The 55,765-nt window shown below is 64.3% G+C and carries 56 protein-coding genes and 1 tRNA gene (1 of these 57 cut by a window edge); 28 read left to right on the top strand and 29 right to left on the bottom strand.

Features of this window, described 5'->3' with window-relative positions:
• The first annotated feature begins 96 nt into the window (after positions 1 to 96).
• Positions 97 to 588 carry a flavin reductase family protein gene (locus CH275_RS05815; protein WP_068049175.1) on the top strand — a complete coding sequence of 164 codons (492 nt, stop codon included), beginning with the start codon at positions 97 to 99 and terminating at the stop codon, positions 586 to 588.
• A 489-nt stretch (positions 589 to 1,077) separates the two neighbouring features.
• Positions 1,078 to 2,064 (top strand): type IV toxin-antitoxin system AbiEi family antitoxin domain-containing protein, encoded by a 987-nt coding sequence (locus CH275_RS05810; RefSeq protein WP_143546699.1) that lies wholly within the window; start codon positions 1,078 to 1,080, stop codon positions 2,062 to 2,064.
• A gap of 238 nt (positions 2,065 to 2,302) precedes the next feature.
• Here the strand turns inward: CH275_RS05810 and CH275_RS05805 are convergent, their stop codons facing one another.
• The 3 genes from CH275_RS05805 to CH275_RS05795 all read right to left on the bottom strand — a co-directional run bounded on the left by CH275_RS05805 (position 2,303) and on the right by CH275_RS05795 (position 5,950).
• On the bottom strand, positions 2,303 to 4,138 hold the full coding sequence (locus CH275_RS05805) for an acyl-CoA dehydrogenase (protein WP_094676090.1): 1,836 nt from the start codon (positions 4,136 to 4,138) through the stop codon (positions 2,303 to 2,305).
• Between the two features lie 79 nt (positions 4,139 to 4,217).
• Positions 4,218 to 4,841, bottom strand: a complete 624-nt coding sequence (locus CH275_RS05800) for a class I SAM-dependent methyltransferase (RefSeq protein WP_094676088.1) — start codon at positions 4,839 to 4,841, stop codon at positions 4,218 to 4,220.
• Between the two features lie 23 nt (positions 4,842 to 4,864).
• Complete coding sequence (locus tag CH275_RS05795) at positions 4,865 to 5,950, bottom strand: DUF4185 domain-containing protein (RefSeq protein WP_256990872.1); 1,086 nt, start codon at positions 5,948 to 5,950, stop codon at positions 4,865 to 4,867.
• Between the two features lie 163 nt (positions 5,951 to 6,113).
• Here CH275_RS05795 and CH275_RS05790 point away from each other — a divergent pair, with 163 nt between their 5' ends.
• Positions 6,114 to 6,548 carry a MarR family winged helix-turn-helix transcriptional regulator gene (locus CH275_RS05790; protein WP_094676086.1) on the top strand — a complete coding sequence of 145 codons (435 nt, stop codon included), beginning with the start codon at positions 6,114 to 6,116 and terminating at the stop codon, positions 6,546 to 6,548.
• A 3-nt stretch (positions 6,549 to 6,551) separates the two neighbouring features.
• Here the strand turns inward: CH275_RS05790 and CH275_RS29390 are convergent, their stop codons facing one another.
• From CH275_RS29390 to CH275_RS05770, 5 genes are all read right to left on the bottom strand, one after another.
• Positions 6,552 to 6,713, bottom strand: coding sequence for a hypothetical protein (locus CH275_RS29390; RefSeq protein ID WP_179276002.1), 162 nt, complete (start codon positions 6,711 to 6,713; stop codon positions 6,552 to 6,554).
• Positions 6,714 to 6,865: 152 nt separating this feature from the next.
• Positions 6,866 to 7,540 (bottom strand): TIGR04282 family arsenosugar biosynthesis glycosyltransferase, encoded by a 675-nt coding sequence (locus CH275_RS05785; protein ID WP_094676084.1) that lies wholly within the window; start codon positions 7,538 to 7,540, stop codon positions 6,866 to 6,868.
• Positions 7,537 to 8,190: a glycosyltransferase family 2 protein gene (locus CH275_RS05780; RefSeq protein ID WP_094676385.1), complete on the bottom strand. Its 654-nt coding sequence runs from the start codon at positions 8,188 to 8,190 to the stop codon at positions 7,537 to 7,539. The genes CH275_RS05785 and CH275_RS05780 overlap by 4 nt, the downstream gene beginning before the upstream one ends.
• Positions 8,183 to 9,241 carry an NAD-dependent epimerase/dehydratase family protein gene (locus CH275_RS05775; protein WP_094676082.1) on the bottom strand — a complete coding sequence of 353 codons (1,059 nt, stop codon included), beginning with the start codon at positions 9,239 to 9,241 and terminating at the stop codon, positions 8,183 to 8,185. The genes CH275_RS05780 and CH275_RS05775 overlap by 8 nt, the downstream gene beginning before the upstream one ends.
• Entirely contained in the window at positions 9,238 to 10,035 is a 798-nt protein-coding gene (locus CH275_RS05770; protein WP_094676080.1) for an S-methyl-5'-thioadenosine phosphorylase, read from the bottom strand. Before CH275_RS05770 ends, CH275_RS05775 begins: the two co-directional genes overlap by 4 nt.
• A gap of 79 nt (positions 10,036 to 10,114) precedes the next feature.
• On the opposite strand from CH275_RS05770, the gene CH275_RS05765 reads away from it, so the two are divergent.
• On the top strand, positions 10,115 to 11,431 hold the full coding sequence (locus CH275_RS05765) for a hypothetical protein (RefSeq protein WP_094676383.1): 1,317 nt from the start codon (positions 10,115 to 10,117) through the stop codon (positions 11,429 to 11,431).
• On the opposite strand, the gene CH275_RS05760 is transcribed toward CH275_RS05765, so the two are convergent.
• The 3 genes from CH275_RS05760 to CH275_RS05750 form a co-directional block, all read right to left on the bottom strand.
• Positions 11,418 to 12,083: a methyltransferase domain-containing protein gene (locus CH275_RS05760; protein ID WP_094676079.1), complete on the bottom strand. Its 666-nt coding sequence runs from the start codon at positions 12,081 to 12,083 to the stop codon at positions 11,418 to 11,420. The two genes, CH275_RS05765 and CH275_RS05760, sit on opposite strands and share 14 nt — an antisense overlap.
• Complete coding sequence (locus CH275_RS05755) at positions 12,080 to 12,550, bottom strand: hypothetical protein (RefSeq protein WP_094676077.1); 471 nt, start codon at positions 12,548 to 12,550, stop codon at positions 12,080 to 12,082. Before CH275_RS05755 ends, CH275_RS05760 begins: the two co-directional genes overlap by 4 nt.
• 89 nt (positions 12,551 to 12,639) lie before the next feature.
• The gene (locus tag CH275_RS05750) at positions 12,640 to 13,293 is read right to left on the bottom strand and encodes a hypothetical protein (RefSeq protein WP_306436937.1); all 654 of its coding nucleotides are present in this window, start codon (positions 13,291 to 13,293) and stop codon (positions 12,640 to 12,642) included.
• Here CH275_RS05750 and CH275_RS29860 point away from each other — a divergent pair.
• The gene (locus CH275_RS29860; RefSeq protein WP_256990869.1) at positions 13,208 to 13,513 is read left to right on the top strand and encodes a hypothetical protein; all 306 of its coding nucleotides are present in this window, start codon (positions 13,208 to 13,210) and stop codon (positions 13,511 to 13,513) included. The genes CH275_RS05750 and CH275_RS29860 overlap by 86 nt on opposite strands.
• Here the strand turns inward: CH275_RS29860 and CH275_RS05745 are convergent.
• Both CH275_RS05745 and CH275_RS05740 read right to left on the bottom strand, forming a co-directional pair.
• Positions 13,500 to 15,086 (bottom strand): GMC family oxidoreductase, encoded by a 1,587-nt coding sequence (locus CH275_RS05745; protein ID WP_094676073.1) that lies wholly within the window; start codon positions 15,084 to 15,086, stop codon positions 13,500 to 13,502. The two genes, CH275_RS29860 and CH275_RS05745, sit on opposite strands and share 14 nt — an antisense overlap.
• 34 nt (positions 15,087 to 15,120) lie before the next feature.
• The gene (locus CH275_RS05740; RefSeq protein WP_373453683.1) at positions 15,121 to 16,809 is read right to left on the bottom strand and encodes an aldehyde dehydrogenase family protein; all 1,689 of its coding nucleotides are present in this window, start codon (positions 16,807 to 16,809) and stop codon (positions 15,121 to 15,123) included.
• Between the two features lie 225 nt (positions 16,810 to 17,034).
• Between CH275_RS05740 and CH275_RS05735 the strand changes: the two genes are divergently transcribed.
• Entirely contained in the window at positions 17,035 to 18,222 is a 1,188-nt protein-coding gene (locus CH275_RS05735) for a PucR family transcriptional regulator (RefSeq protein ID WP_094676071.1), read from the top strand.
• 3 nt (positions 18,223 to 18,225) lie between these two features.
• Here the strand turns inward: CH275_RS05735 and CH275_RS05730 are convergent, their stop codons facing one another.
• The 6 genes from CH275_RS05730 to CH275_RS05705 all read right to left on the bottom strand — a co-directional run bounded on the left by CH275_RS05730 (position 18,226) and on the right by CH275_RS05705 (position 25,102).
• A complete protein-coding gene (locus CH275_RS05730) occupies positions 18,226 to 19,188 on the bottom strand; it encodes an esterase/lipase family protein (RefSeq protein ID WP_094676069.1) in 963 nt (320 codons plus the stop codon).
• A 156-nt stretch (positions 19,189 to 19,344) separates the two neighbouring features.
• Positions 19,345 to 20,178 carry a glycoside hydrolase family 16 protein gene (locus CH275_RS05725; protein WP_094676067.1) on the bottom strand — a complete coding sequence of 278 codons (834 nt, stop codon included), beginning with the start codon at positions 20,176 to 20,178 and terminating at the stop codon, positions 19,345 to 19,347.
• Positions 20,179 to 20,259: 81 nt separating this feature from the next.
• Positions 20,260 to 20,333 (bottom strand) — tRNA-Gly (locus CH275_RS05720).
• 32 nt (positions 20,334 to 20,365) lie between these two features.
• Positions 20,366 to 22,147: a putative bifunctional diguanylate cyclase/phosphodiesterase gene (locus tag CH275_RS05715; protein WP_094676065.1), complete on the bottom strand. Its 1,782-nt coding sequence runs from the start codon at positions 22,145 to 22,147 to the stop codon at positions 20,366 to 20,368.
• Between the two features lie 115 nt (positions 22,148 to 22,262).
• Positions 22,263 to 24,392 (bottom strand): Rv1355c family protein, encoded by a 2,130-nt coding sequence (locus tag CH275_RS05710; protein ID WP_373453682.1) that lies wholly within the window; start codon positions 24,390 to 24,392, stop codon positions 22,263 to 22,265.
• Positions 24,392 to 25,102, bottom strand: a complete 711-nt coding sequence (locus CH275_RS05705) for a hypothetical protein (protein ID WP_094676061.1) — start codon at positions 25,100 to 25,102, stop codon at positions 24,392 to 24,394. The genes CH275_RS05710 and CH275_RS05705 overlap by 1 nt, the downstream gene beginning before the upstream one ends.
• A 140-nt stretch (positions 25,103 to 25,242) precedes the next feature.
• Here CH275_RS05705 and dcd point away from each other — a divergent pair, with 140 nt between their 5' ends.
• From dcd to CH275_RS05670, 7 genes are all read left to right on the top strand, one after another.
• Positions 25,243 to 25,821 (top strand): dCTP deaminase, encoded by a 579-nt coding sequence (dcd, locus tag CH275_RS05700; protein ID WP_094676059.1) that lies wholly within the window; start codon positions 25,243 to 25,245, stop codon positions 25,819 to 25,821.
• Positions 25,822 to 25,927: 106 nt separating this feature from the next.
• A complete protein-coding gene (locus CH275_RS05695; RefSeq protein ID WP_094676057.1) occupies positions 25,928 to 27,505 on the top strand; it encodes an Hsp70 family protein in 1,578 nt (525 codons plus the stop codon).
• Between the two features lie 54 nt (positions 27,506 to 27,559).
• On the top strand, positions 27,560 to 29,002 hold the full coding sequence (locus CH275_RS05690; RefSeq protein WP_094676055.1) for a CYTH and CHAD domain-containing protein: 1,443 nt from the start codon (positions 27,560 to 27,562) through the stop codon (positions 29,000 to 29,002).
• 81 nt (positions 29,003 to 29,083) lie between these two features.
• Positions 29,084 to 30,151 (top strand): hypothetical protein, encoded by a 1,068-nt coding sequence (locus CH275_RS05685; RefSeq protein ID WP_094676053.1) that lies wholly within the window; start codon positions 29,084 to 29,086, stop codon positions 30,149 to 30,151.
• 150 nt (positions 30,152 to 30,301) lie between these two features.
• Positions 30,302 to 30,589 carry an ANTAR domain-containing protein gene (locus CH275_RS05680; protein ID WP_094676051.1) on the top strand — a complete coding sequence of 96 codons (288 nt, stop codon included), beginning with the start codon at positions 30,302 to 30,304 and terminating at the stop codon, positions 30,587 to 30,589.
• Between the two features lie 140 nt (positions 30,590 to 30,729).
• Positions 30,730 to 31,695 carry an Hsp70 family protein gene (locus tag CH275_RS05675; RefSeq protein ID WP_256990868.1) on the top strand — a complete coding sequence of 322 codons (966 nt, stop codon included), beginning with the start codon at positions 30,730 to 30,732 and terminating at the stop codon, positions 31,693 to 31,695.
• Between the two features lie 50 nt (positions 31,696 to 31,745).
• Positions 31,746 to 32,861: a fused (3R)-hydroxyacyl-ACP dehydratase subunits HadA/HadB gene (locus tag CH275_RS05670; protein ID WP_094676047.1), complete on the top strand. Its 1,116-nt coding sequence runs from the start codon at positions 31,746 to 31,748 to the stop codon at positions 32,859 to 32,861.
• Positions 32,862 to 32,959: 98 nt separating this feature from the next.
• On the opposite strand, the gene CH275_RS05665 is transcribed toward CH275_RS05670, so the two are convergent.
• Positions 32,960 to 33,355, bottom strand: coding sequence for a VOC family protein (locus CH275_RS05665; protein ID WP_094676045.1), 396 nt, complete (start codon positions 33,353 to 33,355; stop codon positions 32,960 to 32,962).
• Positions 33,352 to 33,906 carry a CGNR zinc finger domain-containing protein gene (locus CH275_RS05660; protein WP_094676043.1) on the bottom strand — a complete coding sequence of 185 codons (555 nt, stop codon included), beginning with the start codon at positions 33,904 to 33,906 and terminating at the stop codon, positions 33,352 to 33,354. The genes CH275_RS05665 and CH275_RS05660 overlap by 4 nt, the downstream gene beginning before the upstream one ends.
• 52 nt (positions 33,907 to 33,958) lie before the next feature.
• On the opposite strand from CH275_RS05660, the gene CH275_RS05655 reads away from it, so the two are divergent.
• Positions 33,959 to 34,549 (top strand): LysE family translocator, encoded by a 591-nt coding sequence (locus tag CH275_RS05655; RefSeq protein ID WP_094676041.1) that lies wholly within the window; start codon positions 33,959 to 33,961, stop codon positions 34,547 to 34,549.
• 8 nt (positions 34,550 to 34,557) lie between these two features.
• On the opposite strand, the gene CH275_RS05650 is transcribed toward CH275_RS05655, so the two are convergent.
• The gene (locus tag CH275_RS05650) at positions 34,558 to 35,025 is read right to left on the bottom strand and encodes a winged helix-turn-helix transcriptional regulator (RefSeq protein WP_094676039.1); all 468 of its coding nucleotides are present in this window, start codon (positions 35,023 to 35,025) and stop codon (positions 34,558 to 34,560) included.
• A gap of 93 nt (positions 35,026 to 35,118) precedes the next feature.
• Between CH275_RS05650 and CH275_RS05645 the strand changes: the two genes are divergently transcribed.
• Positions 35,119 to 36,288: a thiolase family protein gene (locus CH275_RS05645; protein ID WP_094676037.1), complete on the top strand. Its 1,170-nt coding sequence runs from the start codon at positions 35,119 to 35,121 to the stop codon at positions 36,286 to 36,288.
• 20 nt (positions 36,289 to 36,308) lie between these two features.
• Here CH275_RS05645 and CH275_RS05640 read toward each other — a convergent pair whose 3' ends face one another.
• Positions 36,309 to 37,022 (bottom strand): GntR family transcriptional regulator, encoded by a 714-nt coding sequence (locus CH275_RS05640; protein ID WP_094676035.1) that lies wholly within the window; start codon positions 37,020 to 37,022, stop codon positions 36,309 to 36,311.
• A 119-nt stretch (positions 37,023 to 37,141) separates the two neighbouring features.
• Between CH275_RS05640 and CH275_RS05635 the strand changes: the two genes are divergently transcribed.
• From CH275_RS05635 to CH275_RS05610, 6 genes are all read left to right on the top strand, one after another.
• Positions 37,142 to 38,188: an alcohol dehydrogenase catalytic domain-containing protein gene (locus CH275_RS05635; protein ID WP_094676033.1), complete on the top strand. Its 1,047-nt coding sequence runs from the start codon at positions 37,142 to 37,144 to the stop codon at positions 38,186 to 38,188.
• The gene (gene manD, locus CH275_RS05630; protein WP_094676031.1) at positions 38,185 to 39,390 is read left to right on the top strand and encodes a D-mannonate dehydratase ManD; all 1,206 of its coding nucleotides are present in this window, start codon (positions 38,185 to 38,187) and stop codon (positions 39,388 to 39,390) included. Before CH275_RS05635 ends, manD begins: the two co-directional genes overlap by 4 nt.
• A gap of 8 nt (positions 39,391 to 39,398) precedes the next feature.
• Positions 39,399 to 40,349, top strand: coding sequence for a carbohydrate kinase family protein (locus CH275_RS05625; protein WP_094676379.1), 951 nt, complete (start codon positions 39,399 to 39,401; stop codon positions 40,347 to 40,349).
• Positions 40,346 to 41,758, top strand: a complete 1,413-nt coding sequence (locus CH275_RS05620; RefSeq protein ID WP_094676029.1) for a mannitol dehydrogenase family protein — start codon at positions 40,346 to 40,348, stop codon at positions 41,756 to 41,758. Before CH275_RS05625 ends, CH275_RS05620 begins: the two co-directional genes overlap by 4 nt.
• Positions 41,755 to 42,414, top strand: coding sequence for a bifunctional 4-hydroxy-2-oxoglutarate aldolase/2-dehydro-3-deoxy-phosphogluconate aldolase (gene eda / locus CH275_RS05615; protein ID WP_094676027.1), 660 nt, complete (start codon positions 41,755 to 41,757; stop codon positions 42,412 to 42,414). The genes CH275_RS05620 and eda overlap by 4 nt, the downstream gene beginning before the upstream one ends.
• Before the next feature lie 159 nt (positions 42,415 to 42,573).
• Entirely contained in the window at positions 42,574 to 43,971 is a 1,398-nt protein-coding gene (locus CH275_RS05610) for an MFS transporter (RefSeq protein WP_094676377.1), read from the top strand.
• A gap of 22 nt (positions 43,972 to 43,993) precedes the next feature.
• Here the strand turns inward: CH275_RS05610 and CH275_RS05605 are convergent, their stop codons facing one another.
• From CH275_RS05605 to CH275_RS05590, 5 genes are all read right to left on the bottom strand, one after another.
• On the bottom strand, positions 43,994 to 44,866 hold the full coding sequence (locus CH275_RS05605) for an alpha/beta fold hydrolase (protein ID WP_094676025.1): 873 nt from the start codon (positions 44,864 to 44,866) through the stop codon (positions 43,994 to 43,996).
• A gap of 19 nt (positions 44,867 to 44,885) precedes the next feature.
• Positions 44,886 to 46,082 carry a lipase family protein gene (locus CH275_RS05600; protein WP_094676023.1) on the bottom strand — a complete coding sequence of 399 codons (1,197 nt, stop codon included), beginning with the start codon at positions 46,080 to 46,082 and terminating at the stop codon, positions 44,886 to 44,888.
• 62 nt (positions 46,083 to 46,144) lie between these two features.
• Complete coding sequence (locus tag CH275_RS29855) at positions 46,145 to 46,270, bottom strand: hypothetical protein (protein WP_256990867.1); 126 nt, start codon at positions 46,268 to 46,270, stop codon at positions 46,145 to 46,147.
• A gap of 101 nt (positions 46,271 to 46,371) precedes the next feature.
• A complete protein-coding gene (locus CH275_RS05595; RefSeq protein ID WP_094676020.1) occupies positions 46,372 to 48,726 on the bottom strand; it encodes a transketolase-like TK C-terminal-containing protein in 2,355 nt (784 codons plus the stop codon).
• Positions 48,727 to 48,999: 273 nt separating this feature from the next.
• Positions 49,000 to 49,608 carry a TetR/AcrR family transcriptional regulator gene (locus CH275_RS05590; RefSeq protein ID WP_179276001.1) on the bottom strand — a complete coding sequence of 203 codons (609 nt, stop codon included), beginning with the start codon at positions 49,606 to 49,608 and terminating at the stop codon, positions 49,000 to 49,002.
• A 118-nt stretch (positions 49,609 to 49,726) separates the two neighbouring features.
• Here CH275_RS05590 and CH275_RS05585 point away from each other — a divergent pair, with 118 nt between their 5' ends.
• The 6 genes from CH275_RS05585 (at position 49,727) to CH275_RS05565 (ending at position 54,797) form a co-directional block, all read left to right on the top strand.
• Positions 49,727 to 50,362 carry a VOC family protein gene (locus tag CH275_RS05585; RefSeq protein WP_094676016.1) on the top strand — a complete coding sequence of 212 codons (636 nt, stop codon included), beginning with the start codon at positions 49,727 to 49,729 and terminating at the stop codon, positions 50,360 to 50,362.
• Positions 50,363 to 50,376: 14 nt separating this feature from the next.
• The gene (locus CH275_RS05580) at positions 50,377 to 51,303 is read left to right on the top strand and encodes a fumarylacetoacetate hydrolase family protein (protein WP_094676014.1); all 927 of its coding nucleotides are present in this window, start codon (positions 50,377 to 50,379) and stop codon (positions 51,301 to 51,303) included.
• Positions 51,300 to 53,135, top strand: coding sequence for an FAD-dependent monooxygenase (locus tag CH275_RS05575; protein WP_094676012.1), 1,836 nt, complete (start codon positions 51,300 to 51,302; stop codon positions 53,133 to 53,135). Before CH275_RS05580 ends, CH275_RS05575 begins: the two co-directional genes overlap by 4 nt.
• Before the next feature lie 9 nt (positions 53,136 to 53,144).
• A complete protein-coding gene (locus tag CH275_RS05570) occupies positions 53,145 to 53,906 on the top strand; it encodes a 1-acyl-sn-glycerol-3-phosphate acyltransferase (RefSeq protein ID WP_094676010.1) in 762 nt (253 codons plus the stop codon).
• 530 nt (positions 53,907 to 54,436) lie between these two features.
• On the top strand, positions 54,437 to 54,580 hold the full coding sequence (locus CH275_RS29385; RefSeq protein ID WP_179276000.1) for a hypothetical protein: 144 nt from the start codon (positions 54,437 to 54,439) through the stop codon (positions 54,578 to 54,580).
• A 4-nt stretch (positions 54,581 to 54,584) separates the two neighbouring features.
• Positions 54,585 to 54,797, top strand: a complete 213-nt coding sequence (locus CH275_RS05565) for a hypothetical protein (protein ID WP_094676008.1) — start codon at positions 54,585 to 54,587, stop codon at positions 54,795 to 54,797.
• 25 nt (positions 54,798 to 54,822) lie between these two features.
• On the opposite strand, the gene CH275_RS05560 is transcribed toward CH275_RS05565, so the two are convergent.
• A complete protein-coding gene (locus CH275_RS05560) occupies positions 54,823 to 55,491 on the bottom strand; it encodes a TetR/AcrR family transcriptional regulator (RefSeq protein WP_094676006.1) in 669 nt (222 codons plus the stop codon).
• A 161-nt stretch (positions 55,492 to 55,652) separates the two neighbouring features.
• Between CH275_RS05560 and CH275_RS05555 the strand changes: the two genes are divergently transcribed.
• Positions 55,653 to 55,765, top strand: partial view of a cytochrome P450 gene (locus CH275_RS05555; protein ID WP_094676375.1) — the 5' portion only. 1,090 nt of this gene lie beyond the right edge of the window; 113 of the gene's 1,203 nt are visible here — the first part of the coding sequence; the start codon lies at positions 55,653 to 55,655; its stop codon lies beyond the right edge, outside the window.

Genomic DNA, 55,765 nt, shown 5'->3' with positions numbered 1-55,765 from the left:
TTGAAGTAGGTGTTGCTCGAAATGAATGTGCCCGTGCGGGGGTTGCACAGCACAGGTGCTTCCACTGCACCACTAGATCGAAAGGGAGCTTCGGCCATGACGCTCACACGTACCGTCCTCGATCAGCAGACGCTGCGCGAGGCGTACGCGCAGTTTCCCAGCGGTGTCGTGGCCATCGCTGCGAAGATCGACGGCGTTCTGGTGGGTCTGGCGGCCAGCAGCTTCGTATCGGTATCCATCGATCCACCACTCGTCGCGGTGTGTATCCAGAACACGTCGACGACTTGGCCGAAACTCGAATTGGCACCGAACATCGGCGTCAGTGTTCTCGGCGAGGCGCACAACGATGCGGTTCGTACATTGGCGGCCAAGACCGGTGACCGGTTCGCCGGTCTCGATCTCACCGTCACCGACGGGGGAGCCGCCTTCATCGTGGGTGCGACCGCGTGGCTCGACACCACCATCGAGCAGCAAATTCCCGCAGGCGACCACGCAATCGTGTTGCTACGCATACATTCCCTGGACGTGCAAAGCGAAGTGAACCCAATCGTGTTCCACGGCAGCAAGTTTCGCAAACTGCAGCAATAGCTGCTGCTGAACTCCGTTCGGTCTGTTCACCCATCGCCAGTCGCCCGCTCGCCCCTTCGGTGTTCGCAAACGCGCGCGCACTTGTTGAACGCGCGCGAAATAGTGGTCCGATCGTGGGCGATTCTGCGCGCTCCTGACAAATGCGGGCGCGTTTGTCGGACCGTGTCTCGTGAGGTCGGTCGCCGACGCTTCGCCGGGTCGGCTCGACTGGTGGTGCGGCGGCGACTTGCGCGGTGTGGGCTCGTTCGCTCGTTCGCTCACCCCAGCTCCGCTTGCTTCGCAAACGCGCGCGCACTTGTTGAACGCGCGCGAAATAGTGGTTCGATCGTGGGCAATTCTGCGCGCACCTGACAAATGCGCACGCGTTTGCGCGACCGACGGCACGGCGAACTGGTACGCCGGTACCTGTATTCATCCACAGGCCCGAAGTTGTGCACAGTCGGCAACTTTCGAGCTCGACTCTGTCGACGCATGGCCGAGACTCGGAGAATGAAGGACGACCGAATGATTCGACGCTCCGAGGCGCTGGCAGACGGGAGCGCCGATCACGATTTGCGTGCGCTCTACGAACGCGGTGGCTGGGAGCGGCTGGTGAACGGAGTTTACGTTCCGTCGTCGAGGCTGGCCGGCCTCACCGAGCAGGAACGGCACAGACTCTTGATCGATGCTGTTTTGCCGGTCTTGTCCGAGGACTACGTCGTCAGTCACCGATCGGCTGCGCTACTGCACGGATTGCCCTTACCCACTGGCGGATTCGAAAGGGTTCACGTCACTCGACACCGACGCGGCGGCGGTCGTACGAACGCGGCGGTGACCGTGCACTGTGCACCGTCGGTGTCGAGCGCGACAGTCGACGGTATCTCGGTGACCTCTCTGGCTCGGACGGTGGTCGACCTCGCTCGAACCGAGACGCTCCCGTCTGCGGTCATTGCAGGTGACGTGGCTCTGAAGCGCTGCGATCGAAGGGAGCTCGATGCCGAGTTGCAGCGGGCTCGGGGGTGGAAAGGTGTGGCGCAGGCGCGACGAGCCGTGAACCTCATGGACGGACGCAGCGAAAACCCTGGCGAATCTCAGAGTCGAATCATACTGCGCGAGAACGGATTCGACGTGGAGCCGCAGGTGGAGATCCTGGATCCGGATGGGCGATTGTTGGCGCGGATCGACTGGCTGGTCAATGGGGTCGTCGTCTGCGAGTTCGATGGTAAAGCCAAGTACACCAAGTACCTGCGGCAGGATGAGAACCCCGGCGACGTGGTGTTCAGGGAGAAGGTTCGGGAGGACGCGGTGCGCGATCTCGGCTATCCCGTGGTGCGTTGGACCTGGGCAGATCTGGCGAATCCTGCAGAGTTGGTGGCGCGCGTGGCCCGAGCCGTCGAGCGGGCTGCTGCCCTGCCGCCACCGCTGGGGAGCGCGCGAAGTACATCGACTGGCCAGCAAACGCGCGCGCATTTGCCGAACGCGCGCGAAATTGCCTGACAATCTGGCAGAATTCGCGCGCACCTGACAAACGCGCGCGCATTTGCGACGGACGTGGGCTCGTGACCCCGCACCTCTGACAAACGCGCGCGCGTTTGCGACGGCCGGGGGCTCGTGACCCCGCACCTCTGACAAACGCGCGCGCATTTGCGGCAGCACAGGCGACCAACCCACACCCGGCTCACAAAGAACAACGGCCGCACCCGAGAACAGGTGCGGCCGTTGCAATGTCAGTGGATCAGAACGCTGCTTCGTCCAGTTCCATGATGTCGTTGTCGATGTTGGTCAGGATTGCTCGCGTCGCGGTGAGCTGCGGGAGAACGTTCTTGGCGAAGAACGAGGCCACTGCGACCTTGCCCTCGTAGAACGCCTTCTCCTTGTCCTCTGCACCGTTGTCGAGTGCGGTGATGGCGATTTCGGACTGACGCAGCAGCAGCCAGCCGATCAGCAGGTCGCCGAAGCCCATCAGGAAGCGCACCGATGCCAGGCCGACCTTGTACAGCTCGGTGGGCTGGTCCTGTGCACCCATGAGGTGCTGGGTCATCGAGGTGACGATGGCCTGCACGTCTTCGAGGGCGGTGGCGAGCAGTGCGCGCTCGGCCTTGAGGCGGCCGTTGCCTGCCTCGCTGTCGATGAACGACTTGATCTGTCCGGCAACGTGAGCCAGTGCTACGCCGCGGTCGCGGGCGATCTTGCGGAAGAAGAAGTCCTGCGCCTGGATGGCGGTGGTTCCTTCGTACAGCGAGTCGATCTTGGCGTCACGGATGTACTGCTCTAGCGGGTAGTCCTGCAAGAAGCCGGAGCCACCGAAGGTCTGCAGGGACTCGGCCAGAACCTGGTAGGCGATTTCCGATCCGACGCCCTTGACGATGGGCAGCAGGAGGTCGTTGACGCGGTACGCGATGTCTGCGTCGGCGTCCGAGACCTGCTTCGCGGTGATCGGATCCTGGTGTGCGGCTGTGTAGAGATACACCGCACGCAAGCCCTCGGAGTACGCCTTCTGCAGCATGAGGCTACGACGGACGTCGGGGTGATGGGTGATGGTGACGCGCGGCGCGGTCTTGTCGGTCATCTGCGTCAGGTCTGCGCCCTGGACGCGCTCCTTCGCGTACCCGAGTGCGTTGAGGTAGCCGGTGGAAAGAGTACCGATTGCCTTGGTGCCGACCATCATTCGAGCGTGCTCGATGACGTCGAACATCTGCGCGATGCCCTTGTGGACCTCGCCGACGAGCCAGCCCTTGGCCGGGACGCCGTGGCCACCGAAGGTGAGCTCACAGGTGGTGGAGGCCTTGAGGCCCATCTTGTGTTCGACGCCGGTCACGAAGGCACCGTTGCGCTCGCCCAGTTCGCCCTTTTCGAAGTCGAAGAGTACGGACGGTACGAAGAACAGGCTCAGGCCCTTGGTGCCAGGTCCGGCACCTTCGGGGCGAGCGAGAACGAGGTGGAAGATGTTCTCGAACAGGTCGTCCGAGACGGCAGAGGTGATGAAGCGCTTGACGCCTTCGATGTGCCACGAGCCGTCGTCCTGCTTGATGGCCTTGGTGCGGCCTGCGCCGACGTCGGATCCGGCGTCGGGCTCGGTGAGCACCATCGTGGCACCCCAGCCGCGGTCGACGATGACCTTGGCCCATTCCTTCTGCTCGTCGGTTCCGTTGTGGTACAGGATGTTCGCGAAGCCGGGTCCTGCGGAGTACATGAACGCTGCGGGCTGCGAGCCGAGGAGCATCTCGTTCATGCCCCACAGGAGGTTGCGGGGAGCTGGAGTGCCGCCGATTTCCTCGTCGAGGCCGACGCGCCACCACTCACCGTCGAAGAGCGCCTTGAACGACTTCTTGAAGGATTCGGGCAGCTTGACGCTGTGGGTCTCGGGATCGAAGACGGGCGGGTTGCGGTCCGCGTCGGCGAAGGACTCGGCCAGCGGGCCCTCGGCCAGGCGCACGACCTCGCGCAGCATGTCGCGGGCGACCTCGCCGTCCATGTCGCCGAAGTTGTCGCCTTCGAGTGTCTCGTCGAGGCCGAACAGCTCGAAGAGGTTGAACTCGAGGTCCCGAAGGTTGCTCTTGTAATGGCCCATTGCTCGTTCGCTCTCCAGTCGGTGGTGCGGTCTCGTAAGTACCGCCCAAGTTAGCTACTCGTCGGTAACTTAAGGGATATTACCCTCGATCCGGTTTGCTGCCAAGGGGAGACCTACTCGCCAGTAGCAGTGCGTCGATCGCTGTGCCGCCGCTCACGTCTCGGTACCGCTTCTCGGCGGTCACGACGGCCAGTCGCGAGTCGATGTCGGACACCAAATCCTCTGGTGTGTAGAGGATTTCGACTTCCTGTGGACCGCCGACGCCGGATTCGATGTTCGCCGCGTGGTGCCCGAGAATCATGAGGATTCCATCAGGTTTCAGCGCGGAAATTGCCGTCGATACGGCCGTGCGCCGCTCGTTCGGGGGCAGGTGAAGGTAGAACATGAGAACCAGGTCATAGTTGGGCTCTGTTGACAACTGCGTCACATCGGCGTGGACCCAGGTCAGGCGCTCGCGAACGGAGGTGGGTGCAGTCGAGGCGACCTGACTCGCCCTCGTCAAGGCCACCGAGGAGAAGTCGACGGCGTCGACGGTCCAGCCTCGGGTGGCCAACCAGATGGCGTTTCGACCCTGACCGGACGCGAGATCCAGTGCGCGACCACGCTTCAGCGTCGTCGCGACTTCTACCAACGTGGCATTCGGAGCCTCGCCGTAGACGAGTTCTCGGCGTCCGTATTTGCGATCCCACTCTGCGGCGTCCATCGGGGGTAGCCTAGTGGGAGCTGCTACAGCGTCGTGTGCAGCAGGAGAACGTTGTAGTTCTGATAGACCGTAGCCAGGAAGTACAGATCTCGTCCCGTCGAGTACGGGTGGATGTACGGCGCGTATATGGAGCTGACCTCGCGGGTGTCGACCAGTACCTCGGGCGGGCTCCACGGACCGACCGGCGACGGTGCCCGACGCAGCACGATCGAGTTGGCGTTGTCGGTCGTCATCATCAGGTACTGGCCGAGGGTTGCGTTGTAGGCGACCGACAGTTCTCCGACGCCGTCGACGATGGGTGCGGCCGCAGCCGGGTCGCCCTTCTTCCAGTCCTGCCCGGTCCAGTACTCGTATTCGCCGAGCTTCGCGATGTCCTGTTCCTTGACGCGAGCGACGTGGCCGAGATTGAAGCGGCCCGGCGGAGTGCCGTATTGGTAGACGTAGCCGCCGTCCTTCAGGTACGCGCTCTGCTGGAAATTGCGGTCGCCGCCGACGCTCGGCCGCTGGGTGTCCGGTAGCGCTGCCCAGTTCTCACCGTTGTCGTTCGAGACGGCCAAGCCGGAGAAGTTGGTCTCCCAGGTGCCCGCCGGGCCCCAGTTCTTCACCGACATCAGGTTCAGGTACTGGCTGTCACCGACGGCCACGCCTGCGGTCGGAATTCGGCTGATCTCGACGAAAGGGATCTTGGGGCTCGGGACGACCTCTTTGGTCTGGCCGAGTGGGTCGAGGACGACGCTGTCGAAGTTCATCCCGTCGGCGAGGTTGCGGTCGGTGCTGCGGACGATGGCATTGCTGCGCCACGACCACAGGCTGCCCTGTAGCAGATTGGGAAAGCCGAGCCCGGCAGTGTCGCCGAACGCCGTCAATACCTCGCCGCGGCCGTTGTCCCACATGATGCCGAGATCGGTGCCGATCATGTTCACGTTCTGAGTGTTGTTGGGGCTCGACATGCCGGTCACCTGCGCGACGGCGAGCGCTCGACCGTGCAGCTGCGGCAGCCCGAACGTGCCGTTGAGCCCGGCGATGGGATTGACCGCATTGGGATTGGCGAGTGCGTTGGGCCCTGTGACCAGCAGCGACGCCGCCACGGTCATGATGGCAACGGTCATTGCTCTGGAACCCACGCGACTCAAGACATTCCCCCGATTTCTATTTCACACGCCGGCAATCCCAGGAACCATATCAGCGGTTTGTTCGAGCGGTAATAGATTGAGTCGACCGCTGTTTCTTCAGGATCGGGCAAATGCACCTCGGTGTCGTAATCTGGACACCGTGAGTGATCTACCCGATTCCCGGCTGGCGAGGGATTTGTCCGTCAGCGCGATGCGGCTGAATCGGAGGCTGCGTCTGCGACATTCCAACGACAGATTGCCCGTCGCTCAGCTGTCGATTCTGACGACGCTGCTGCGTGAGGGGTCGATGACGACGGGTGAGTTGGCCGTACGGGAGCGAATCAAGCCGCCGTCGGTGTCGAGGTCCTCGCACGCGCTGGTGGAGTCGGGTCTGATCTGCCGGGTGCCGCATCCGACGGATGGCAGGCAGGTGGTTCTGCAGTTGACCGATACGGGGACGGCGGCCGCGCGAGAAGAGGTCGCGGCTCGGGAGATCGCGCTTGCCGAGCAGTTGGACGAGTTGACGCCTGAGCAGCGGGAGACATTGGCCGCGGCGGCGCGCATTCTGACGCAGATCGTCGAACAGGTCGACTGAACGTCAGTTCTCGTAGTGGACTTCGTGATCGAGGGCATCGATGTCCCAGTGCAGGGTCGACCCCAACTCCTCCGAATCGGCCCGGCGCGCGACACGACCGAGGACCGCGGCGACAACTGCCGCACACACCATCCAAACGGTGACGCCTATCCACAACCAGGTCATGCCACACTTTCTAGCACTCGAGTCTGTGAAACCGCCGTGAAACGGTGATTCGGCTTTGTTGCGATTCGATATTGATATCCGACGAGTAGCTCCGGCAGCCCGAAGCGGCTTGTTTCACAACAAATGTGGAGCTTTCGACGGAAAAACAAACCTCACGTAACGGACCCGAAGTCAGGTTTCGATCGCATTCTTTCGACGGCGATGCGAAAACGACTGACCGACGCGCACGCGGGCGATACCGCAAGGAGATCGTCCTCGAAGTCGACATCCCGTAATTCCGTGAGCATTGTCAGCGACGCTCCCGCGGCGGTCAGGGCGGCGTGCGTGTCGAGGCCGGTCGACGGTGCAGACATGGGCACGTCGAGCAGGGCGCGCGCCATGGCGGGGTTGCGCAGGCCCAACGCCCACCAGCCACCGTCCTCGGCCGATCCGAGCACGTCGCTGCTGCCGAGTTGCGCGGCCGCCTCGGACAGTAACTGCGCAGTGACCTGGGGAGTGTCCATACCGATCTGCAACACCGCCCCGGCGGTGGCTGCGTCTGCATGTGCGTTCGCCAGTCGTTCACCCAGTCCGTCGCCGCGCTGCGCGATCACCGTGAACGACGCCAACGCCCGGGTCAGTTCCTCGGCGCGGGCCGCGTCGGCGAGGTTGCCGGTGATGGCCACGACGCGGTGATCGACGTCGGCCGCCGCGACGGCATCGAGGGTGTCCAGCAGTGAGGCCGCGGCCAGTTCGGCGGCGGCGTCGTCGCCGATCGTGGCGGCGAGGCGTGTCTTGGCCAGCCCTGGTACGGGGGCCTTGGCGACGACGAGAGCGGTGACGATCACGAGAGCACCTTCCAGAAGTCCCGTACGGCGACGATCGTGCCCTTCATCGAGCCCGAGACCTTGGACGTGCCTGCCGTTCGCGGCCGGTAGTCGACGTCGTGTTCGACGACGGTCCACCCGGCTTCGGCAGCCAACACGAGCAGTTGCAGCGGGTAGCCCGATCGGCGGTCGGCGACGTCGAGGTCGAGCAGTGCCTGCCGGCGCACCGCTCGGATGGCTCCGAGGTCGTGTACCGGCAACTTGTACTTGGTCCGAAGCCGTAGTGACAGAACGGCATTGCCGATCCGGGCGTGCAGTGGCGAGCTTCCCTTGGCCGGTCGGCGTCGACCGACGGCGAGGTCGGCGTGATCGAGTGCCCGCACGAGCCTCGGCAGGTCGCGTGGATCCATCGAACCGTCCCCGTCGAGAACACAGACTATGTCGGTCTCGGCGGCGAGGACCCCTGCGTGCACGGCCGCTCCGTAACCGGGCACGGCCTCGGACACCACGGCGGCCCCGTGGGCGGCGGCCACGGCGGCGGTGGCGTCGGTCGAATTGTTGTCCACCACGATCGTTCGATAACCCGCAGGTACCGACTCGAGCACTGCGGGAAGCGATTCGGCCTCGTTCATACAGGGAATGACGACGGTGACCGACGGCGGCTCAGACACGGGGTGGGCCTGCACCTTCGGCGTCACGCAAGGGTGCGTCGGCGAATGCTGCGAGACCCTCGCGAGGCATGATCTTCGCGCGGAACCCCAGAGTCCTTTCGGCCAGTGCGGAACTCGCGACTATGTGTCGGACGTCGCCGGCCCGGTATCGGCCCGTGATCTCGGGGGTCGGTCCGCCGCGTGCATCGGCCAGGATGGTGGCGACCTCGCCGATGGTGATCGGTTGGCCCGAGCACACGTTGAGTGCGGTGAAGCCGTTCACGTCGGCGGAGATCGAGGCGATGTTCGCCGCTGCTACGTCGTGAACGTGCACGAAATCGCGCGCCTGCTTGCCGTCCTCGTAGACCGTCGGTGCCTGTCCGCGTTCGAGGGACGATCGAAACATCGCTGCCACACCGGAATACGGTGTGTTGCGCGGCATGTGCGGGCCGTAGACGTTGTGGTAGCGCAGTGCTACCACCGATCCGCCGGTCGCAATCGCCCAGGCAGAGGCGTAATTCTCCTGCGCAAGCTTGCTGGCTGCGTAGGTGCTCCTGGGCTCGAGTCTCGAATCCTCCTCGACCAGAAGCCAACCGAGTGGCTCACCGGACTTCGGATCGCGGTTGTCGAACATGCCGGCGTCGAGGTCGGCGCGGGAGCGGGGCCGAGGAACGACGGTCTCCCCCGACGAATTGATGTACCGCCCTTCGCCGTAGACCACCATCGACGAGGCGAGAACCAGTCGTGAACACCCCGCCTCGTACATCGCTGCGAGCAGAACTGCCGTCCCGTAGTCGTTGTGGCTGGCGTAGGCCGGGGCATCCGCGGCGTCGACGCCTGCTCCGACGACGGCCGCCTGATGGCACACGACATCGACTCCGCGCAGTACCTCGACAAGTGCTTCCTTGTCGCGCACATCGAGATCGACGATCCCATCGGCGCGGGCGTCGGGGCCGTGCGCCGATTCCAGCATGGCGTCCACGGCGACGACCTCGAGATCGGAATCGCGTGCGGCGTCGAGGATATGGCCGCCGATGAACCCGGCCGCGCCGGTGAGCAGTACCCGGGTCATGGCAGCTCGATCGGCAGGGTGAGCCCGGTGTGCACGCGACAGGTGGGGCACTCGCCGGTGGGAGCATCCCGAACTGCGGCTCGCACCAGTGCTTTGAGCGGTTCGATGTTCTTCTGGAATTCCGCGAACACGTCCACGGCTCTGACGCCCTCACCGGATTCGATGCCCGCGTCCAGATCGGTCACCAGCGCGATCGGTGCGTAACAGAGTTCGAGCTCGCGGGCCAGAACGGCTTCGGGGTGACCGGTCATGTTCACCAGCGTCCAACCCTGACGGGCGAACCACTGGCTTTCCGCGCGGGTGGAGAACCGCGGCCCTTCGACGACCACCATGACGCCGCCGTCGATCGCCGAATCCTGCACCGCGGACTTCCTCAACGTGGGGCAGTACGGATCGGCGAACTCGACATGGATTCCACCCTGGTCGAAGTAGGTCTGCGCCCGCCCCGACGTTCTGTCGACCAGTTGATCGGGAATGACGACGGTGCCCGGGCCGTACTCGGGAACGAGTGATCCGACGGCGCACGGGGCGAACACTCGACTCACCCCGAGCATCCGAAGTGCCCACATGTTCGCTCGGTACGGCAGTGTGTGCGGGGAGTACTCGTGGCTGCGTCCGTGTCGGGGGAGAAACGCGACCTGGCGACCCTCCACCTCGCCCAAGGTGATCGGAGCACTCGGTGCACCGTAGGGAGTGTCGAGTACCACCTCTTCGGCATCGCTGCCGAAGAACGAGTAGAAACCGCTGCCGCCGATGACGGCGATCTCGGCCCGTCCCTGCCCGTCGTTGTTCATCTGCTCATCCTCCATCACTGCCGGTCGATATGCTGTTCCGAAGTCGTGTTCGTCTCGAGGTTCGCAGGGAGAAAACACTATCCGTTACTGGAGAGAAGCCGTCGCCGGTGCATTGGCCGTCGTGCTCGTCGCGGTCGCGTTCGTCGTTCCGTATCTGGGGAACGAAGTCGTCACCCCCATCATCAACAGAACACCGCAGCAGGTGCGCGATTTCGCCGACGCCGCACCGTTGTTCGGTTTCCGTGAGGTCCACTTCGGCTGGGGTACTCCATGTGCCGTCCTCATCGCTGCGGCGACCGTGCTGTGGGGCCCCACGGTGGCTCGCCGGCTGCCGTGGACGCGCCTGCTGTTTGTCGTCTGGGGCGCGTCGGCGGTCTGGACGATGGCGCTGGCGATGGTGGACGGGTGGAAGCGCGGTTTCGTCGATCGACTCGCATCGACGGACGAGTACCTGCACGAGGTTCCGGGTATCACCGATATCCCTGCGACTCTGCGCGGCTTCTCCGAGCGAATCCTGGACTATCAGGCGGATTCGTGGACCACGCACGTCTCGGGACATCCGCCGGGCGCGTTGCTGACGTTCGTCTGGCTCGACCGTCTCGGCCTCGGCGGGGGTGCCTGGGCAGCGACGCTGTGTGTACTGGTGGGGACGAGCGCAGCGGTCGCGGTGGTGCTCACCGTTCGGGTGCTGGGCGACGAGGACATGGCAAGGCGCGCAGCACCGTTCGTGGCGGTTGCTCCTGCGGCGATCTGGATCGCCGTGTCGGCCGATGCGTTCTACGCCGGCGTCGCCGCGTGGGGCATTGCACTGCTGGCGATCTCCACGAAGCGGTGCGTGTGGCCTGCGTCGATCGGTGCGGGAGTGCTGCTCGGTTTCGGGATCTACCTGAACTACGGTCTGGTACTGATGGGCCTTCCCGCGGTGGCGGTGTTGATCGCCGGGCGAAAGATTCTGCCGTTCGTGGGCGCGTTGATCGGGGCGCTGATCGTTGCGGGGATCTTCACGGCCTACGGATTCTGGTGGTACGACGGCTACGAACTGGTGCAGGAGCGTTACTACCAGGGCATCGCCAAGGATCGCCCGTTCGAGTACTGGGGTTGGGCGAACTTTGCGGCGTTGTTCTGCGCGCTGGGTATCGCTGTGCCCGCGGCGTTCCCGCGGATTCTCACGCGTGTCGAGCCGATCAACCTGTTGGTGATCGGCGGTGTGGCCGCGGTGGTGATGGCGGATCTGAGTCAGCTGAGCAAGGCCGAGACCGAGCGAATCTGGTTGCCGTTCGCGATGTGGATGCTCATCGCGCCTGCGGTGTTGCCTGCGCGGACGCATCGTTTCTGGTTGGCGCTGCAGGTGATCGGTGCGTTGGCGATCAATCATCTGCTGTTCACGAATTGGTGAGCGGGGCGGGCGTCATCTGTGCGAACCAGCGGCCGTCGATCGGCGCCACGTCGATCATCCGAAGGCCTGCGGCCTGCGCGAGGTCCGCGGTGGCGTCGGCGCTGACACTCGACCACGCGAACCAGTCACCGACCATGGTGTCGGTCTCCCAACGTACGGTGCGGTGCCGAATTCCGTAGTCGCTCGGTGCATCCACCTCGGCAATGACGGATCCGTGCGGTGCCAGCAGGTCCGCGGCGCGGCGTAGCAGCCGAACCGGGTCTCCGCCGATGCCGATGTTTCCGTCAGCGAGCAGTACACACGACCAGTTGCCGGTGTCGGGAAGGGGCTCGAACAGGTCCCTCAGGACGGCGTTGCCACCGCGGCCGATGGTGAGATCGACCGCAGCCCTCGAAGTGTCGACTCCGAGGGCCGAGAGGCCTCGTCGGGCGAGAGCTTCGGTGAGTCGTCCGGGTCCGCAGCCGAGATCGATGGTGGAGCCGGTACATCGACTGATCATGGCGTCGTCGGCGCGGCGATCCTCTGCAGACGAGGCATCCCCACCCATCCAGCGTGCGGTGGGAAGTTGCTCCCTGCTGCCATCGAAATCGCCGATCCAGCAAGGGAGTCCGGCTGCTGCGCGGTTGAACAGTGTATCGGCGGTGACGCTCATGCTCGGCTCCGTACGAGGATCATTCGACTGAAGTAAGCGGCGGCGCTCACGGTGAACAACACGGCGGTCAGAGCGAGCCAACGTCCGAGAAAAGGCTCCTGTGTCAACCCGGTTGCTGCCCGGTACGACTCCGTGCCTTGGGAGAGTATCCCGGGGAAGAACATCAGAAACGTCAGTGCCGTTCCGAGAGCCGGAACGCGGATGTAGTTGACCGGAGAGACGGCCGGTTGTCGAGCGGCTGTGGCAGTGATGATGCGGTCGGTCAGCGAGTAGAGCGGATAGAGCACGACATCGTGGAGCAGAACCGAGCCGAAGAACCACACCACGATGGACTGCCACCAGACGTTGCTGTTCCAGAGCGTCAGCGGGCCCGCGATTGCCACGACATACCCGACCAACCCAAATGACAGCACGAGGCCGACCGCGTGAAGCGGATGCCCGCCATAGATTTTCGTGAATGCTTTCACTCGCGGCTCCTGACCGTGCGATGCAAACACCTGTGCGCGAGAGCCACCGTCTTTCACGGTGTGCTCCCGCGCACGGGTTCAGGAAACTGTTACGCGGCGGTCTTCACCGTGATGGTCGCAACGCCCACGAGCAGACCCGGGGTCACAGCATCGGTGTTGAAGGTGCTGTTGAGCAGTCCGGCGGCGGTCTCCGAGATCTTCACCTGGGTGCCCTGCAGGATTGCGGTGTTGTCGGGTCCGGTCGCCAGCGGCTGCAGGGTGCGGCCGTCGAGATCGAACAGGACTGCGTCCGCAGCAGCTTCTTCGCCATTGACGAGGACGTCACCGGTGAGAAGCGAAGTGCCCGGGTCGATGTCGAAGTTGGTGAGCTCGACGACGGTCTCGCCTGCGGTCAGCGACAGGCCACTGCCGTCGTGGTTGATCTCGCCCTGGACGTAGGGATCCACCGTGCCGGGCTCCCAGTACTTGACGTCTCCGCCGGTGATCGGGAATCGGATGGAACCGTCTGCGAGAGTAGCGGTTCCGACGACGCCGGGCGTCAGGCCCAGGGTGGTCAGTGCGCCCAAGAAGCCGGGATCGAGAGCAACCGCAGTATCGACACCGTTGCTGAGGTCGGCGACCTCGGCTGCGGGCTCGGGAGTGCTCTCGGTGGTTTCCATGGCCGACGATGCCGATGAGGTGGCTGCGTCGACGGTGCTGGAAGCTTCCTCGCTGGAGCAAGCGGCAAGCGGGACAATGGTCATTGCACCGATTGCGGTGGCGGCCAAAGCTTTACGAACAGTGAACATGTCGGTCAACCTTCCGTGCTCGTCTCTCGAGCGTTGTGGGTCATTCGGCGCTGCTTGCCGAGCGGATGGGTTACATCTCGATCCCTGCTGGGAGCGTGACAACCTGTTACCCGACAAACCGGACTGGCAAACCGGAAAGTTTCCGAATGTTCACTGTCACGTCAGCGAAGAATGAAGTCCGCTGCCCGCTCGCCGATCACCACCGATGGCGCGTGGGTGTGACCGCGGATGATGCTCGGCATGATCGACGCATCGGCCACTCGAAGGCGGTCGACTCCCCGCACCCGGAGCTCGGAATCGACGACGCTGTCGGCGTCGTTGCCCATCCGGGCGGTGCCCACGGGGTGGTACAGAGTGTGCGCATTCTGCTCCAGGGCTTCGGTGAGCAAGTCCGCCGGGGAGATGTTCGACGCCACCCTGGGGCGTACGACGTCGCCGAGCAATCCCTTCAGCGAGGGGGTTTCGGAGATCGCGACGCATGCCCGAAGTCCCTCGATCATTGCCTTTCGGTCGAGGCCGCCGGGGTCGCTGAGGTAGCGCGGCTCCACGATGGGCTTGGCCAGGGGGTCTGCCGATCGGAGGGTGATCTCGCCTCGGCTCTCGGGTTTGACGAGTACCGCGCCGATGACCGCGGCGTGCGAATCCTGGCCGACGAGTCCCTCGTCGAAGAACGGTGCCGGTCCGAAGATGAGTTCGACGTCGGGCAGGGCAAGATCTTCTCGGCTCTTGATGAATCCGTACGCTTCGGCGACATTGGAGGTGAGCATGCCGCGTCGGCGCGTGAGGTAGTTGACCAACTCGGGGATCTTCTCGGCGTGGAAGAGAGAGTCTCTTTCTGTTTTCCAGCCGATGAGGGCGGCCAGGTGGTCGAGGAGATTCTGCCCGACGCCGGGCGAGTGGTGTTGGACGGCGATGCCGTGGGATTTGAGCTGTTCCTGGTCGCCGATGCCCGAGAGCATCAGCAGCTGCGGAGTGTTGATGGCTCCGCCGGAGAGGATCACTTCCTTGTGTGCGCGCACGGTGTGTGTCTGTCCACCGGAGGTGTACTCGACGCCTACTGCCGCACTGCCTTCGAACAAGACGCGAGTGGCGTGTGCCTCGGTGAGGATGGTGAGGTTCTTGCGTTTCTTCGCCGGTCGCAGGTAGGCATCCGCGGTGCTCCACCGTGCTCCGCGCTTCTGGTTGACCATCGTGCGGGTGAAGCCCTTGGGCTCGGGCAGGTTGGCGGTTTCCAGCGGATAGCCTGCTTCTTCGACGCCGTCGAGGAACGAGGACGTCAGGTCGCGGGGGCTGCGCTGATGGGAGACGATGAGTGGGCCGTCGGTTCCCGCGTCGAGTGCTGTTGTGCCCTCGATGTTCTCGATCTTGCGAAAGTATCCGACGAGGTTACGGAAGGACCACGAGTCGTCGGACAGGGAGGCCCATTCGTCGTAGTCGGCGGCGAATCCACGTACCCACATCATGGCGTTCATCGACGACGATCCGCCGAGTATCTTGCCGCGCGGCCAGTAGATGCTCCGGTCACGTAGCTCCGGTTGCGGTTCGGTCAGATAGTCCCAATCGACCTCGCTGCGAAAGAGTTTGGAGAACGCAGCCGGGATGTGGGCGAACTTGTTCTTGTCCTCGGGTCCTGCTTCGAGCAGGATCACCTCGTTGCGAGGGTCGGCGCTGAGGCGATTGGCCACCACTGCGCCTGCGGAACCTGCGCCCACCACGATGTAGTCGGCAGTCTTGTGCTGTGAGCTCATCTTTGTCCTTGAAGTCGTTGCGGGCGCTGAGGTGTCAGCCGCGCAGGGCGGAGGCGAATATCGCAGGCAGTTTGGACCAGGACGGTGCACCCGCGAATGCGGTCAGCAACTTGCCGGTCGATGCTGCGGTCTTGTTCGTGACGAACCACGGCGGCTTCGGCGAGATGGACAGTTCGCCGTTGACCAGCGAGCGCGACAGCGGTCGGAAGGGACCGCGCACCACGGTCCTTTCGGCACCGTCGATCAGAAGTGCGTTGTGCACGATGCCGATTCCGCTCTGCACGTCGTCGATGGTGTGGCCGGGGTACGCACCCCAGGTGGCGGAGGCGGTGAGGAATCCCAGCGCTGTCCACGCATTCACGGCGATGGTGCCGTAGCGCAGTTCCGCGAGCATGGTGTCGAACTTCTCCCCGAGACCCTTGATGGTGGCCGGGGTGCCGATGATGTTGATGCCCAGCGTGCCGGTGAATTCCTCGTTCGCAGCCTGGACCGCCTTGGCCGCGAATGCTGCTCCACTGTAGGGCAATTCGATGACACCCATGACCGGAGCGAAGTACTCGGTCTGCAGCAGTGGTGCGTATTCGCCGGGGTTGAGATCGGTGATCAGGACTCGGCCACCACCGTCGCCGAGTCGTTCGGCGGTCGGGTACGTGGAGGTGGCGTCGGAGACCCGCCTGTCGCTGCCGGGGTAGTACGGGGCGCGCGCCGGTGCGCGGTCGAGTGCCGCGCGCAGAGCGGCGATGAATTCGTCGCGCTGCTTCCACTCGGAGGACAGCACGACGACCTGCGAAGCGACGCAGTTGTATCCGCTGTTGTGCAGGCGTTGGGTTGCAACGTGCTCGGCCTGGAATTCGATGTCGGCGCGGCTCCACTCGCCGGGAAGCACGATGGTGGGTGAGACGCCGCCGAGTTCGCTGGAGATGTCCTTGGTGAGAATCGGGTCGTTCGACGCTTTGCGCGCGGCCCCGTCCGCACCCGTTCCGAAGACGATCGCGTCGTGCGTGAGGGAACTACCGGTCATGTGGACGTGGTCGACGCGATCGTGCCGCACCAGGTAGGTGCCCACATCTGCCCCTCCGGTCAGCAGGCGCAGCGCGCCGATGTCCACGAGTGGTGCGAGGACCTTCTCGAACACCGGGAGCAGTGGATCCATGATGGGGTTGAGCTTGAGGGCGACGACTCGGTTGAAGGCCATCAGCTCGTACAGTGCGTCCAGGGGTGCGATCGAGGTGATGTTGCCCGCTCCGAGCACGACTCCGATGCCGCCCGTGTCGGTCGGATCGAGCTGGGCGAGCCCTGCTGTGCGCTGTGCGGTTGCACGGTCGATTCCGGGCTTCAGCCATACCTCGCCGGTGAACCCGTTCAGCAGCAGGCGGTCGAAGATGTTGAGCGGCAGGACCGACACCGTCGTTCGCCCGCCTGGTGCCGTCCCGAACTTCACATCGGCCAGCGGACTCTTACCCGATTCCAGAGCCGTGAGTGTGTGGGTGAGCGCGCCGAGTGCGCCGAGGAACGAGTACGGACCCGACAGCCATTCCTCTCCGGCGAGGCTGGACGAGGCGTCGAGACCCTTGATCGACGTGGCCGCCGTCACCCATTCCTGCGCGTGCGTGGTGGTCAACGCGTGCATGCGTTCGAGCAGAGCCCGACGATCGGACAGGGTCAGCTGCCCCCAGTTCTTAGCGCCCTGGGACAGATCGGCGAGGGCGGCATCGACGGCCACCGGGGAATCGGACCCGGGGGTTGGGACGGGATGCAGGTGTGGGGTGGCTTCGCTGGTCAACTTCTCGGCTCCACTCGTCGTTCGGATACACGGCTTCGAGTGTGATTGTCGTCGCACTCGGACTCGGGACGCTATGGGCCACGGGCCTCAATCGGAGGCGGCAGTTTGTGCCACGGCACAATTCTGTTGTGGCGTGGCTTACACCGATGCGGCTAGAGTTCTGTCATGACCGCGACCGAGTTCGAGCTGCATCCGTCACCGACGGATCTGGCCGCGACGATGCTCGAGAGCGTCGACGATCTGGCAGCCGAATTGGTCCGACGGATCCTGGGTGCCGAGCACGCCTACCTCGAATCGACGTTGCTCACTCCCGAGCAGCTGTACGAGGCGTCGCGGAGCAATCTCGCGTCGATGTTGGGCAAGCTCTCCGGCCGCGCGCCCATGCAGCTCGAGTCGGCGCAGGCCGCAGGTCGACTCAAGGCAGAGCAGGGGGTGCCGTTGGCGGCCTTGCTCCACGCATTTCGGCTCGGTGGCAGGTTGGTGTGGGACGAGTTGATGACGCGCTCGGACGGCCGAGCGAGTCACGCACTGCTCGACATGGCCGCGCAGGTGTGGGCGCTGGTGGACGTGTACTCCGATGAGGCCGCGGAGGCCTATCGAGAGAGTGCGGACATGCGCGCGCGAGAGAGTGCCGACGCTCGCGGCCGACTCATTCGCGTGCTCTTCGCAGATCACGGGGCGAACCCGACTGCGGCAGCGGACGCACTGCGAGCGTTTCGAATCCCGGATCACGGATACTTCGCGGTGGTCTCTCAGGAGCCGCTGACCACGTCGGTGGGACTGGACGGGCTGACCGCTCGTCTTCGTGCGGCCGGAACCGAATCGGTGTGGGATGCAGAGGTGGACGGTAGCGTCGGGTTGATCTGTGCGGCAACCGAATCGGAGATCGACTCGGCGTTGATCACGCTGGGCGAGATGTGTCCGGGTCGGGTGGGGGTGAGTTCGGTCTTCCGGTCCCCGTCGGGTATCGGCGACGCGGTCGGTCAGGCGCGGTTGGCGAGGTCGTGTAGCTCCACCGACTCCTCGCTGTCGACCCCGGTGCGATACGACTCCGTGCCGGTGGCGCTGCTGCTGGTTCGCGATCCGAAATCGGGTCGCGTTGCCTCGCGTCAGATACTCGGTGATCTACTGGCGTTACCGCGGGCCGAACGGCAGAGCCTGCTGGCCACCTTGGATGCGTGGTTCTCCTGCGGCGGCTCCACCAAGGACGCCGCCGAATCTCTGCACTACCACCGCAATACGGTGTTGTATCGCTTGCGTCGAATAGCGGAATTGACCGGTCGTGATTTTCGCGATCCTGTTCAAGCCGCCGAACTGTACGTCGGGCTCACGGCGCACCAGCTCCTGACCTGAGGATCAATGGCTGGCGAGGACGACGTCCAGGATCCCGGACCCCAGTGGTACCGGAACGCAGCTCGGAGGACGTGCGTTTGCCGGATCGAGGGCATTGAGTGCCAAGCGCAACGCGGTCGGATCGTAGGTGAAGGTGAAGTGGGCAACCTCGGTATCGGGGCACAGGTCCTGCACCACGATGTTGTGAGCTCCCGGATCCCGAAGCAGCGCATTGGTATACGGCTGGATCACTTCGTCGACCCTGGTTGCGATGGATGTGTACTCGACGCCCGGAACCGTGTCACCGCCTGCATTGAGACGATCGAGGAAGCTCGATCCGGCCATCAGCTGGGCCAGCCCGGGACCGAATTCACCCGCGACGACACCGGTTGCACCCGGCACGGCCTGCACCACGGGGGCGACCCCGTACATGGTGCCTCCGTAGGTGGGCGACGCGATGCCGACCCAACGACCGACGACCGAGGAACCGCCCAGCCTGTTGACGAAGTATCGAGCAACCGCGGCGCCCTGTGAATATCCGACCAGGTCCACGGCGGCCGCGCCGGTCGCCTCGAGAATCGAAGTCGTCATCGATTTCAGTTGTGCTGCACTGTCTTCGATGACACCGTAGCCATTGGTCGTGCCATCCGGAGATGCTCCGTAGTTGATGGCGAACACGCAGAATCCCGCCGCACGAAGTATCGGTGAGAAGCCCGCCCAGTCGGAGTACGCCGTGGCGTCGGTGCCGTGCACCAGGACGACGGGGTTCGGGTGCACGGCGCTGGGCACACAGCTCATGTCATTGGCACCGGGGGGAGCCGCGTCGCGGTTCGTTGCCGCGTAGCGGATGGCGTCGGCGTGATCGGGTTGCTCGGGGGCGGCGGCGATGGGCATCAACGGTGCCGAATGTGCAGTGGGTGCGAGCAGGGCAGCGGCAGCGGTAACGGCTGTCATGAGGGTGATCAGGCTTCGGCGTTGTCCGCGCATGCGTCGACGCTATTCCCGAAATTGTGGAATGTCCCTATGGATCGCCATATTTACTTGTAAAAGTCACATCTCTTTTTCTGCGCTCGGAATTGTGTCGATTGGGCAGATAAAAGAGGCCCGGCCGTCACGGCCGGGCCTCGGGCAGGGCGAAAGCGGTCAGATGGTGCTGACGCGAACCCAATCGACATTCATGGTTTGTGGATACGGCGTCGAAGTCGGCGTCTGACCCACCCCGTTGTTGCCCACAGCGACGTTGAACAACAAGTAGTGCGGCCACGCGCCCGAGAACGGGTTCCAATTACCGCCGATGCCTTCGTACTGGGCTTTGGTGCCGGTGAAGCGCGCAACTCCGTCGACGTACCAGGTGATTTTGTCGGGCAACCAGTCGATCCGGTACGTGTGATACCCGCTGGCGACGGGTCCGATTCCGCTGCCGCCTTTGATGTCCTGATTGGGGTTGTTCTGTGCCGGTCCATGCACATTGAACGAAGGCCCGTTCAGTCCTGGAATCTCGACGATGTCGATCTCGCCCTGTCGCGGCCAGGAGTATTCGTTGCCCGGTTCCATTCCCAGTGTCCAGAACGCGGGCAGCAGTCCTTGCGCGCTCGGCATCTTGATCGAGGCCTCGATCCGCACCGGAGCCTTCGCGGTCTGCTTGTACATGCTGACCACGCGCGCGCTGGTGAAGTTGTTCGGAGCAGGCTTCGCGTCCGGTGGAGTCTCGCGGCGTGCGGTGATGTTCAACGATCCGCCGGAGACGTTCACATTGGAGGTCGCCGACGTGTAGTACTGCTGTTCTCCGGCCGCAGCTCCCCATCGTCCGGTCTGATATCCCCATTTGGTGGAGTCCGGTGCTCCGTTGATGTTGAACTGGTCTTCCCACAGGACTGTCCCCGAGGCCTGGGCTCGTGCCGGCGTCGCATGTGCGGGCGCTGCGACGACGACTGCGGACGCCATCAGCACTGCGCAGAGAATCGCGGTCGTTTTCATTCGCTCATGATGCCGGATTTCGCCGAACACCGTGCGCTCGTTGAGTATTGAACGACATTGGACGGTCTGAGGGACATTCGATGGAGCCGGTGACGGGAATCGAACCCGCCTCTCAACCTTGGGAAGGTCGCGTTCTACCAATGAACTACACCGGCGTGTTGTTGCGGTGTTCAGATTAGCAGGGCGCTCAGATGCCGATTCGCACGCCGTGCAGCAGGGTCAGGGCGTCGTCGGCCGACACCGGTTTGGAGAACAGATACCCCTGTGCACGCGTGCAGCCCAGTTCGATGAGCGTGACTCGCGCACTCTGCGTCTCGACCCCTTCGGCGATGATGTTCAGTCCGAATGCATCGGCGAGTCCGATGATGGACTGGACGATGGCGAGGTCGCCGGTGGCCCCGTTGCCCAGTTCCGTCACGAAGGCGCGGTCGATCTTGAGTGCGTCGACGGGCAGTTCCTTCAGGTGCGACAGGGAGCTGTAGCCGGTGCCGAAATCGTCGATAGCCACTTGGACGCCGAGTTCGCGCAGTTCGCGCAGCGTCACTCGGGTGCGAGAAAGATCCTGCACCACTGCCACTTCGGTGATCTCCAAACAGAGTTTGGGCCCCGCTATCGAGAACTCGTCCAGTGCCCGGGCGACGGCACCGACGAAGCCGTTGGTGACGAGCTGGACAGGAGAGATGTTGACGCGCATCGAGATGTCGAGGTCCGGGATTTCGCGTTGCCAGTCGGCGAGCGTGCGGCAGGCGCGGTCGAGGACCCATCGGCCGAGTTCGCCGGCAAGGTTCGTTTCCTCGGCCACCGGGATGAACGCGGACGGGGGTAGCAGTCCGCGGGTGGGGTGTTGCCACCGAACCAGTGCTTCGACCGCCGTGATGCGACCGGAGACGAGATCCACCTCGGGCTGGAAGTGAAGGATCAGGGAGCCCTCTGCGATGGCGTCGCGCAGGTGAATCTCGACGTCGTTGCGCAGCTCGGAGTCCGCGTGCATTTCTTCGGTGAACAGGGCGATGTCGTGACCGCCCGCACGCTTGGCTACCAGAGCTGCTCGATCTGCCTGACGCAGAAGCGATTCCGCAGTGTGCCGGCCCGGCTGACCGAACGCGATACCGATGCTGGCGCTGCGGCTGATCCGTTCGACTCCGAGGGTGACCGGTGCGTTCATGGCGTCGGCGATCACCTCCGCGTGGTGTCTCGCGACGCGGGCCGAGCAGGGTCCGGCAAGCACGACGACGAATTCGTCGCCGCCCAGTCGAGCGACGATGCCTGCCGAGTCTCCGACGAAGCTGCGGAGTCGATCGGCGATGGTCTGGAGGAAGCGATCTCCGGCAAGGTGTCCGAGAAAGTCGTTCAGTGCTTTGAGTCGATCGAGATCGATGTGCATCACTGCGACGGGCCCCGGCATGGACGGGTCGAGTCGCTCGCGGAGGTGGCGGCTGAGGGCCGTACGGTTCGGCAGTGTCGTCAATCCATCGTGCAGTGCCGAGAATCGGAGTTGTTCCTCGGCGATCACGCGCGCTTGCAGTTGCGACAGCAGAGCCGCAATTGCTTTGAGCGCGTTCAGTTCTGCCTCGGACCAGCTTCGGTCGCCGATCTTGATGAATCCCAGGATGCCGATGGTTCGGCCCGAGTGCAGCAGGGGCACCACGGCCATCGAGGTCGCGGAGAATCCCGATCCCTGCTCGACGCGTCGGCGGTAGCCCTCCTGACCCGGGTCCGGCCGAAACACTGCCGGTTCGGTCAGTGTTTCGGCCAGTCGGAATACCGAGTCGGCGTCGTCGAACTTCACCACGGCCAGCGGGTCCGGGTCGGGACTGTTCAATCGCGGTGGCCATTCCGCGCTGAGCACCGTTGCCCTGGCCTCGAAGTCGTTGTGCCTGAGAAAGCTGAAGTCGATGCCGAGATAGTCCACGAGTTGCCGCAGCACGGAGCCGTAGGCCTCGCGCACCGTCGCCGCATCGACTCCCATGAGTTCGGTTGCGACGCCGGTGACGAGAACCTCGAGCGTCCGCTTGTTCTCCAGTGCCCCACTCCCGACTCTTCAGACGCAGTGCAGGACTGTTCCCCCTGGTCTTGGGCGGACTCTACCCCGATCCGAGTGCTGAAACAGGCAGTCTGCGACTGTATGTGCCGATTTTCGGGGCGAAGCCGAGCCGCAACACCAGCGCTACCGATTCGGTGTTGTCCAGTGCCAGGAGCGAGCGAAACCTCGAATTCAAGTGCTGCAACGGTTCTGCGTGCCGAATCGACAGCTGCCGATGCTCATCCGGAGTGCGTGCGTACAGAAATGCGGGAGAAACCGGTTGTACTGCCAACCCGTGCAAATGCGCAGTTACCCATACGTTCTCCGTTGCACATCCTCCCTGGATGTAATCCTCTGCGGTGGATCCGGGTACGACGACCGCCACGAGCGCCGAGCACGACAGCACCCGATCGCGCATGGCGGTACCCAGCGCCGCCCCGGCGTCCCAGGCATCGACGAGCGCCATGACGTCGGGTCGCTTGACGATCTCGAGCTTGGACAGGTCCGCGCCGTCGATTCCCAGGCTGGATACCTCGATTCCCCGGTCCGGATCGAGATCTCCCGGCCAGCGCAGTTCGGAGAACATCTCGCGGTGCAGATGCGATGTCAGATATCGGATGCGGTCGGCGTCGGCGAGGATCTCGGCGGCAGCCTCGATGGACTCGCGCGCGGTCAACAGCACTGCCCGCGCGCCTTCTGCCGCCGCCGCAGCGACGACGTCGTCCGCGATATCCGCGTCGAGGGGCTCGGCGGTGCCCGGCTCCCGGTTGGTGCAGCGGCCGAGAACGCCGTCGAGCAGATGTCGGTCGGTGATCGGTTGGGGAGTGCCGTCACGCACAGTGATCTCGACTCCATGGTCGGTGAGTGCGGTGCCCTCGTACCGGCCCTGTGCCGTGGCTGCCACCCGCGCATTGAAGCCCGCGGCACCCACGGCCACGTAGCTGCCGCGGAAGGCTATGTCCAGAGCCGAGGTTCGCGATCGGTCCACCCCGATTCGCACGATGTTTCCTTCTCGTGCGAGCGTCCACGGCTGACTGTTGCCACCGGACGGTGCCCGGCGGGCGGCGTCGAGTATCAGCGCGTCGGGATCGGCTGAGCTGGGATCGGTACCGACGGCGGTAGCGACCGAGGGCTGTTCTGTCCTGCGCGTCGGGGTCGGCGGCGAGAGCGCATCGAGGTGGGTGTCGAGATCGATACGAATTCTCCCGGACGGCAGAGGTGCTCCGGTGCCGAAGCGTCGAACAGCGGCGGCGATGGTGGCACCGCCGAGTTGGACGTCGCCGCCCAACTGCGGCCACGTCTCGATCGTTTCGCTCACCTCCACCATCGAGGCGGCCATGCGGGACGAGAGCAGGGAGGCATCCAATTGATCGAGCACGATCGGAATCTTGTCTCGGGTGCCGAGCCCCCGCAGGCTCGTCGAGTCGATCTCCCCGAGGACGCCGTGGAACACCGGGCGCTCGGGGTCGAGGTCGAAGCGTTCGACATCGAGCAGCCCGCGGTCGGACGTCTCCATGAGTACCGGGATGCGCCGCGACCTGGCGGCCTCGCGGGCCAGGACCTTGACGTCCAGTGAGTCGCACTCCTCGACGAGCAGATCGAGTCCGTCGAAGAACCCGTCGATGGTGTCCTCGGTGATGCCGTCCTCGACGATGTCGACTCGGATATACGGGTCGATTTCGGCAATGCGTCTCGCTGCGACGACCGCTTTGTTGATGCCGAGATCGAGGATCGATGCCGGGATTCTGTTGAGGTTGGACAGTTCTATCTCGTCGAAATCGGCGAGCCGCAGCGTCCCACAGATTCCTTCGAGTGCCAGAGTGTGGGCAATGGCGTGCCCGACGCTCAGGCCGATGATTCCTATCGTGAGATCTCCCAATGAATTCTGTTCTGCAAGGGTTATCTTGTTTCGGTTTCTGTCCAGCCTCAGGTGTCGATACGAGTGCGGACCGAGGACGGCGACAACGGTTTTCCTCCACGGAAAGAAGACCCACCTGTCGCTCTCGTCCAGCAAGCTCTGCTCAGGGCTGGGCAGCAGAGCCCGCAGGCCATTTCTCTGCGTCTCGCGCTCGTCCAGGAATGTCAGGGTCGCATCCTGCCTGAGTCGGTCGAGTGCGTCGCGCTGTGTGGCGTCCGTCTCGTCGAATATCACAGGCTTCCAGCAGTCGTCGGCTTCGGCTCGATCGTTCATCATGCGACTGCTTCCGGGAGTTCGACGGCCGGTCGACGGTGTGCGAGGAGGGTGGCTGTGTTGCGACGCATCCGCCGCCAGGTAGCGAGTTCGGCGTCGAATGCGAGAGTCTTTCTGTCCCACCAGAACACCTCTGTTTCGTACCGCGCGTCGGGATAGGGAATGGGGGCGATTCTGGTGGCGATGATCGCGCCGGTGCCGAGCCACGCGGCCCGGACGTGAGAGGCCGCGGTGGCCAGTGCGTACCGCGCGCCGAGCAGCGCAGTGCTGTAGGCAGGCGCTTCCGCGATCATCGCCGTGACGGCGCGGCCGCGGGGTGCGTCCTGAGCGACCCATGCCGATTTGAGTTCGACGACTCCGTGCCCGATGCGATCGTCGAGCATCGCGTGAATGCGGCGCCGTCCGTCCGGATACTCGGCGAATTCGACAAGTGCATGTGATTGATCGACCGAGGAATACGGGCCCTGCACGCGGACTCCACCGACCAATGTCCCGGAGCGGTCGAGTGCCGCGAAGAAAAGGGCTGTCGTGCTGCCGTTCCGAATGGTCGACATTTCCAGCGCTCTGGTGACACCGTGTCGCATATAACTCTTCTGTGCGCCGTCGAGGAATTGTTCCCACAGCGCCGGATTCTTTTCCGGTGTCGTGGCAACGATTCGGCATTGGGCTCGATCGTCCTGGTACGACGGAACGTCGAATGGAATTGTCATTTCACTCTTCCTGATAGGAGTTGCCCGAATGTGAAAGGTGATGCCGCTCGATTGTCCGACTTTTCTTTCGCCGAGCTACTCGCCCTGACCGGGACTCGGGTGTGTCGCGGGAGTCGGGCTCCGACCAGTAGCCTGCAGAGGTGCTGCTCTCCGACCGTGACATCCGTGCCGAAGTGACCCTGGGCAACCTGGCGATCGAACCGTTCGACCCGTCGATGGTCCAGCCGTCGAGCGTCGACGTGCGACTCGACAAGCTCTTTCGTGTGTTCAACAACACTCGCTACACGCACATCGATCCGGCGTTGCAGCAGGACGAGCTGACGTCTCTGGTCGAGCCCGAGGCGGGCGAGCCCTTCGTTCTGCATCCCGGAGAATTCGTGCTCGGCTCGACGCTGGAATTGACGACGCTCCCGGATTACCTGGCGGGACGGCTGGAAGGAAAGAGCTCACTGGGACGGCTGGGTCTACTCACCCACTCGACGGCGGGCTTCATCGATCCGGGCTTCAGCGGCCACATAACGCTGGAGCTGTCCAACGTCGCCAACCTGCCGATCACCCTGTGGCCGGGTATGAAGATCGGCCAGTTGTGTCTGTTCCGGCTGTCGTCGCCGGCCGAGAACCCCTACGGCAGCGCCGCGGTCGGGTCGAAGTATCAGGGTCAGCGTGGTCCCACCCCGTCCAAGGCGTACCTGAACTTCGTTCGTTCCGACGTCGACTGACCGATCTTCCAGTCTGTTTCCGCCCACCGAAACCTGACGAGTGGACGGTTGTTGCGGTACTCTGGTGACCGAACGTGGGTTGGGGCCTACCAGAGCGAGGTTTCTAGTGTCCGCGGTTTCCGGTGCGTCCGTACTCGGGGCGTCGTTGGGCTCGAGTGGTGTCCGCACTGTGGTCAGCGACAATGCTCGCCCCGGTCCGATCGTGGAAGTGCACGAGCCGGTGGCATCCCGGCCGGCACCGAACGGCCTTGCCCCCGATCCCTGGGACGCCGTCGTCACCTCGGTGCACAACCTGGCGAACGAGTACGCGTCCGCAGACTTCTACCCGGTGCTCGCCCTGCGCGAAAGCGATCCGAAGACGGCATACGACCAGGACTTCTCCGACGGCGTGGTGCTCGTCTCGGAACTCGGTGCCCAAGTGGGTGCGCTTCGGGAGACAGGAGTGTTGGCGGGCGAAGCCTGCGTCGCGCTGTTCGACGTCGGAGCGTCCGGTACGTCGATGTCGGTCGTGGATGTCGACAGTGGCCGAGTTCTCGCGGCGCGGCGCACCGAAGAACTGAGCGGTGACGTGTGCGACCAGATGCTGTGCGACCACGTCATCTCCATGTTCGGGGCGGCGGAGGCGCTGACGGTCGACGCTCGCCGCCGGCTGGTGGACGACGTCCGAGCAGGAAAACACGACCTTTCCGCGCTCCGCAGCGCGACCGTCCTTGGACCGTTCGTCGGGGGCCGCGCAACATTGTGGCGCGGCAATCTGGACGAGCTCATCGGCGATTCGGTGCACCGGGCCGTCTCGATGGCAGTCGATGTGCTGGACGCCGTCCGGGCACAGGGAATCCACGTCGACGCCGTCGTTGCCGTGGGCGGTGGTGCCAACATGCAGATCGTTCGGCAGGTCCTGTTCGACGCGGTCTCGGCACCGGTCTACGTGCCCGAGCAGCCGGAACTGTTGGCTGCGCGCGGTGCCGCAGGGATTGCTCGAACGGTGGGTGTCCGGCCGGTCCCCGCGACGCCCGACGCGATCACCGAGCAGTTCGCGGCTGTCGGGAGCGGTCCCGCAGTACGCGAGGTGGCGTCCAAGCGCCCGCGACACAGCGACACCTCCGCCCGCCGGATGACCAGAGTCAACAAGTCCCGGCATCTCGGCGGCGCCCTCGCCGCTCTGGTTGCAGTGTGCGCGGCCGGAACTGTCGTTGCTGCCGCGGCTCGCACCGGTGGCGACGAGCCGGCATCGTCGGTGGGTAGCTCACAGGACGCCTCGGAGACCACCCGTTCCCAGTCCGTGGTGCCTGCCGCGGACGGTTCACCCGCCGATCTCGAACAGTCTTCTCTGCCGCTTCCGACCACGACAGGGTCGAGCGCCCCATCGTCCTCGTCGGAAGCACCGACCACGATCGACGCGGCGAGCTCCACGACGTCGCGGCGGACAGTCTCGCCTTCGGGTACCGAGGACGCGGCCGCTCCCGACAGGTCGACTCCCGACCGGACAACCACGGTGGTGCCCACGACGGTGGTGCCACCCACGGTGGTGCCGACCACGGTGGTGCCACCCACGACCACGCGTGCCCCGGCGACCACCACGCGCGCCCCGGCGACCACCACGACGCCGCGTTCGACGACCACCACCCGCTCGCCCCGAACCTTCGAAATTCCGTTTCCGAACCTGGACCTGCCGCGGCGCTGACGGGTATACGACTTCCGGCATCGTCGGCCCGGGTACTCGAGGCAGGATGGGCGTATGGAGTCGATTGAGACCGAGCGCGAAGACAAGTTCGATGTCGAGGCAGATTTCGAGTTGCCCACTCTCACTTCGCTGGTGCCCGTCGACGGCGCGTTGTCGCACAGTGAGACAAACCTGATCAGCGAGTACTTCGACACCGCCGGGCACGATCTGTTGCGACGGGGAATCACCGTGCGGCGGCGCACGGGAGATTCCGACAACGGTTGGCACGCGAAGGTTCCGGCGGAGAAGGCGCGGACGGAGATTCGACTTCCTCTCGGAAGTGTTGTCGAGAACGCGGTGCCGGAGGAGTTGACCGACGTTCTTCGTGGCGCGGTGATGGGCGGTGAGTTGCTCGCGGTCGCGACCCTGACGACGCGTCGGACCGTGCACACCGTGTCCGACGTCCACGGGGTCGTGGTCGCGGAGATCGCCGACGACGAGGTGTCGGTCCTGTTGGTAGGCGGTGCGACCGGTCCGCGGTGGCGGGAGGTGGAGGTCGAACTCGGGCCCGTCGGCTCCGAGTCCTTTTTGAAGAAGGCCGGAAAGGTGTTGCGCGCTGCCGGGGCTCGGCCGTCGGCGCATCCGTCGAAGTTGGATCGGGCGTTGTCCGTGGTGCGCGAGTTGCCGGCCGATACCGGGCTTCGGCTGCTCGCCGACTACCTCGACGAACAGGTGCAGGCGATCGTCGCGGGTGATGTGTACCTGCGCCGCGGGTTGGACCCGATTCATTCCACCAGGGTGGCCATCCGCCGCTACCGGAGTACTCTTCGGGTGTTCGGGAGCCTGTTCGAGGACGAGCCCGCAGCTCACCTCGAAGCCGAGCTGTCTTGGTACGCAAGCCTTCTCGGTGAAGTGCGGGACCGCCAGGTACAGCGCGCTCGGTTCGCGGCAGCGCTGCGCGAACTGCCACCGGAACTGGTTCTGGGCCCGGTCGCCTCGCGTATCGAGAACGACTTGCTGGCCGAGCAGCTTCGGTATCGCGAGGTCGCGATGGCCGAACTCGACGGCGACCGCTACCGCGCGCTGCTGACGACGTTGTCGGGATGGTCGCGTGGGCTTCCGATCGACGGTGAGGTCAGTGACGGTCTGCTGGTGAAGCTTGCCCGAAAGGCGGGGAAGAAGGCGGTCGATCGCGCGAAGAGTGCGGTACGTGGCACCGACGACGAGGCTTTGCATCGCGCTCGCAAGGCGTCCAAGCGAGCGCGATATGCGGCCGAGTTGGTCGCCCCGTTGGTCGACAAGAAGGTGTCGAAGGCGAACATCAAGCGGTTCAAGACGATTCAGGAAGTACTGGGCGAGCATCAGGACGCGGTGATTGCGGCGGAGATTCTGCGGACCATGGGTGCGCGGGCGGGAACGACTCCGGGGGAGAACGGATTCACCTTCGGTCTGCTCTTCGAGCGCGAGCGGCGGGCTGCCGAGTCGGCCCGAGAAGAGGCGAGCGCGTTGGAGCTCTGATCCTCGAAAACGGTTTGTTTCCCCGATTCGGGCCCGAAAGGGTACCCTGAGCCCGAATCGGATTCGGGGGAGTCGACAGCCATGTCCATAGCGCTCGGCGTACACGTCGGTGTCGAAGAAGTGTCGGCCGTGCTGGTCGAGGCTGATCTGCCCGAACTCGGGCCGGTCTCCACGCGCGCTGTTTCTGTTGCCGCGGCTCCCGGTGGTGTCGGTGACGCCGTCACCACGATGCTCGGAATCATGAGGGTGCAGGCGGCCCAGAACGATCTGCACATCGTCGGCTCCGCGGTGGTCTGCGACAGCATCGCACTCTGCGGGATCGTCCGTGCCGCCTTGGCTGCGCACGATGTTCGCGGCGTCGGGGTGGTGGATGTCGGAGATCCGCGATTGGACGCCGAGGTTCCGTGGGGAATCGCAGCGGCACTGTTCGGCACCGCGAACAGCCCCGCCGCGTCGATCGGCGAGACCGTGGGCGACGGCTTCGCGGTGGGCGAGGGTGGCGGCAGACGTTTCGAAGGAGATGCGTCCGACACCCCGCGCAGCGCGCGACTGACGATGATCGGGTTGGGAGTTGCGATTCTCGGCGCGCTCAGCGGAGCCACGGTCTGGGCCCTTGCGGCGGCCGGTCCTGCGCAGAACGGCGTGGTCGAGACCATCGACGTCGCCGAGAGGCCGTCGAGCGGTGACGGTGCGACCGGGTCGTCGCCGGTGGTGGTGGTCGCCGATTCCGCTGGTGCGGTGTCGAGCCCGTCGGCTGTTCCGCCGGTCGCGGCGGCGCTCCTCGAGGTGCCCGTGTACGGGCCGGCACCGGTCGTGACCTGGAGCGAAGTGCTGCCGACGGGTCCGGTCATCACTCCTACGGGCGGGGCGTTGACGACCGGTGGTAATTCGAGTGGCGGAAGACAGGGTGGGGTCACCGGTGGAGGATCCTCGGCCGGTGACGGTTCCGACGGCGACAGCGACGCAGGCGAAACGTCGACTGTCGATCCAATACCAGAACCTGAACCCGAGACTCCGACGACGGATCCGGAGCCGACCACCGAAGTTCCGGTGACCACCGATCCCGCCACACCCGATCCCACGTCGACGGACCCCACCACCACCGACCCGACTACGAACACAGAACCGGCGGAGAGTCCGGTCGAGTGACCTCGATTCGTCGATTCCATTGTGAGCGAGCGTTTTTGATACTCGGACAAGTCCTCCGTATGACGGGCGTGTGAATTCGACTCCGACACCTGAACTTCTGCTCGAGCCTCGCTACCATCGAGTGATCGACCAGTAGACGGTGAGTAATCGATGACCGACAACCCCGCATCAGACGTGGTGACCCGCACGACCATCGACAGGGCAGTGGGAGTTCTCATCGCGCTACGTGGCTGTAGTCCCGATGACGCGTTCGCGGAGTTGGCGGCGCACAGCTTCCGTTTCGATGTGTCTCTGGTGCAGTCGGCTCGTTCCATCGTGGCCGCTGCCCGCGGTATGGACTCGGCCAACGGTGTCGCCGGTGTGGCCATGATGTCGGCTCGAGAAGACTGGGGACCCTTGCTGGCCGACCGCCGCGACCCCTTCGATCACGTCGCCTGAACTCTTGCAACAAGCGACCGTGCGCTTGTCGAATACCCCAAAACAAACCTCGAGTACATTCAAATCACCCATTTTGTGTCCATCTGGCGGTTCGAGAGCTACTATCGGCTGGTCGGAGTAGCTAATCGAGTCGAGGGAACATGAGAACAGTCCTTGGTGTCTCGGTGGGTTCTGCCACTGCCCGAGGGGTCGCAGTCGATGCGATCGACGAATCGGTGCGGTCGGCCCACATCGTCCACTCGTTCGACCCAGGCGACCACCTTCAGGTGGCCCTCGATCTGCTGGACTCCATGTCGAGCGATCAGATGGTCGGCAGAGCCGACATCGTGTTGGCTGTGCCCGACGATCCCGGTGCCCGCGGCAGAACGTCGGCTTACTCGACGTACGAGGCGGACCGTCTGCTGGTTGCGTCGGAACTCGGTGCGCAGTTGCGGTACCTGCGAGGTACGGGACAGCTGGAAGGCGCTCGCACCGTCGCAGTCTGTGACGTCGGGGCGTCCGGTACCACGGTGTCCATCGCAGACCCGGTCACCGGCACGGTGTTCAGCTCGGTGCGCACCACGTTGTTCGGTGGCATCGGCTGTGACGAGCAGATTTCGCGCTACCTGCTCTCGACGTACGGCGCGGACGAGTTGGCGTCCGATCGCGCGCGAGCGGACCTGCTGGTCGCGATTCGTACGGCGCGGGAGCAACTGTCCAGGTTGCGGGTGGCCGAGGTTGTCGGGCCGTTCGTGGGTGGCCCGGTTCGATTGTGGCGCAATACCTTCGACGATGTACTCGAGCGCAGCATTCGCTCGCTGGAGGATTGGGTTGCCAGTGTCATCGTCGACGCGCCCTGTGCCGTGCATGCGTTGGTGATGGTCGGCGGTTGCGCCAACCTTCCGTCGCTGCGCCGGCTGTTTCGCCGAGATCTGATGTTGCCGGTCATCGCGCCCGCGAACCCGGAGTCCCTCACCGCCCACGGTGCCGCCCTCATGGCTGTCGATGCGGTCAATTCGCGCCGACAGCACCCTCGGGTGCCGGGCCGGGTCGACGGGCTGTCTCAGCAGGGCGGGATGGTGGGCGTGGTGGGCTATCACGACACCCCGCGACACCGTTCTGCTTGAACGCCCCGTCCTGGCCAACCATCGCGGTTGTTGGGTAGGTTGCTCGGGTAATGATGAACAGCAGGGGACGAGACGGTAGGACAACAGTGGCAGAGCAGGTAGCGGAGTCGGGTGCGGTAGACGCCGACGCAGAAGCGTTCGACCCGGCAGAGCACGCGCGGAGCATGGTCGGTTATCACTACCGCACCGAGGACTACTACGAGGTGGGTCGCGAGAAGATCCGTGAGTACGCTCGCGCCGTCCAGGATTTCCACCCTGCTCACTGGGACGGAGACGCCGCTGCCGCGCTGGGGCACAGCGCTCTCGTCGCGCCTTTGACGTTCATGTCGCTGGTCGGCACACTCGCACAGAAGAAGCTCCTCGAGTCCATTGCCGAGGGCTACGACCTGAGCCAGATTCTGCAGACCGACCAGGTGTTGGTCTTCCAGAAGCCGATTCTTTCCGGTGATCAGCTGACGTGCGACGTCTCGCTCGACTCGTTCAAGACGGTCATGGGTCGAGACATGATGGTCACCAAGAACGTCGTGTCCAACCAGAAGAACGAACTGGTGCAGACCACGTACACCACCCTGCTCGTCGGGCGGTCCGGTGAAATCGATCCGGCGATCGCCGATGCGGCCCGCAACCTGGTGATGTTCGGTGCGTCGATGGACGCAGCAGTCGCCAACGCGAGCGAGCACGACACCCTGTCCACCCCGCAGGAGCACGAGCCGCTGATCGTCGAGGAGTACCGGGGACAGCCGACGCAGAAGTTCGACGAGGTGAGTGTCGGAGACGAGTTGCCGTCGCGCACGGTGCGTCTGACTCGCGGTGATCTCGTCAACTACGCAGGCGTCGCGGGCGATGCGAATCCGATTCACTGGGACGAGAAGTTCGCCAAGATGATCGATCTCGACAACGTCCTTGCGCACGGCATGCTCACGATGGGCGTCGGCGGCGGATTCATCAGCGAGTGGCTCGGTGATCCGGGTGCCGTCAAGGATTACACCGTTCGCTTCACCACCCCCATCCCGGTGGACACTCACAAGCCTGCCGAAATCGTCTTCAGCGGCAAGATCAAGTCGAAGGACGAGGAGTCCAGGACGGCCGTCGTCTCGATCGGTGCGACCTTCGAGGGCAAGCGAATCTTCGGTCACCGCGCCACGGCAACAGTGCAATTGGGCTGAGTTCACGCGATAGTGGTGTGGGGATTTACGCCCCGGTCAGGAATCCGCACCCCCTGCACGCGGTGCGGATTCCGATGAGGGGCGTAGATGTGTGACGTTCACGCCCCTACGAAGATGCAGAAGGGGTGGCCGGCCGGGTCGGCGTAGATTCGGATCGGTTCCTCCGGGTCGTCGTGCAGATCCCGCAATAGTCGCGCGCCCAATTCCATTGCACGCAAATGTTCTTCGTCGAGTTCGGCCACGCTGCTCACCATGAAATCCAGGTGTGCCATCTGTGGGTGTTCGCCGTCCGGCCACGTTGCTGCAGGGAGGGCGTCGATCTGCTGAAACGCGATGCGCCACGAGCCGTCGGGTGCGTTGATGGCGAGCCAATCGGGGTCGATCAGATCGGCGTCGCCGGGAACGTACTCGAATCCCAGGAGTTGCCGATAGAACTCGGCGAGTCGGCGGGCGTCGGTGCAGTCGAGTACCACCTGGCGTACCGAAATGTTCATGATCCGCGCTTCTCCTTTGCGTGGTGTCGTGCCGCGCGCGCTCGATTTCCGCATGCGCTGCAACACCATTGCTGATTGGGCCGATCCTGCAGAAACAGTTGACCGCATCGCGGAGCGTCGCACAAGGCCAACCGTGCGCGATCCGGCCCGTTGAGTAGATCGATGGCAGCGGACGCCCCACGCGCGCACAGTGATTCGATCGGATCTTCGGTTCCCACAACATGTCCGACGCTTTCGCCGTCGCCGAGATCGAGCCGACGGGTCACCGGGTGGCGTCGGGCGATGCTGTCGATGTGTTCGACGCTCTCCCGCGGAACATCCCTGTTCGACGCCACCGCCCGCAGTAGCGACAGCATGTGATCGCGCGTCACCTCGAACGTGTCGATGTCGGCATCGTCGGGGATGACCTCGGGCACTCGCGCGCCCTGCAGTTCGGCCCATTTCTGGAGGTCGGCGACCGAGTCGATCAATTCGACGTAGGTGCCGCGCTGCAACTGCACTGTGTTGACCACGTCGAGTGCGAAGTGGTCGCCGAGCCAGTTCCAATCCATTCGTAGACTCTAACGGTTTACGTATAGAAAAGCATCAGATACCGTCGATGCGATGACGGACATTCGATGGTTGCCGTTCCTCGGCGTGGTGCTGTTGGCCTACGCGATACCCGGTCCTGACTTCGCGGTGGTGGCACGAGCGGCGGCGAGCAGCCGCGCCGCGGGGTGGCGAGCGGGCCTCGGTGTGCAGACCGGACTGTGCGTGCACATGGTCGCCGCGGTGGTGGGGCTGTCGCTGCTCATCTCTCGATCACCGACCGCGCTGAGTATTCTTCAGATCCTCGGGGGCCTTTACCTGGTGTGGATGGGTATCTCGGCGCTGCGGCAGGCTTCGTCGGAGAGCGACGCGATGTCAGACGTGCGCTGGTTCCGAATGGGTCTGGTGACGAACCTGCTCAATCCCAAAGCCGTTCTGTTCTTCGTCGCGCTCCTGCCACAGTTCGTCGATGCCGACGGAGCGCTTCCCCTGCAGATCGGTCTACTCGGAATTGTCGATGTGGCAATCGGATTGGCATTCTGGGCGACGGTTACCGCGGCGGTGGGCCGCCTGGCCGCCGGTTCGTCGAACTCGACGTCCTGGAGCCGAGTGATCGGGGTGTTGTTCATCGGTATCGGTGTCGCGCTTGCCGTCGAGGCGGTGTGACCCAGCCATCAGGCGATGCGCACTCGCAGCTCGTTCATCGGCACTTCGGCACCGCGGTTGTCGGTGACGCGCACTCGCACGGGTTTGCCCTGTGAATCCACGACGTCGAGCGGTCCGTCGTCTTCTTGCAGATACTGGTCGCCCCACTGCATCAATCCGAGTACGACGGGCAGCAGATCCTCGCCCATTCTGGTCAGGATGTATTCGTATCGGGTTCTGCCCTTGTCCGGTCGGTAGGGCTGTTTGACGAAGATTCCGACGTCGACCAGTTCCTTGAGTCGGGCCGCACTGCTGGCGTCGGTGATGCCGACGCGTCGGCTGAAGTCGTCGAAGCGGGTGGTTCCGTAGAACGCCTCGCGCAGGATCAGCATGGTCGATCGGGTGCCGACCACAGACAGTGCTCGTGCGATGGAGCAGCGGTCGCCGGCCGTCCAGGCGTCGAGGTCTGACAGTGGGCCGTCCATGTGGAGTGGCATGTCACGATCCTACTGGCTTTACAAAACTATAGCCAGCTCGTACCGTGGTGTCAGCGATCCGATAGGAACGGATCGATCGGACAAGGAGCCGTCATGAGAGACGCAGTCATCGTCGAGGCAGTCAGAACCCCGGTCGGACGGGGCAAAGCGAACGGCACGTTGCATCCCGAGCATCCAGTCGACCTGATGGCTCACAGTCTCCGGGAAGTAGTGCAGCGCAGTGGAATAGACCCCACGCAGATCGACGACGTCATCGGCGGAGTCGTCACCGCGGTAGGGGATCAGGCGTCGAACATGACTCGGCGCGCGGCGCTGGCGGCGGGCTACCCGGAATCGGTACCCGCAACCACCGTCGACCGGCAGTGTGGAAGTAGCCAGCAGGCAATACATTTCGCCGCGCAGGGCGTGATCTCCGGTGCCTACGATCTGGCCGTGGCTACCGGTTCGGAGTCGATGAGCCGTATTCCGATGGGCTCGAACCTGGTCGGAACCGAGGATCCGGCAGGTGTCGGTTTCACCGAGAGGTATCCGGAAGGTCTGGTGCCGCAGGGCATCAGTGCCGAATTGATCGCGGCGAAGTGGGGTATCAGCCGCACCGAGATGGACGAGTTCGCTCTGTCGAGTCACGCGAGGGCTGCCGCAGCCACCGAAGAAGGACGATTCAAGCGAGAGATCAGCGCTATCCGTGGGCTCGACCGGGACGAAGGCATCCGTACCGGGTCGACGCTCGAGACCCTGGCCGGTCTACGTCCTGCGTACTACGACGAGGCCATGGCTGCCCGCTTTCCGCAGATCGGGTGGAACATCACCGCGGGCAACGCAAGTCAGGTCAACGACGGTAGCGCGGCAGTCATGATCACCACCAGCGAGAAGGCGAACGAGCTCGGCCTGACTCCGATGGCCAGGCTGCACAGCTTCGCGGTGGTCGGCGACGATCCGCTGATGATGCTCACCGCAGTCATCCCGGCGACGAAGAAGGTGCTCGCCAAAGCCGGGCTGACCATGGACGACATCCACCTCTTCGAGGTGAACGAGGCCTTCGCATCCGTGGTGTTGGCGTGGGCCAAGGAGACCGGCGCGGACCTGAACAAGGTGAACGTCAACGGCGGTGCCATCGCCATCGGTCACCCGCTCGGCGGCAGCGGCACCCGCATCATGACGACCATGGTCCATGCACTCGCCGAGCGTGAGCAGCGCTTCGGGTTGCAGGTGATGTGCGAGGCGGGTGGACTCTCGAACGCCACCATCATCGAACGCCTGTAGTGCCTGCGGCGGAGCCGCACTCACTCCCAGCTGGAGACGACCTTGCGCGTCGGACGCTCGTTGCTGTTGGAGAACAGGTGTGGGCTCTTGCTCTTGATGTGTTCCACATCGGCGAACACGGCGCGCAGATGCTCGCGCATCGATCGGACGGCGGCCTCGAAGTCTCGTGCTTCGAGGCCGTCGACTATTGCGGTGTGTTGCGCGATGAGGTCCGGGATCGGACGGGTGTCGCGCAGGCCCAGTCGTCGGGCCCGGTCCAGGTGAGCCTTGGCGGATTCGACGGATCGCCATGCAGCGGAGTGTCCGCCGGCCGCGAGGAGCAGTTGATGGAATTGCTCGTCCAGCTCGAAGAACTGATCCATGTCGATTCCGGGCTCGGCCTGTGCTGCCAAGTTGGCGCGCAACGCCGCGAGGTCGTCGTCCGAGCGAGACGTGACCGCATCGCTGAGCGACGCGGTTTCGATTGCCTCGCGGACGAATTGGGCATCGGCAACACGTTCGGTGTCGACGCGCGAGACGAATGTGCCGAGTTGCGGAAAGACCTGCACGAGCCCTTCCTCGGCCAGCAGGATCAGGCTCTCGCGGACGGGTGTGCGACTCACGGACATCTGCTCGGCCAATTCGTTCTCCGACAGCGGGCTACCCGGGGGGAGTGTCAAGGACACGATGCGTAGGCGTAACTCTCGGTACGCCCGCTCTCGTGCGGTGACTTTCCTGCTGTTCTGTGTGCTCACCGGTCAAGACTAACGCGGGGTGCGGGGTGACCCGTAGTGCCGAACCCTTGACGAAGTGCCCTCCGCCACTAGTATGGTAGTACTGATATTCAACGCACTACGGCGGAGGCTCGACAGCGATGGCAGTGATCAGCGGCAACGACGAGGCGGCCGTTCTGCACGGTCCACGTGACTTGCGGATCGAGAAGATCGACCGTATGGAGGTCGGCGACGGCCAGGTCAGGGTGGAGGTGCACGGCGTGAGCCTGTGCGGATCGGACCTGCACTACTACGCAGACGGCCGCAACGGCTCCAACTCGCTGACCCAGCCCACCGTATTGGGGCACGAGGGATTCGGGGTCGTCACCGAGGTCGGCGCGGGCGTGTCTCAGGACCGCATCGGCCAGCGAGTGGCCATCGAGCCCGCGGTTCCGAACGGCACCTCGCCGCTGAGCCTGAGCGGTCACTACAACGTCTGCCCCAGCGTCGTCTGCTTCGGATCCCCGCCGAATCACGGACTGCTTCGGCAATCCGTCGTTCTCGCAGCCGAATTCGCGCACCCGCTCCCGGATTCGATCGACGACGGCGTCGCTGCACTGATCGAGCCCCTGGCCGTTGCAGCGTGGGCCGCAGCCCGAGTCGGCTCGGTGTTGGGCAAGCGCATCGCGATCACCGGTGCCGGGCCCATCGGACTGTTGGTTCTGCAGACGGTCATCGCCCTGGGCGCATCGGAGACGACCATCACCGACGTCGCACCCGCGCGGCTCGAGGTCGCGGCGGCGCTGGGTGCCACGGCTACTCTGCGCTCGGGTGAGGACGCACTGCCCGAGGGCGCTTTCGACATCGCGTTCGACTGCTCGGGTCATCCAGGAGCCATTGCCGACGCAGCCCGCTCACTCGGCCCGGCAGGCATTCTGGCGCTCGTCGGCGTGCCGGGGCGGGCGGTCGCCGAGTTTCCGATCGGGTCAGTGCAGCGCTGGGAGCTCGATATCCGCGGGTGCTTCCGTTATGGCCCTTCGGCATTCGCCGACGCGATCGCACTCGCTGGATCGGCGCGTGTGGACCTCGCGGCACTGGTCACATCGTCGTACCCGTTGGCCGAATCGGCTGCAGCGCTCGAAGCGGCCCTCACCGACCCCACTCAGCTCAAGATCGTCATCGACACCACTTCTCGAGGACCGCAATGAAAATCATCGACGCCACCGTCATCGTGACGGCTCCGGGGCGCAACTACGTCACGCTCAAGATCACCACCGACGAGGGCATCGTCGGGTGGGGTGATGCGACGCTGAACGGACGCGAGCTCGCGGTCGAGTCGTACCTGAAGGACCACATTGCGCCGCTCCTGATCGGACGCGATCCCCATCGGATCGAAGACATCTGGCAGTACCTGTACAAGGGTGCCTACTGGCGACGTGGTCCGGTGACCATGACGGCCATCGCAGCGGTCGACGTCGCGCTGTGGGACATCAAGGGCAAGGCCGCCGATATGCCGGTCTACCAGCTCCTCGGTGGTGCTGCACGGGACGGCATCATGGTCTACGGGCACGCCAGCGGCGGCAGCGTCGAAGAGATGCTCGACGACGTCCAAGCGCATCTCGACAAGGGCTACAAAGCAATTCGTGCCCAGTCGGCCATTCCCGGTCTGAAGAAGACCTACGGAATTCCGGTCGACGGATTCTACGAACCCGCATCCGGCGCTGCGCCGCAGGAGGACTCGTGGGACACCGCCCCGTACATGCGGTTCGCGCCCCAGATGCTCGGTGCCGTCCGAGAACGTCACGGGTTCGACTTCCATCTCCTGCACGACGTGCATCATCGCCTGAGTCCGATCGAGGCGGGACGGCTCGGGCGTGACCTCGAAGAGATGCGCATGTTCTGGATCGAAGATCCCACCCCCGCGGAGGATCAGAGCGCCTTCGCCGTCATTCGTCAGCACACCACCACCCCGATTGCCGTCGGAGAGATCTTCAACTCGATCTGGGACTGCCAGGATCTGATCACCAACCGGTGGATCGACTACATCCGCGCGTCGGTCTCGCACGCCGGCGGTATCACCCATCTGCGGAGAATATTCTCGCTGGCCGATCTGTACGGTATTCGATCGGGATCGCATGGTGCGGGCGATCTTTCGCCCGTATCCCTCGCGGCCGCATTGCATGTGGATCTGTCGATTCCCAACTTCGGAGTGCAGGAGTACATGGGGCACGTCGACCCGACGGGCGATGTGTTCCAGACGAGTTACACCTTCACCGACGGCTTCATGCATCCGGGAAACCGGCCGGGCATCGGCGTCGAGGTGAACGAAGAGGCGGCCGCGAAGTACCCGTACAACCCCAAGTACCTGCCCGTCAATCGCCGTCTCGACGGCAGTATGCACGATTGGTGAAGCGCCACATGACCACAACGCAGTTCGATGTAGTCCTGCTCGGCGAGCCGCTCGTCGAGGTCTCGACCACCGAGGCCTTTCGGCACGGAGCAGACGGTGTGCTCGGAGTATCGGGAGATGTCGTCAACGCAGGTGCCGCGGCTGCTGCTGCGGGTGCTTCGGTCGCCCTCGTCGCGCAGGTATCCGACGACGAGCTCGGCGATGCTGTCTGTCGGCGAATTCGCGAGCTCGGCATCGACGACACGTACATTCGGCGAGTCCCCGGCCAGCAGGGTGTCTACTTCCTGCACATCGATCCAGAGGGCAATCGCCAGTTCTCCTATGCCCGAGCCGGTTCGGTTGGCAGCCAGCTCGACGTGGCGGACCTGCCGGAGGGCGTGATCGAGCATGCGGGTGCTGTCTTGGGCGGCGGGATCGCTGCGGCACTGTCACCCACCCTCGCCCGCACGATGCTGCACGTGGCGCAGCATTCAGGCAGATTCGTCTACGACCCCAACTTCCGCCCCAGGTTGACGACGGCCGATCAGGCGCGCGACTTCCTGAAGAACATCGCTCCCTACTGCGAGGTGATGGTGCCGTCGGCACCGAGTGAGATCGAATTGCTGCTCGGCACAGACGATCCGGCGAGTGCTGCGGCGTCCCTGATGGGCTGGGGTGCACGCTCCGTGGTGGTCACCCAGGGTTCCGATGGGTCCAGCATCTTCACCGCGGAGGGACGGTCCCATCAGCCGGTGATTCCTGCTCACCAGGTGATCGATCAGACCGGTGCCGGTGACGTGTTCGCCGGTACCCTGACGGCGCGTCTCGCTCTCGGCGACGATCTTCGCGAGGCCGCGGTCATGGCTGCAGCAGCGGCATCGCTGAGTGTCGGCGGACGCGGCGGCACCGGTCTCATTGCACCGCTCGACGAGATCCGCCGCCACGGTGAGCGATACCGCACCGAGCGAGTAGCGACATGACTGCGTCCACACGGTTGTCCGACGCGACCGCCACGGTCTCCCGTCCCACCTCCAGTGGAATCGTGCATCTCGGCGTCGGAGCGTTCCACCGGGCGCATCAGGCAGCGTTCACCTACGAGGCCGCACTGTTGACCGGGGAAACGAACTGGGGCATCACAGGTTTCACTCAGCGAAGCAATACGGTGGTGGAGCAGCTCGCCCCGCAGGACGGGTTGTTCACCCTGGTACAGAAGGGAACCGAGCAGACCACGGCCACCGTTGTCGGCTCGATGCTCGAGGTACGGAACGCAGCTGCAGACCCCGGCGCGGTTGTCGAGGCCATCGCCGATCCGGCAACGCACATCGTCACTCTGACGGTCACCGAGAAGGGATATCGGCTCGACCCTGCCTCGGGCCGACTGCGTCTGGACGATCCGGAGATCGTGGCTGATCTGATCGGCAGGCCGCCGCGCACGGTGGCCGGGCAGTTGGTGGCGGGGTTGGCTCGGCGTATGGCAGGCGACTCGCCTCTGACAGTGCTGTGCTGCGACAACCTGCCGTCGAACGGGCGAATTCTGTCCGGGCTGGTCCACGCTTTCGTCGCCGCCCGTGGCCGCGACGACGGCCTGGCCGAATGGATCACGCGTCGAGTCACGTTCCCCAGCAGCATGGTCGATCGAATCGTGCCCGCTACCACTGACGACGACAGGGCGGACAACGAGCGAAGAACCGGCCTGCGCGACGACGCTCTGGTGGTGTGCGAGCCGTTTCGGCAGTGGGTGATCGAGAACGATTTCGCAGGTCCGCGTCCAGCCTGGGAGCGGGTCGGCGTGCAGTTCGTCGAGGACGTGGAGCCCTGGGAGACGATGAAGCTGCGCGTGCTCAATGCCACCCATTCGGTGCTGGCGTACCTGGGAATCCTCCGTGGGCACAGCACCATCGCCGAGGCGGTCGGGGATCCGGTGCTCGACGAGATCTGCCGGACCATGGTTCTTCGAGACGTCGCACCGACGATGGTCGGCGGAATGGACGCTGTCGGGTACGGCGACGAGGTTCGTGTGCGATTCGCCAACCCGGCGCTGAAACACACCACCCGGCAGGTGGCGATGGACGGATCACAGAAGCTCGGCCCGCGCCTACTGGGAACCGTGCGTGACGCAATGTCCGCCGGTGGTTCGACGGATATGCTCGCTCTCGCGGTCGGGGCCTGGTGCGCTTTCGTGCTCGAGGAGGCGAAAGCTGAACGCGCGCCAGATGATCCGTTGTCGACGCAGCTGGCCCGTGCCGGGTCGGCGTCGGACCTGCTCGATATCGAATCCATCTTCGGGCCCGATCTCGGGCCCACTTCAGCGTTCGGCGCGCAGGTCGTTGCGTGGACCGACTTCCTACGGACCGGCTCGCTGAGCGAGTGGAAACGAGTGCTGGTATGACCTCCGAACACGAAGCATTGACCGAAAACCTCACTGCCCGTGATGTATTGGACGTGAGCCCGGTGATACCGGTTGTCGTCATCGATCGGGTCGAGGATGCGGTTCCGCTGGCTCGGGCTCTGTATGCCGGCGGTATCGGCATCATCGAGATGACGCTGCGTTCGGAGGCTGGGCTCGGTGCCATCGCGGCAATTGCTGCGAACGTGCCGGAAGTAGTCATCGGGGCGGGAACGGTGCTGACCCGCGAGGACGCACTGAGATCGGTCGATGCCGGCTCGCGATTTCTGGTCTCGCCCGGATCCCCGAGTGGCCTGCTCGACGCGGCCCGCGCGCTACCGGTTCCGCTTCTGGCGGGCGTGTCGACTGCGACCGAAGCGATGACAGTTGCCGAGGGCGGATCGACCGAGATGAAGTTCTTCCCGGCCGAGTCGTCGGGAGGTGCATCGGCGCTGGGGGCGCTGGCGGGTCCGTTGCCGCACTTGAAGTTCTGCCCCACCGGCGGGATCACTCCGCAGAACGCGGCCGCCTACCTGGCGTTGCCGAACGTGGTGTGCGTCGGCGGTAGTTGGCTCACGCCGCGCTCGCTCGTGCAGGCAGGGGACTGGTCGGCAATCGAGGAACTGGCCCGCTCTGCGAGTGCGCTGTCCAGCGCCTAGTTCGGTTCGCGAAGGGCCATTGACGGATTGGTATAACAGTGCTTGTATATCACTGTGGCGAGCGCCACCAACCTCCCTCGATGAGGCACCGGTCTCACGTAGGCCCGTGGCGAACTCGCATCATGGACTCATCGATCATCACCAGCAATGGAGCTTCGGATGTCACAGGACACCAACGAATCGACGGACGATCGCGGTAACACCGCCGTCCCGACTCGCAGCACGAAAGACCTCACCAAGGCGGCGATGTCCGGTTGGCTGGGTACAGCAATGGAGTTCATGGACTTCCAGCTGTATTCGCTCGCCGCCGCGATCGTCTTCAATCGAATCTTCTTCCCCGACGTCAGCCCGGCGATCGGGTTGATCGCCGCCATGGCCACGTACGGCGTCGGCTACGTGGCCCGTCTGGTCGGTGCCATCTACTTCGGCCGGATGGGCGATCGAATCGGTCGAAAGAAGGTCCTGTTCATCACCATCGCGATGATGGGTGCCTCCACCACCCTCATCGGTGCGCTGCCTACCTACGACGCGATCGGCATCATGGCCCCGATCCTGCTCGTCGCACTTCGTCTCATCCAGGGATTCGGTGCCGGAGCCGAAATTGCCGGTGCCACGGTCATGTTGGTCGAGTACGCACCGGACAGGCGTCGAGGCCTCATCGCGTCGCTCGTCTCCCTGGGCACCAACTCCGGAACCCTTGCTGCGTCGGCCATCTGGGCCCTACTGCTCGCTGTGCTGTCCGAGGATCAGTTGCTCAGCTGGGGCTGGCGAGTACCGTTCCTCGCGAGCTTCTTCCTGATGATCTTCGCGGTGTGGTTGCGCTCGAACCTGAGGGAGAGCCCGGTCTTCGAAGAGCGTGCCGATGTGGTCGACGGTGTGGCCCTCTCGCGCGACGAGATCGAGAAGACCGACGAGGAACTGAAGGTCAGCGTTCTCGAGTCCGGCCTCAAGCAGAAGAAGGGGCGCGCGTTCTTCATCGCGCTGGGTCTGCGTTTCGGTCAGGCCGGCAACTCCGGACTGATCCAGACATTCCTGGTGGGCTACATCGCGTCGACTCTGCTGATAGATCGTTCCATTGCCACCAGTGCGATCGTCTACGGCTCGCTCATCGGCTTCGCCACCATTCCGATCGTCGGCATCCTGGGCGACCGATTCGGTCGTCGCCCGATCTACATGGTGCTCAGTGCGCTGACGATGATTCTGGCTTTCCCGCTGATGCTGATGGTCACGAGCGGCAATACCGTAGCCCTCGTCGTCGCCATGGTGCTGGCTCTCAATCTCGGTGTGCTCGGCCTGTTCTCACTCGAGAGCGTGACGATGGCGGAACTGTTCGGTGCGCGTACCCGCTTCACACAACTCGCACTGGCCAAGGAAATCGGCGGCATCCTCGCCACCGCGATCGGACCGTTGCTCGCGGCCAGCCTCACCGCATGGACGGGTAGCTGGTGGCCCATCGCGGCGATGCTCGTCATCTACTCCGCGATCACCCTGGTCTCGTCCTACCTCGCACCGGAAACCAAGGGCCGCGATCTCGTCAGACTCAACGACGCAGCCTGAGTGGTTCGCGTCGAACTCGCAGTTATGCAGACGAATTGGGCTCGAAGTCCTGCACAACTGCGAGTTCGGCGTTGGTGAGGATCGCGGCTGCAGCAGTTTTCGATGCCTGCGTCGGAATCCAATGGGAGATGCCGGGTAGCACTGTCAGCGTGTACGCCGCATCGACATACCTCTGGGTGGTGTCGATGGCAGCGCGGCCGATGAAGGTGTCGCCGTCACTCCATACCATCGACGTCGGGACGGTGATGCGCAGACGACCGATGCTCGGGTTCGAGAACGGCAGTCCGCGATACCAGGTGACAGCGAAGGGCAGCGCACCGTAGTCGACGATGTCGGTCTTCGTGCGCTCGAGGTCCTCTTCGGTCATGCCGCTTGCCCTGTACCACTTTTCGGCTCTCTCGCCGGGCCGAGTCATCCACTTCTCGGGCAGTATCGGCACTTGGAAGAACGCGAAGTACCAGGAGTGCAGTAGCTGCTTCGAGCTGAGGAAGCCGGTCATGAATGCACCGGGGTGGGGAACCGAGAATGCTGTCAGTGACGACACCAGGTCGGGTCGACGGCCCGCGGTGACCCATGCGATGTTCGCGCCCCAGTCGTGTCCGGCCAGGTGGACCGGGGTGCCGATCGTCTCGATCAAGGCGACGACATCCCCCACGAGTGCGCCGACGCGATAATCCCGCCGCCGTGTGGGCCGGGCGCGCGGCGAGTATCCGCGCTGGTCCGGAGCAACAGTGCGGAATCCGGCGTCGTTCAGGATCCCCATGACCGCCGACCACGACGACGCTCGCTCGGGAAAGCCGTGCAGCAGCAGCACGACCGGGCCGCCGAGAGGTCCCTGGTCCAGAACGTCGAACACGAGTCCGTCGTGGGTGTACGTCGTGATTCTCTCGGTCACAGAACCGTTCCTTCGCTCGTCAGCACGTGCTCGTCACCGGTCGTCCGGCGAACCGGTCGGAGATGAACGAAATCGCAGCCTCATCGCTGACGTCGTGCCCGGCTTCGGGCTGTTCTTCCGCAACGACGGAATCGCCGAGAGCGCAAGCCTTTTCAATGCCATCAGCAGTCCATTGCGCCAGTATCACGTCGTCCAGAGCGCCGTAGGCCACGTACATCGGCACCTCGGTACGTACTTGCGGGAGCGTGTTGCGTCCGATCACGTCCAGCAGCTTCTGTTCGGATTCGGCTGAGTCGGCGGCGAATTCGTCGGGTGCCATCGCCTCGACGGCCTGTTTCCTGGCGTCGGCACCTCCACTGTCGCACGACAGCAGGAGTTCACTGTTGTCCTGGGCCACGCTGCCGCTGTACGCGTTCGGATCGATCGAAGGGTCTACCTGCTCTGCGCCGTAGAGCAGGTACGGCAGCATCTCCTTCTGCGGCGTTGTCAACGTCCCCTCCTCAGCGGCCCGAACCAGGGGAGTCAGGTCGGTCGGTGGCGAGAGCGATGCCGATCCGACGAGTTCCATCCCCTGGCCGTAGGTGGCATCGAGTTCGTTTGCAGCCCAGGCGGCGTGGCCACCCTGGGACAGTCCGGCAGCTGCCCATTCGGTGGACGTATCGGGCAGCGCGGCATGGGTTGCGCGGGCCGCGTCGATCATGTTGTAGCCCGCGGTCCGTGGTTCCAGATACGGATGGGTGCCACCGCTTGTGCCCAGGCCCTGGTAGTCGGGAAGCACAGTGACATAACCCAGTTCGGCGAAGTCCTTCACCACGTAGTGGTAGCCGAGGAGGTAGCTGGACAGGCTCGGCCCACACCCGGCCTGGACCCCGGTGGTGCCGTGCCCGTAGACGACGATGGGCCATCCGCCCTCGGGTGGGCTGCCCGCCGGAACGGCTGCTACTCCGGACACCGCTGTGGGGGAACCGTCGACGCCGGAGGTCGACTCGTAGACCAGGCGGTACAGCGTGGTGCCGGTGTCGGAGAGTTCCGTGGATCGCTCACCGAAGTCCTCGGAATCGAGAACGGTGCCCGGCACGCCCGTCAACTCGTACTGCGGTTCCGGTGCAGACGTCGATTCGGTGGCAGCGGGCTCCGGCGTGGAACTGCATCCCGCGGTCACGGCCAACGCGAGGCAGCAGAGGGCAGCGGACGTCGAACGGGAGTAGGAACGCACACCGCGTGTCTACCAGAACCGGGCCGAGAACGGTCGACGCCTGGGATTGCGCCTCACCGTCCCTACCGGAATTCGGACAGAATCTCGTCCCAGGCCTGCATCGGCGCGTATCCGTCGGGAATGACGCGACGACACCCGTCGAGTTCGACGGTCAATGTCCGCAGTCCCGACGGCCTGGCCGTCGCCATGTCATCTGCTCAACACAGACCGATGGCCGGCGCAGGGTCGGCTGTCGGGTGAGCCGACGAACTCTACGGTCGGCGGCCCAACAGCTCTGCCGAGTGACCAGTTAGGTGCCCGTCACGTCGAGTGCCGCACTCACGATCGAATCGGTGTCGATTCGGTGGTGCTTGTACACCTCGTCGAGCGATCCCACCTGTCCGAAGTTGCTGACGCCCAACGACGTCGATGCAACGCGGTTGACGGTGGCGAGGAAAGCGAGGGTGTGTGGATGCCCGTCGAGCACCGTCACCATCGGAGTTGCTCGCTCGGCGGGCAGCAACTGATCGAGAATCCAGGATGCGCCGACGTGGTGTCCTTGCCTGGCCTGCAGTGCACGGTAGAGCTCGCCCGGACTGGTGATGCACAGAACGTCCGCGATGACGCCGATCTGCTCCAACCGCTCGGCGGCGTTCAGGGCTTCGGTCATCAACGCTCCCATGGCTGCGATCGTCACCGTCGCTCCGTCTCGGCGCACCAACGGGTAACCGCCTGCAACGACCTGACGGCGCCTGCGTTCGCGGGCAGCCGGGTCGTTGGGAACGTCCGCCTTCGACTGGTCGACGGGACGCGTCGACAGGCGCAGGTATGCCGACGTGCCGTCGGGCCGCCCGAGTCGGCCGATACTGGCGAGCAGCGTCCACTCGACGTCGATGGCGAATGCGGGCTCGTAGGTGATGCAGCCGGGCTGCTCCAGTCCGATGGAGGGCGTCTTGATCGACTGGTGCGCACCGCCTTCCGCGGCCAACGTCACTCCTGACGGCGTTCCCACGAGGATCGATTGGCCGCCGGCGTAGATGCCGTACGACCACGGCTCCAGTGCGCGCTCGACGAACGGGTCGTACATGACACCGATCGGGAACAGTGGCTCCCCCCAACGGCTCCACGTGGCACCGAGCTCGCCCATCAGGCCGACCAGGTTGGTCTCTGCGATACCGAGTTCCATGTGCTGCCCCGACGGTCCTTCGCGCCAGTGCATGATCGTCTCGGCGTCGTCGCCGAACCAGTCGTGTCGATCCGACGACGACCAGACGCCGACCTTGTTGACCCACCCACCGAGGTTGGTGGTCGAACTGACGTCGGGGCTGACGGTGACGATACGACGTGCCGCGTCGGGTGCCTCACGAGTCAGGTCGATCAGCGTGCGGCCCAGTGCAGCCTGCGTGGTAGCGGTGCCCTTGGGGGTGCGTCCGATGTCGTTGGGGACGGCAGGTGGCGTCGACGCCGGAATCGGTTCGCGGCGTAGCCGTTCCGCGGTGGCAGCGCACAGCTGTCCGGGTCCGCTGTCGGTGTCGAAGCGGCCCCATGGCTCCTCGGGATCGGTGCCGAGGGTACGTGCGAGTTCTGCGTATTCCTCGACGGTCAACAGCGAGGAGTGGTTCTGCGGATGTCCCTGAGTCGGCAGGCCGAATCCCTTGACCGTGTACGCGATGATCACGGTGGGGCGGTTGTCGTCGATACGAGAGTAGGCCTCGCGCAATGCATCCAGATCGTGTCCGCCCAGGTTGCGAATCGACTCGGTGAGCAGGGTGTCGTCGAGGTCGGCGATCAGGTCGGCAATGGCGGTGGCGTCGGGACCTGATCCCGGAAGTCTGGTGCGCACCTCGTCGGCGGTGCAGCGCAGCAGGCGTTGGTATTCCGGGTTCGGCATATCCAGGATGCGCGTGCGCAATGCGTCGCCGCCCGGCTTGGCGAACAGGTCTTCGAGCAGCCGGCCGAACTTGACGGTGATGACCTGCCAGCCGGCGGCGTCGAACATCTTCTCGAGGCGACGCGCCGCGATGTTGGGGACCACGCGGTCGAGCGACTGCCGATTGAGGTCGACGATCCAGACGATCTCGCCGAGCTCGGCGATGCCCGGGTCGATGATCGCCTCCCAGACCGCGCCTTCGTCGAGTTCGGCGTCACCGACCAGTGAGTACTGTCGTCCGCTGAAACCGGGCGTCTTCGGTGTGGATTTCTCCGGGCCGAACCGGTCCTCGACGAAGCGTCGGGACATCGCGCCCCAGATCGGGGCGGTGGCACCGATGCCCACCGATCCGGTGGAGTAGTCGACGGTGTCGGGGTCTTTGGAGCGCGACGGGTAGGACTGCAGACCGCCGTATGCGCGGAGTGTCGTCAGGTACTCCTGGTCCAACTCGCCAAGCAGATAGTTGATCGCGTGCAGCACCGGCGAGGCGTGCGGCTTGACCGACACGCGGTCGCCGGGCTGCAGCTGCTCGAACCACAGCGAGGTCATGATCGATACCAGCGAGGCGCAGGAGGCTTGGTGGCCGCCGACCTTGAGCCCGGTCGGGTTGGGCCGAATTCGGTTGGCATGGTGAATCATCGACGTCGACAACCACAGCACTCGCTGGGCGAGCTCGTGCAATTCGTGTTGGGCACCGGTGGGCGAGCGGCGGTCGGCGGGACTGATGCTGGTCATTGCAGGTGCTCCTGAATCGACGTCGAATGTTCCGGAGGCGCGAAAAATATGGAGCGGACGAAGGCGAACCGAGTGCGGTCCTGTGGTCCGGGCGGGCGTTCGGGTTTCGAATCGCCGAGAGGATGCAACTGTGCTGCGATGGAGGACAGTGCACCAGCTGCTTCCCTTTGTGCGCAAGTGATGAGTTGCCGATGGTGCATATTGATCAACTTGCCCTGCTGAGGTGTGGGCAACTCTGGTCGTTCTGACCTCTCCCGGGAGGGGGCGGTAGATCTACTTCGATGCGTCGACGACCGCTTCGAAGGCGTCGACCACCAGAGCCACGATCGCATCGAGTTCGAGCCCGGGAGTGTCGAAGTATGCATCTGCTGTGCGGTCGAGAAAGCCTGTCCATCCCGAAATCGCGGCCGCTTGCAGCGGGGGCAGTGGATCGGGCAGCTCGGCCAGGGCTGCTACCTGTCGCGCACCTTCGGCCCGTGCTTCCCGAACCGCGTGTTCGACGACGGAATCGCCCAACTCTCCCTCTCGAACCACGCGGACGTAGAGCGCGCGATGGCGCTCGAGGAACTCGATGTGGCGTCGGACGAAACCTTCCATGCGCGCCCGCACGGACTTTTCGTCGGCGGCGGGCTCCTGGAACTCGGACAACTTCGACAGGACGTCGGCCAGTGCGGCCGCCACCAGGCCTTGTTTGTCGGTGAAGTAGTAGAACAGCAGTCCGTGTGCCACGCCGGCTCGACGCGATATCGCGGCTGCGCTGATGTCGGCGCTGTTGCCCTCGGCCAGTAGCTCGATGGCCGCGTCGATCAGGGCCTGTCGACGGTCCAGTCGGGGGCGGGCGCGTCGAGACCGCTCGGCACCGGGGGACGGGTTGGTCGACACCGATCCGAGCATAGTGCTCCGTCGCGGCAACAGTTTGACCATCGATCAAGATATTGACTGATAGTCAAACACGTCGTAGCGTCGTTCGACATCAGCGTTGCCGAGGAGAGGTCGTTCGATGCGTACAACGCAGGATGCAGGGAGTCCGAAAGCGCCGAGGGTTGCGCCGGATCTCATCGCCCACTGGGTGGTCAAGTCGGCCCGCACCGAGGAGATGGTGCGGTGGTACGGAGCGGTGTTCGGTGCCGAGATCGTCTATCAGGACGAGGGAATCACGTTTCTGACCTGGGACGACGAGTCGCATCGATTGGCGATCATTGCCGTTCCGAAGCCCGTCCGGTTCCTTTTCCCGTTCGCCAAGTTCAAACGCAAGGCATACGGAATCGACCACATCGCGTTGACGTTCAATTCGCTCGAGCGATTGCTGGAGAACTATGTGCGGCTCGAGCGGTTGGGCATCCTCCCCGTCTGGTCGATCAATCACGGACCGACGATCTCGCTCTACTACGAGGATCCCGATGGGATTCGACTCGAATTCCAGGTCGAGAACTTCGATGCGGAGAACACTGCGGCGTTCTTCTTCACCGAGGAGTTCGCCCAGAACCCGATCGGCGTCAACATCGACCCCGGTTACCTGCTCAGCCAGCTGCGCAACGGCGTGCCGCACGAGGAACTTCGCCGACGCGAGGCCGGAACTCGGCCCGGGCGTCCGGTCGTCGCGAACAAGAAGACCATCACGCCGAGAACTCTGTAAGGGGACCGCAAACTATGCCTGTCAACGTAATTCGCACTACCGACGCCTGGTGGCGTCTCGAAGGCGACCGTGCATTCCGTATCGAGACGACGGCAGAGACCACCCGCGAACTTCTGGCCGATCGCGACGCCATCACCAGCGCGTCGGGCCCCAGCACGAGTGTCGACGAGCTCGAGCTCGTCTCTCCGGTCACCGCACCGTGCCGGGTGGTGGCGCAGCTACTCAACTATCGTTCGCATGCCATCGACGCCGGCTCGGACCCGAAGACTCTGCAGCCGACGTTCTTCCGCAAGTCCTCGGCTTCGATCAGTGGACCCTACGATCCGATTCGTCAGCCACCCGAGGTCGCTCTGCTGGACTACGAGATCGAACTGGGGATCGTCATCGATGCCGAGATTCCCATCGGCACGACGGTCACCGACGAGAACCTCTCGGACTTCGTGGCCGGGGTGATCGTGGCGAACGACGTGTCCGCGCGTGAGATCCAGTTGACGAAAGTTCAGGTGTACGAAAGCAAGTCGTATCCCACCTTCACTCCGTTGGGTCCTCGGCTGGTGTTGTTGGACAACGACGAGCTTCGTCGTATCCCCGAGCTGAACATGACGCTGGCCGTCAACGGTGAGACGCGTCAGGACCAGACGATCGGCAACGATCTGATCACGCCACCGGCCGAGGCGCTCACCAGGTTGGCTCGCTTCCAGAACATGACCGCCGGTGACGTACTGCTCACCGGAACACCGATCGGCACTGCCATTTCCGCGCCGCCCAAGGTCGTGCAGAAGATCGGTGAGCTGATTCCGCCGGCGCTGAAGTGGAAGTTCTTCTTCGCCCGGCAGGCGAAGAATCCGAAGTACCTCTCGGTCGACGATGTGATCACCGCCGGCATCCGGACCGCAGACGGTGCCATCGACCTGGGGATGCAAGAGACGGTGGTCCGATGACCGTGCCGATCGTCGTGGTCGGAGCCGGACCGGCCGGCTGCACTGCCGCGTTGCTGTTGGCGCGCAGAGGGATTCGCAGTGTGGTTCTCGAACGACGAGACGCGCCGCTCTTTCATCCCGCCGCGCACGTGATCAACGCCCGCACCCTCGAGATCTGGAACGAATACAGCCCCGAGCTGGCGCGCTCGATCGCCGCGATGTCGCCGCCGCACGAGACCGTCAACCTCATCAGCTGGTACGGGAATCTCGCGGACGAGGCCATCGGTTCGATCGACCTGCTCTCGGACCCGGAGCGCAAGGCAATCGTCGAGAGTCAGAGTCCGTTCCTGGTCTCGCACATCGGGCAACATCTGTTGATGCCGGCACTGTGGGATGCGCTCGACGCCGAACCGCTGATCGAGTTTCGACGCGGATGCTCTGTCGAGTCCGTGGACACCGACTCGTCCGGTGCGCGTGTGCATGGACGTTGTGCGAACGGAGTGACCGATATCGAGGCCGAGTACGTGCTGGCGTGCGACGGTGCGAACAGTGCAACACGGGACGGCACCGGGGTCGGGCTGACCGGACCGGTCCTGGCGAACATGGGTAGCGCGTTCTTCACCTCGAGGACGCTCTTTCCCGATGACGCTCGGCCGCTGCTCAGTTGGATCTACACGCCGGAGCTGTGCGGTGTGATGATCGCCCATGCAGACCATCGATACATTCTGATGACCGCCTACCTTCACCCAGCGCAGGAGATCGCCGAGGACAGTCGAGCGTACTGGTCACGCACGCTGCCGAAGGTGTTGGGAAACCACGAGTTCGACCTGGAGTCGACCGGGACATGGGTGATGACCTCACAGACCGCCGATGCGTTCCGTCGAGATCGTCTGCTCCTGCTCGGCGATGCGGCGCACCGGTTTCCGCACACCGGTGGATTCGGGCTGAACTCGGGTGTTCAGGATGCCCACAATCTGGCATGGAAGCTCGACGCCGTTCTATCGGGCACGGCGTCGCCGTCCTTGTTGGACACCTACGAGACGGAACGCCGTCCGGTGGTGGAGAAGTTCGCGAAACAGAGTGTGGCGAACCACTTTCGGATGGACGACGTCGGGAAGAGAGTGGGCATCACCAACACGATGTTGGCGAAGGCGACTCAGGTGATGGGTCGGTCGCCGCTGAACAAGGTCCCGGGGAAGTTGATCGCGCCACTGGCTGCCGCCGCGACACGGCGGCAGATGGCACGCTCGCAGAAAGTCGATCCCGACGCACCCGGCTCCGCCCAGCTTCGTCGCGAGATCGCCGACGCGATCCCACTCCAGGTGGAGCATTTCGTGTCGATCGGCTTGCAGTTCGGCTACCTCTACGCGGGTCCGTTGATCGCACGGGAGTCGTCGAGCAAGCCGGCCGAGGACGTCGTCGACTACGTCCCCACCACCTATCCGGGGGCCCGGCTGCCGCACGCGGTGGTCTCGGTAGGCGGTGCGCAGGTGCCGGTGCACGAGACACTCGACCCGAACAAGTTGTCGCTGTTCACCTTTGCGGGCGGCAGTTGGGCCGGCGTGGTGTCGGAAGTGGAAAACACCGGGCCCGGCGTCACCCTGATCTCTGCTGACGTACCGGCAGGTGCCGATCGGGACGAGCTGATTCGCCTGTATGAGGTCGGTGACATCGGAGCGGTGCTCGTGCGACCCGACGGCCATGTGGCGTGGCGAACGACTGCCTCTGCGTCCGATGCCGGTGCGTCGCTCGCCGGCTTCCTGAGCTTGCAGTGGGGGCGCTACTTCGCTGCCGACACCTCAACCGAACACGGCCGGGTCGAACCCGACATGGATGCGAGTGCGCCCGGCTAGAGTGCGCCCATGCACAAAGTACCTCGGGCGATTCGGGCCATGGGAATCAACGCGGTCCGTCTGTACAACCGCCTCGAAGTATCGGTAGCGCAACCGGTTCCCGACGAGCCCGTGTTGTTCGTCTGCAATCACGGGTTCGGCGGAGTAATCGATCTGAACGTGTTCGCGTTCGCTGCGGCGTACGACGATCTGAAGCTGTCCAGGGAAGTGATCGCGTTGACGCACCAGATCGCGTGGACACTGCGTGCAGGAAAGTTGGTCGAGCCGTTCGGTGCACGGCCGGCCGCTCGACAGAACGCTCTCGACGCATTCGAGGAGGGCCACAACGTCCTGGTCTTCCCCGGTGGCGACCTCGATGCCCTCAAGTCGTGGCGACATCGCAACGAGATCGTCTTCGCCGGGCGCAGCGGCTACGCCCGTCTGGCGATGGAGGCCGGGGTGTCGATCGTTCCGGTGGTGACCGCGGGCGCGGGTGAATCACTCCTCGTCCTCAGCAGTGGAAAGCGCATCGCCAAGGCGCTCCGATTGCACAAAACGGCATTTCGGGTCAAAACGTTGCCGTTGTCGATATCCATTCCCTGGGGCGTGAATGTGGGAGTGGTCGGGTTGCTTCCGTATCTACCGCTACCGACGAAGCTTCAGACGTCGGTCCTCGCGCCCATGCGTCCCGAACCCGAGGAGACCGCAGAGGACTTCGCGCACAGAGTTCACTCGGCGATGCAAGCAGAGCTCGACGAATTGACCAAGGACCGCAAGCCGGTGATCGGCTGAGCTGTCAGCCAGGTCCTTCCCATCCGCACGCTTCACAGGAGGCATAGATGCGGCTGGTGATCGGTCCGAGGGGCGGGGAGGACACGACGTTCTCGCCCAACGTGATTCGTTCGCAGAGTGGACACACGCCCCGGTATTCGAGGTTGAAGCTGTAGGTGAGCACTGGTACTCGATCCTGTACGTCGAATGCCGCTGCCGCGTGTGCTCCGGTTCAACAGCATGTGTCCTCGGCAGGAAGGTCTGCCGAGGTTCGAGTCACCTCACCCACGGTATGGACAGCGGGCCGGCCGTCGACTGCCGCTTCTTCGCGATCGCCCCTGTCGACGTGTGACCGACAGTAGACTCCGAGCCCCCCGCTCGTCGATAGCAGATGTCGTGAACATCCGTGGAGGGCACACTCGAGCATCGTTGATTCGACCCTCGTGGACGATTGGCCGTAGGGTCGGTGTCACGCCGCTCGTTCAGCGCACACGATGGTTCAGCACAACCGAACCGACCTGCATCATCGAAGGTCGAGAAGGTCGAGTCTCATGACCGACACACCTATCCACGACGAACTGCAGAATTTCATGAAGATGAGCACGCGCGGTGGTGATCGGAAAGTCGAACCGGTCCGCGCATCGGTGCCCGTCGAGGTCTCTTCGCACGCCCCAGCGCGACACCACCGGGCCTGACGGCATGGACACCGCACGAGAGAAGCAGGACGAGGCTCTTGCCGTCTATCGGCGAGCGAAAGATCGTGAGCACGTACTGGCCGATGTACGCGGGCAGTCCGACACCGATCTTCCGTTGCTGGTCGACCTCGACGATGCCGAGTTGCGCAGTGCGATAGACGCCGATATATCTGCGCAAGAGGCTCTGAGCGTCGCGCTCAGGGCCGTGGACGACTGATTGCGCGGACCTTCGCTCGTGCGGTCTAGGTGAACGACTGTGCGGTGGGGTCGAGGGCGGCGTGTACTCCGCCGCTGTAGGACGTCGGAAGTTCACGGCTGCACAAGGTTTCGGCCTCTGCAGCAGAGATTCCGAGTGCCCGCAGAACGCGTTGTGTCGTGCCGTCCACGGTTGCTGCTTCGTCGCGGTCGGGTTCGGCGAGCAGCAGTCGCCCCATGGACAGCAATGAACCGGCCACGATCGCGAGTGCGAGATCGGCGTCGTCCACATCGAATCGCCCTTGTTCGGCGGCCGATTCGATATCGCGACGTGAACGCGGTGCCAGGCCCCCGGCGGCGGCGAATGCCGCGGCCTCGGAGTTGAGCAGAACACGACTCAGTTCCGGCTCGAGGCGGAAGAGCCGTCCGGACAATCGGAACGACTGGGTGAACTTCTCGACCGCGTCGTCCAGGTCGACGGTGAGCGAGTCGAGATAGTCGCCGGCAGATTCGAGGGCGGAGTCGATGGCCGCCTGCCACAGCTCTTCTTTGGTCTCGAAGTAGTTGTAGAACGATCCGTTGCTGACGTCGGCGGCCTGCGTGATCTCCAGAACGGACGCAGTGGTGTTGCCGCTCGCCAGCAATCCTTGCGCGGCTTTGACGAGTGCACCTCTGGTGCGAGCCTTTCGGCGCGCGACACGGTTGCCTTCGACCACGGGTCTGCTCCTACTCGACGGTTGTGCGGCCAGCCTATCCCGGACCAGATATGACGATTTCGTCAAAAAGCTTGACGGGCGGCTGGGCTATGGGTGACGATATCGTCAATATCCTGTGCAGGCAGGGTGAACTTACTCTCCCAGCGGCGGCGAAGGACCCCATGACACCGAACGCGACGATCCCGCAGTACCGCACCGACATCTACTCCACCGATGCGATCCTCGATCCGTACCCGCATTACGCGAGGCTCCGGGCGCTCGGCCCGGTGGTGTG

The organism is Rhodococcus sp. 06-235-1A (assembly GCF_002258785.1).
Lineage (GTDB): Bacteria > Actinomycetota > Actinomycetes > Mycobacteriales > Mycobacteriaceae > Rhodococcoides.
This window is presented reverse-complemented; position numbering and strand designations above follow the sequence as displayed.

What these genes read in the sequence shown, in the direction of transcription:
- CH275_RS05815 (WP_068049175.1), top strand. Translation starts at nt 97, where the DNA reads ATGACGCTCACACGTACCGTCCTCGATCAGCAGACGCTGCGCGAGGCG.
- CH275_RS05810 (WP_143546699.1), top strand. Translation starts at nt 1,078, where the DNA reads ATGAAGGACGACCGAATGATTCGACGCTCCGAGGCGCTGGCAGACGGG.
- CH275_RS05805 (WP_094676090.1), bottom strand. Translation starts at nt 4,138, where the DNA reads ATGGGCCATTACAAGAGCAACCTTCGGGACCTCGAGTTCAACCTCTTC.
- CH275_RS05800 (WP_094676088.1), bottom strand. Translation starts at nt 4,841, where the DNA reads ATGGACGCCGCAGAGTGGGATCGCAAATACGGACGCCGAGAACTCGTC.
- CH275_RS05795 (WP_256990872.1), bottom strand. Translation starts at nt 5,950, where the DNA reads ATGACCGTTGCCATCATGACCGTGGCGGCGTCGCTGCTGGTCACAGGG.
- CH275_RS29390 (WP_179276002.1), bottom strand. Translation starts at nt 6,713, where the DNA reads ATGACCTGGTTGTGGATAGGCGTCACCGTTTGGATGGTGTGTGCGGCA.
- CH275_RS05775 (WP_094676082.1), bottom strand. Translation starts at nt 9,241, where the DNA reads ATGACCCGGGTACTGCTCACCGGCGCGGCCGGGTTCATCGGCGGCCAT.
- CH275_RS05770 (WP_094676080.1), bottom strand. Translation starts at nt 10,035, where the DNA reads ATGAACAACGACGGGCAGGGACGGGCCGAGATCGCCGTCATCGGCGGC.
- CH275_RS05760 (WP_094676079.1), bottom strand. Translation starts at nt 12,083, where the DNA reads ATGAGCGTCACCGCCGATACACTGTTCAACCGCGCAGCAGCCGGACTC.
- CH275_RS29860 (WP_256990869.1), top strand. Translation starts at nt 13,208, where the DNA reads ATGGCCGACGATGCCGATGAGGTGGCTGCGTCGACGGTGCTGGAAGCT.
- CH275_RS05750 (WP_306436937.1), bottom strand. Translation starts at nt 13,293, where the DNA reads ATGACCATTGTCCCGCTTGCCGCTTGCTCCAGCGAGGAAGCTTCCAGC.
- CH275_RS05745 (WP_094676073.1), bottom strand. Translation starts at nt 15,086, where the DNA reads ATGAGCTCACAGCACAAGACTGCCGACTACATCGTGGTGGGCGCAGGT.
- CH275_RS05735 (WP_094676071.1), top strand. Translation starts at nt 17,035, where the DNA reads ATGACCGCGACCGAGTTCGAGCTGCATCCGTCACCGACGGATCTGGCC.
- CH275_RS05730 (WP_094676069.1), bottom strand. Translation starts at nt 19,188, where the DNA reads ATGCGCGGACAACGCCGAAGCCTGATCACCCTCATGACAGCCGTTACC.
- CH275_RS05725 (WP_094676067.1), bottom strand. Translation starts at nt 20,178, where the DNA reads ATGAAAACGACCGCGATTCTCTGCGCAGTGCTGATGGCGTCCGCAGTC.
- CH275_RS05715 (WP_094676065.1), bottom strand. Translation starts at nt 22,147, where the DNA reads ATGGGAGTCGATGCGGCGACGGTGCGCGAGGCCTACGGCTCCGTGCTG.
- CH275_RS05710 (WP_373453682.1), bottom strand. Translation starts at nt 24,392, where the DNA reads ATGAACGATCGAGCCGAAGCCGACGACTGCTGGAAGCCTGTGATATTC.
- CH275_RS05705 (WP_094676061.1), bottom strand. Translation starts at nt 25,102, where the DNA reads ATGACAATTCCATTCGACGTTCCGTCGTACCAGGACGATCGAGCCCAA.
- CH275_RS05690 (WP_094676055.1), top strand. Translation starts at nt 27,560, where the DNA reads ATGGAGTCGATTGAGACCGAGCGCGAAGACAAGTTCGATGTCGAGGCA.
- CH275_RS05685 (WP_094676053.1), top strand. Translation starts at nt 29,084, where the DNA reads ATGTCCATAGCGCTCGGCGTACACGTCGGTGTCGAAGAAGTGTCGGCC.
- CH275_RS05680 (WP_094676051.1), top strand. Translation starts at nt 30,302, where the DNA reads ATGACCGACAACCCCGCATCAGACGTGGTGACCCGCACGACCATCGAC.
- CH275_RS05675 (WP_256990868.1), top strand. Translation starts at nt 30,730, where the DNA reads ATGAGAACAGTCCTTGGTGTCTCGGTGGGTTCTGCCACTGCCCGAGGG.
- CH275_RS05670 (WP_094676047.1), top strand. Translation starts at nt 31,746, where the DNA reads ATGATGAACAGCAGGGGACGAGACGGTAGGACAACAGTGGCAGAGCAG.
- CH275_RS05665 (WP_094676045.1), bottom strand. Translation starts at nt 33,355, where the DNA reads ATGAACATTTCGGTACGCCAGGTGGTACTCGACTGCACCGACGCCCGC.
- CH275_RS05660 (WP_094676043.1), bottom strand. Translation starts at nt 33,906, where the DNA reads ATGGATTGGAACTGGCTCGGCGACCACTTCGCACTCGACGTGGTCAAC.
- CH275_RS05655 (WP_094676041.1), top strand. Translation starts at nt 33,959, where the DNA reads ATGACGGACATTCGATGGTTGCCGTTCCTCGGCGTGGTGCTGTTGGCC.
- CH275_RS05650 (WP_094676039.1), bottom strand. Translation starts at nt 35,025, where the DNA reads ATGCCACTCCACATGGACGGCCCACTGTCAGACCTCGACGCCTGGACG.
- CH275_RS05645 (WP_094676037.1), top strand. Translation starts at nt 35,119, where the DNA reads ATGAGAGACGCAGTCATCGTCGAGGCAGTCAGAACCCCGGTCGGACGG.
- CH275_RS05635 (WP_094676033.1), top strand. Translation starts at nt 37,142, where the DNA reads ATGGCAGTGATCAGCGGCAACGACGAGGCGGCCGTTCTGCACGGTCCA.
- manD (WP_094676031.1), top strand. Translation starts at nt 38,185, where the DNA reads ATGAAAATCATCGACGCCACCGTCATCGTGACGGCTCCGGGGCGCAAC.
- CH275_RS05625 (WP_094676379.1), top strand. Translation starts at nt 39,399, where the DNA reads ATGACCACAACGCAGTTCGATGTAGTCCTGCTCGGCGAGCCGCTCGTC.
- CH275_RS05620 (WP_094676029.1), top strand. Translation starts at nt 40,346, where the DNA reads ATGACTGCGTCCACACGGTTGTCCGACGCGACCGCCACGGTCTCCCGT.
- eda (WP_094676027.1), top strand. Translation starts at nt 41,755, where the DNA reads ATGACCTCCGAACACGAAGCATTGACCGAAAACCTCACTGCCCGTGAT.
- CH275_RS05610 (WP_094676377.1), top strand. Translation starts at nt 42,574, where the DNA reads ATGTCACAGGACACCAACGAATCGACGGACGATCGCGGTAACACCGCC.
- CH275_RS29855 (WP_256990867.1), bottom strand. Translation starts at nt 46,270, where the DNA reads ATGGCGACGGCCAGGCCGTCGGGACTGCGGACATTGACCGTCGAACTC.
- CH275_RS05595 (WP_094676020.1), bottom strand. Translation starts at nt 48,726, where the DNA reads ATGACCAGCATCAGTCCCGCCGACCGCCGCTCGCCCACCGGTGCCCAA.
- CH275_RS05585 (WP_094676016.1), top strand. Translation starts at nt 49,727, where the DNA reads ATGCGTACAACGCAGGATGCAGGGAGTCCGAAAGCGCCGAGGGTTGCG.
- CH275_RS05580 (WP_094676014.1), top strand. Translation starts at nt 50,377, where the DNA reads ATGCCTGTCAACGTAATTCGCACTACCGACGCCTGGTGGCGTCTCGAA.
- CH275_RS05575 (WP_094676012.1), top strand. Translation starts at nt 51,300, where the DNA reads ATGACCGTGCCGATCGTCGTGGTCGGAGCCGGACCGGCCGGCTGCACT.
- CH275_RS05570 (WP_094676010.1), top strand. Translation starts at nt 53,145, where the DNA reads ATGCACAAAGTACCTCGGGCGATTCGGGCCATGGGAATCAACGCGGTC.
- CH275_RS29385 (WP_179276000.1), top strand. Translation starts at nt 54,437, where the DNA reads ATGACCGACACACCTATCCACGACGAACTGCAGAATTTCATGAAGATG.
- CH275_RS05565 (WP_094676008.1), top strand. Translation starts at nt 54,585, where the DNA reads ATGGACACCGCACGAGAGAAGCAGGACGAGGCTCTTGCCGTCTATCGG.